At 71.7% G+C, this 55101-nt stretch carries 54 protein-coding genes (1 of these 54 only partly in view); 22 read left to right on the top strand and 32 right to left on the bottom strand.

Annotation, left to right across the window (positions count from 1 at the left end):
• Both KF737_RS16095 and KF737_RS16090 read right to left on the bottom strand, forming a co-directional pair.
• Positions 1–910 carry the 5' end (the start) of a malate synthase G gene (locus KF737_RS16095; protein WP_296457021.1) on the bottom strand. 1229 nt of this gene lie to the left of the window's left edge, so 910 of the gene's 2139 nt are visible here — the first part of the coding sequence; the start codon lies at positions 908–910; the stop codon falls past the left edge of the window.
• A 119-nt stretch (positions 911–1029) separates the two neighbouring features.
• Complete coding sequence (locus tag KF737_RS16090; protein WP_296457018.1) at positions 1030–2622, bottom strand: isocitrate lyase; 1593 nt, start codon at positions 2620–2622, stop codon at positions 1030–1032.
• Between the two features lie 147 nt (positions 2623–2769).
• On the opposite strand from KF737_RS16090, the gene KF737_RS16085 reads away from it, so the two are divergent.
• Together KF737_RS16085 and KF737_RS16080 are read left to right on the top strand one after the other, a co-directional pair.
• Complete coding sequence (locus KF737_RS16085; protein ID WP_296457015.1) at positions 2770–4164, top strand: short-chain fatty acyl-CoA regulator family protein; 1395 nt, start codon at positions 2770–2772, stop codon at positions 4162–4164.
• 109 nt (positions 4165–4273) lie between these two features.
• The gene (locus KF737_RS16080; protein ID WP_296457012.1) at positions 4274–5500 is read left to right on the top strand and encodes a TetR/AcrR family transcriptional regulator; all 1227 of its coding nucleotides are present in this window, start codon (positions 4274–4276) and stop codon (positions 5498–5500) included.
• Between the two features lie 358 nt (positions 5501–5858).
• Here the strand turns inward: KF737_RS16080 and KF737_RS16075 are convergent, their stop codons facing one another.
• Entirely contained in the window at positions 5859–6854 is a 996-nt protein-coding gene (locus KF737_RS16075; protein ID WP_296457010.1) for an NAD(P)H-quinone oxidoreductase, read from the bottom strand.
• Positions 6855–6939: 85 nt separating this feature from the next.
• Here KF737_RS16075 and KF737_RS16070 point away from each other — a divergent pair, with 85 nt between their 5' ends.
• On the top strand, positions 6940–7146 hold the full coding sequence (locus KF737_RS16070) for a DUF1192 domain-containing protein (protein WP_296457007.1): 207 nt from the start codon (positions 6940–6942) through the stop codon (positions 7144–7146).
• 71 nt (positions 7147–7217) lie between these two features.
• On the top strand, positions 7218–7730 hold the full coding sequence (locus KF737_RS16065) for a DUF1465 family protein (protein ID WP_296457004.1): 513 nt from the start codon (positions 7218–7220) through the stop codon (positions 7728–7730).
• Between the two features lie 265 nt (positions 7731–7995).
• Here KF737_RS16065 and rpmE read toward each other — a convergent pair whose 3' ends face one another.
• The gene (gene rpmE / locus KF737_RS16060) at positions 7996–8220 is read right to left on the bottom strand and encodes a 50S ribosomal protein L31 (protein ID WP_296457001.1); all 225 of its coding nucleotides are present in this window, start codon (positions 8218–8220) and stop codon (positions 7996–7998) included.
• 120 nt (positions 8221–8340) lie between these two features.
• Between rpmE and KF737_RS16055 the strand changes: the two genes are divergently transcribed.
• Positions 8341–10200 (top strand): ABC transporter transmembrane domain-containing protein, encoded by a 1860-nt coding sequence (locus tag KF737_RS16055; protein ID WP_296456999.1) that lies wholly within the window; start codon positions 8341–8343, stop codon positions 10198–10200.
• A 191-nt stretch (positions 10201–10391) separates the two neighbouring features.
• Here KF737_RS16055 and KF737_RS16050 read toward each other — a convergent pair whose 3' ends face one another.
• Together KF737_RS16050 and KF737_RS16045 are read right to left on the bottom strand one after the other, a co-directional pair.
• Complete coding sequence (locus KF737_RS16050; RefSeq protein ID WP_296457076.1) at positions 10392–11396, bottom strand: glycerophosphodiester phosphodiesterase; 1005 nt, start codon at positions 11394–11396, stop codon at positions 10392–10394.
• A gap of 43 nt (positions 11397–11439) precedes the next feature.
• Positions 11440–12237 (bottom strand): inositol monophosphatase family protein, encoded by a 798-nt coding sequence (locus KF737_RS16045; protein ID WP_296456997.1) that lies wholly within the window; start codon positions 12235–12237, stop codon positions 11440–11442.
• A gap of 76 nt (positions 12238–12313) precedes the next feature.
• Between KF737_RS16045 and KF737_RS16040 the strand changes: the two genes are divergently transcribed.
• Positions 12314–12613, top strand: coding sequence for a GFA family protein (locus KF737_RS16040; RefSeq protein ID WP_296456995.1), 300 nt, complete (start codon positions 12314–12316; stop codon positions 12611–12613).
• Positions 12614–12921: 308 nt separating this feature from the next.
• Here the strand turns inward: KF737_RS16040 and KF737_RS16035 are convergent, their stop codons facing one another.
• Positions 12922–13614: a hypothetical protein gene (locus KF737_RS16035; protein WP_296456993.1), complete on the bottom strand. Its 693-nt coding sequence runs from the start codon at positions 13612–13614 to the stop codon at positions 12922–12924.
• Entirely contained in the window at positions 13614–14921 is a 1308-nt protein-coding gene (locus KF737_RS16030; RefSeq protein WP_296456990.1) for an MFS transporter, read from the bottom strand. Before KF737_RS16030 ends, KF737_RS16035 begins: the two co-directional genes overlap by 1 nt.
• Positions 14922–15022: 101 nt before the next feature.
• Here KF737_RS16030 and KF737_RS16025 point away from each other — a divergent pair, with 101 nt between their 5' ends.
• A complete protein-coding gene (locus tag KF737_RS16025) occupies positions 15023–15646 on the top strand; it encodes a glutathione S-transferase family protein (protein ID WP_296456986.1) in 624 nt (207 codons plus the stop codon).
• A gap of 69 nt (positions 15647–15715) precedes the next feature.
• Positions 15716–16378, top strand: a complete 663-nt coding sequence (locus KF737_RS16020) for a hemolysin III family protein (protein ID WP_296456979.1) — start codon at positions 15716–15718, stop codon at positions 16376–16378.
• 43 nt (positions 16379–16421) lie between these two features.
• Here the strand turns inward: KF737_RS16020 and KF737_RS16015 are convergent, their stop codons facing one another.
• Together KF737_RS16015 and KF737_RS16010 are read right to left on the bottom strand one after the other, a co-directional pair.
• Entirely contained in the window at positions 16422–16877 is a 456-nt protein-coding gene (locus KF737_RS16015; RefSeq protein WP_296456976.1) for a hypothetical protein, read from the bottom strand.
• A gap of 308 nt (positions 16878–17185) precedes the next feature.
• A complete protein-coding gene (locus KF737_RS16010) occupies positions 17186–17644 on the bottom strand; it encodes a GNAT family N-acetyltransferase (protein ID WP_296456973.1) in 459 nt (152 codons plus the stop codon).
• Between the two features lie 29 nt (positions 17645–17673).
• On the opposite strand from KF737_RS16010, the gene KF737_RS16005 reads away from it, so the two are divergent.
• Complete coding sequence (locus KF737_RS16005) at positions 17674–18840, top strand: aminotransferase (protein ID WP_296456968.1); 1167 nt, start codon at positions 17674–17676, stop codon at positions 18838–18840.
• A 50-nt stretch (positions 18841–18890) separates the two neighbouring features.
• The gene (locus KF737_RS16000) at positions 18891–20165 is read left to right on the top strand and encodes a hypothetical protein (RefSeq protein ID WP_296456964.1); all 1275 of its coding nucleotides are present in this window, start codon (positions 18891–18893) and stop codon (positions 20163–20165) included.
• Positions 20166–20233: 68 nt separating this feature from the next.
• Here KF737_RS16000 and KF737_RS15995 read toward each other — a convergent pair whose 3' ends face one another.
• On the bottom strand, positions 20234–21004 hold the full coding sequence (locus tag KF737_RS15995; protein WP_296456961.1) for a helix-turn-helix transcriptional regulator: 771 nt from the start codon (positions 21002–21004) through the stop codon (positions 20234–20236).
• A 66-nt stretch (positions 21005–21070) separates the two neighbouring features.
• On the opposite strand from KF737_RS15995, the gene KF737_RS15990 reads away from it, so the two are divergent.
• Entirely contained in the window at positions 21071–21448 is a 378-nt protein-coding gene (locus KF737_RS15990) for a VOC family protein (protein ID WP_296456958.1), read from the top strand.
• A gap of 58 nt (positions 21449–21506) precedes the next feature.
• Here KF737_RS15990 and KF737_RS15985 read toward each other — a convergent pair whose 3' ends face one another.
• Positions 21507–21992, bottom strand: coding sequence for a cupin domain-containing protein (locus tag KF737_RS15985; protein WP_296456955.1), 486 nt, complete (start codon positions 21990–21992; stop codon positions 21507–21509).
• Positions 21993–22184: 192 nt separating this feature from the next.
• On the opposite strand from KF737_RS15985, the gene KF737_RS15980 reads away from it, so the two are divergent.
• Positions 22185–22874, top strand: a complete 690-nt coding sequence (locus tag KF737_RS15980) for a PEPxxWA-CTERM sorting domain-containing protein (RefSeq protein ID WP_296456952.1) — start codon at positions 22185–22187, stop codon at positions 22872–22874.
• A gap of 52 nt (positions 22875–22926) precedes the next feature.
• Here the strand turns inward: KF737_RS15980 and KF737_RS15975 are convergent, their stop codons facing one another.
• The 15 genes from KF737_RS15975 to KF737_RS15910 form a co-directional block, all read right to left on the bottom strand.
• Positions 22927–23682: a peptidylprolyl isomerase gene (locus KF737_RS15975; protein ID WP_296456949.1), complete on the bottom strand. Its 756-nt coding sequence runs from the start codon at positions 23680–23682 to the stop codon at positions 22927–22929.
• Between the two features lie 21 nt (positions 23683–23703).
• Positions 23704–24168 carry a hypothetical protein gene (locus KF737_RS15970; protein ID WP_296456946.1) on the bottom strand — a complete coding sequence of 155 codons (465 nt, stop codon included), beginning with the start codon at positions 24166–24168 and terminating at the stop codon, positions 23704–23706.
• A 3-nt stretch (positions 24169–24171) separates the two neighbouring features.
• Complete coding sequence (locus tag KF737_RS15965; RefSeq protein ID WP_296457074.1) at positions 24172–24921, bottom strand: EcsC family protein; 750 nt, start codon at positions 24919–24921, stop codon at positions 24172–24174.
• Positions 24918–25067, bottom strand: a complete 150-nt coding sequence (locus tag KF737_RS15960; protein ID WP_296456943.1) for a hypothetical protein — start codon at positions 25065–25067, stop codon at positions 24918–24920. Before KF737_RS15960 ends, KF737_RS15965 begins: the two co-directional genes overlap by 4 nt.
• A 334-nt stretch (positions 25068–25401) precedes the next feature.
• Complete coding sequence (locus KF737_RS15955) at positions 25402–26712, bottom strand: MBL fold metallo-hydrolase (protein ID WP_296456941.1); 1311 nt, start codon at positions 26710–26712, stop codon at positions 25402–25404.
• Positions 26713–26838: 126 nt separating this feature from the next.
• Complete coding sequence (locus KF737_RS15950) at positions 26839–27333, bottom strand: SRPBCC family protein (protein ID WP_296456938.1); 495 nt, start codon at positions 27331–27333, stop codon at positions 26839–26841.
• A gap of 49 nt (positions 27334–27382) precedes the next feature.
• Positions 27383–27604, bottom strand: a complete 222-nt coding sequence (locus KF737_RS15945) for a hypothetical protein (protein ID WP_296456934.1) — start codon at positions 27602–27604, stop codon at positions 27383–27385.
• Positions 27604–28350, bottom strand: a complete 747-nt coding sequence (locus tag KF737_RS15940) for a YebC/PmpR family DNA-binding transcriptional regulator (protein ID WP_296456930.1) — start codon at positions 28348–28350, stop codon at positions 27604–27606. Before KF737_RS15940 ends, KF737_RS15945 begins: the two co-directional genes overlap by 1 nt.
• Before the next feature lie 97 nt (positions 28351–28447).
• Positions 28448–29650: a collagen-binding domain-containing protein gene (locus tag KF737_RS15935; protein ID WP_296456928.1), complete on the bottom strand. Its 1203-nt coding sequence runs from the start codon at positions 29648–29650 to the stop codon at positions 28448–28450.
• 225 nt (positions 29651–29875) lie between these two features.
• Positions 29876–31390, bottom strand: a complete 1515-nt coding sequence (locus tag KF737_RS15930) for a hypothetical protein (protein WP_296456925.1) — start codon at positions 31388–31390, stop codon at positions 29876–29878.
• A gap of 13 nt (positions 31391–31403) precedes the next feature.
• Positions 31404–31835 (bottom strand): histidine phosphatase family protein, encoded by a 432-nt coding sequence (locus KF737_RS15925; protein WP_367273245.1) that lies wholly within the window; start codon positions 31833–31835, stop codon positions 31404–31406.
• Positions 31745–31996 carry a histidine phosphatase family protein gene (locus KF737_RS22500; RefSeq protein WP_367273244.1) on the bottom strand — a complete coding sequence of 84 codons (252 nt, stop codon included), beginning with the start codon at positions 31994–31996 and terminating at the stop codon, positions 31745–31747. The genes KF737_RS15925 and KF737_RS22500 overlap by 91 nt, the downstream gene beginning before the upstream one ends.
• Positions 31993–32778: an SDR family NAD(P)-dependent oxidoreductase gene (locus tag KF737_RS15920; protein WP_296456922.1), complete on the bottom strand. Its 786-nt coding sequence runs from the start codon at positions 32776–32778 to the stop codon at positions 31993–31995. The genes KF737_RS22500 and KF737_RS15920 overlap by 4 nt, the downstream gene beginning before the upstream one ends.
• Before the next feature lie 162 nt (positions 32779–32940).
• The gene (locus KF737_RS15915; RefSeq protein WP_296456920.1) at positions 32941–33777 is read right to left on the bottom strand and encodes an alpha/beta hydrolase; all 837 of its coding nucleotides are present in this window, start codon (positions 33775–33777) and stop codon (positions 32941–32943) included.
• Between the two features lie 246 nt (positions 33778–34023).
• Positions 34024–34989 carry a zinc-binding alcohol dehydrogenase family protein gene (locus KF737_RS15910; protein WP_296456918.1) on the bottom strand — a complete coding sequence of 322 codons (966 nt, stop codon included), beginning with the start codon at positions 34987–34989 and terminating at the stop codon, positions 34024–34026.
• A gap of 75 nt (positions 34990–35064) precedes the next feature.
• On the opposite strand from KF737_RS15910, the gene KF737_RS15905 reads away from it, so the two are divergent.
• Positions 35065–35742, top strand: a complete 678-nt coding sequence (locus tag KF737_RS15905) for a VOC family protein (protein WP_296456914.1) — start codon at positions 35065–35067, stop codon at positions 35740–35742.
• 20 nt (positions 35743–35762) lie between these two features.
• The gene (locus tag KF737_RS15900) at positions 35763–36653 is read left to right on the top strand and encodes a patatin-like phospholipase family protein (protein ID WP_296456912.1); all 891 of its coding nucleotides are present in this window, start codon (positions 35763–35765) and stop codon (positions 36651–36653) included.
• Positions 36654–36711: 58 nt separating this feature from the next.
• Here KF737_RS15900 and KF737_RS15895 read toward each other — a convergent pair whose 3' ends face one another.
• Positions 36712–37833, bottom strand: coding sequence for a DNA cytosine methyltransferase (locus tag KF737_RS15895; protein ID WP_296456909.1), 1122 nt, complete (start codon positions 37831–37833; stop codon positions 36712–36714).
• Between the two features lie 40 nt (positions 37834–37873).
• On the opposite strand from KF737_RS15895, the gene KF737_RS15890 reads away from it, so the two are divergent.
• The 4 genes from KF737_RS15890 (at position 37874) to KF737_RS15875 (ending at position 42146) form a co-directional block, all read left to right on the top strand.
• Positions 37874–38353 (top strand): hypothetical protein, encoded by a 480-nt coding sequence (locus KF737_RS15890; protein WP_296456906.1) that lies wholly within the window; start codon positions 37874–37876, stop codon positions 38351–38353.
• 227 nt (positions 38354–38580) lie between these two features.
• Complete coding sequence (locus KF737_RS15885; protein ID WP_296456904.1) at positions 38581–40344, top strand: amidohydrolase family protein; 1764 nt, start codon at positions 38581–38583, stop codon at positions 40342–40344.
• Positions 40345–40353: 9 nt separating this feature from the next.
• Positions 40354–41397 (top strand): TauD/TfdA family dioxygenase, encoded by a 1044-nt coding sequence (locus KF737_RS15880; protein ID WP_296456901.1) that lies wholly within the window; start codon positions 40354–40356, stop codon positions 41395–41397.
• Positions 41394–42146 carry an enoyl-CoA hydratase/isomerase family protein gene (locus tag KF737_RS15875; RefSeq protein WP_296456899.1) on the top strand — a complete coding sequence of 251 codons (753 nt, stop codon included), beginning with the start codon at positions 41394–41396 and terminating at the stop codon, positions 42144–42146. The genes KF737_RS15880 and KF737_RS15875 overlap by 4 nt, the downstream gene beginning before the upstream one ends.
• Positions 42147–42340: 194 nt before the next feature.
• Here KF737_RS15875 and KF737_RS15870 read toward each other — a convergent pair whose 3' ends face one another.
• Positions 42341–42979 (bottom strand): NUDIX domain-containing protein, encoded by a 639-nt coding sequence (locus tag KF737_RS15870; protein ID WP_296456897.1) that lies wholly within the window; start codon positions 42977–42979, stop codon positions 42341–42343.
• Positions 42980–43070: 91 nt separating this feature from the next.
• On the opposite strand from KF737_RS15870, the gene KF737_RS15865 reads away from it, so the two are divergent.
• Both KF737_RS15865 and recQ read left to right on the top strand, forming a co-directional pair.
• Positions 43071–44549: an ADP-ribosylglycohydrolase family protein gene (locus KF737_RS15865; RefSeq protein ID WP_296456894.1), complete on the top strand. Its 1479-nt coding sequence runs from the start codon at positions 43071–43073 to the stop codon at positions 44547–44549.
• A gap of 122 nt (positions 44550–44671) precedes the next feature.
• Positions 44672–46504, top strand: a complete 1833-nt coding sequence (gene recQ / locus KF737_RS15860) for a DNA helicase RecQ (RefSeq protein WP_296456891.1) — start codon at positions 44672–44674, stop codon at positions 46502–46504.
• 44 nt (positions 46505–46548) lie between these two features.
• Here the strand turns inward: recQ and gyrB are convergent, their stop codons facing one another.
• From gyrB to recF, 3 genes are all read right to left on the bottom strand, one after another.
• Entirely contained in the window at positions 46549–48984 is a 2436-nt protein-coding gene (gene gyrB / locus KF737_RS15855) for a DNA topoisomerase (ATP-hydrolyzing) subunit B (protein ID WP_296456888.1), read from the bottom strand.
• Positions 48985–49177: 193 nt separating this feature from the next.
• Positions 49178–50020 carry an alpha/beta fold hydrolase gene (locus KF737_RS15850; protein ID WP_296456885.1) on the bottom strand — a complete coding sequence of 281 codons (843 nt, stop codon included), beginning with the start codon at positions 50018–50020 and terminating at the stop codon, positions 49178–49180.
• Positions 50021–50029: 9 nt separating this feature from the next.
• Positions 50030–51163 (bottom strand): DNA replication/repair protein RecF, encoded by a 1134-nt coding sequence (gene recF, locus KF737_RS15845; protein WP_296456882.1) that lies wholly within the window; start codon positions 51161–51163, stop codon positions 50030–50032.
• Positions 51164–51303: 140 nt separating this feature from the next.
• On the opposite strand from recF, the gene KF737_RS15840 reads away from it, so the two are divergent.
• Both KF737_RS15840 and polA read left to right on the top strand, forming a co-directional pair.
• Complete coding sequence (locus KF737_RS15840; protein WP_296456879.1) at positions 51304–52116, top strand: isocitrate lyase/phosphoenolpyruvate mutase family protein; 813 nt, start codon at positions 51304–51306, stop codon at positions 52114–52116.
• Between the two features lie 31 nt (positions 52117–52147).
• Positions 52148–55042: a DNA polymerase I gene (gene polA / locus KF737_RS15835; protein ID WP_296456876.1), complete on the top strand. Its 2895-nt coding sequence runs from the start codon at positions 52148–52150 to the stop codon at positions 55040–55042.
• The last annotated feature ends 59 nt before the right edge of the window (positions 55043–55101 follow it).

Below are 55101 nucleotides of genomic sequence, written 5' to 3'. Positions count from 1 at the left end.
CCTCGTCCAGCGTGCGGGTCTCGGTCTTGCCGCCCTTCTGGAAGGTGGCGGCGAGGTCGCCCTTCATCAGGCCCAGCCAGTTGCGGTAGACGCCGACCTTGTCCTCGGCGTCGACGGCGGCGACCGAGTCCTCGCAGTCCTGGATGGCCGTGATGGCGGACTCCATCAGGACGTCGGACACCCCCGCGGGGTCGTCCTTGCCGATGTTGTGGGTGCGGTCGACCTGGATCTCCAGGTGCAGGCCGTTGTGCTGCAGCAGCACCGCCGAGGGGGCCGCGGCCTCGCCGCGCCAGCCGGCGAGCTGGGACGGGTCGGCCAGAGCCGGGCTGAGCGCGCCGTCCACGATCGCATAGCCCTTCACGTCGGCGTGGCTGCCCGAGGCGAGCGGCGCGACGCGGTCCAGCAGGGCGCGGGCATAGGCGATCACCTTCCCGCCGCGGACCGGATCGTAGCCCTTGCCGCCGGTCGGCGGTTCGATGGCGTCGGTGCCGTAGAGCGCGTCGTAGAGGCTGCCCCAGCGGGCGTTGGCGGCGTTCAGCGCGTAGCGGCCGTTGGAGACCGGCACGACGAGCTGCGGCCCGGCGATCCGGGCGATCTCGGGGTCGACGTTCGACGTGCCGATGGTGAAGTCGGCCGGCTCGTCACGGAGGTAGCCGATCGCCTTCAGGAAGGCGGTGGCCTCGGCCACGTCGTAGGGCTGGCCCTTCCGCTCGCGCCACCAGGCGTCGATCCTGGCCTGGAGGTCGTCGCGCACCTTCAGGAGGGCGTCGTTCCGGGGCGTGAAATCGGAGAGGATGCGCTCCAGCGCCGCCCAGAACGCCTTCGCCGCCACGCCGGTCCCCGGCAGCAGCTCCTGTTCCACGAACGAATGCAGCAGATCGTCGACCTGCAGGTTGCCTGAGATGTCCATGCCTACCCAAAGCCCTCGAACCGGCCGCGGTGCAAGGCCGGCAGTTCAGAATGAAGTCACAAAAAGAGGCCCGGGGCGACGCGCCCCGGGCCCTGGTCACACGTTAGCCGGCCCGCCCCTCAAGCGAACTGGTTCATCGTGTTGTGGACGCCGCCGGCCTTCAGGGCCGCTTCCCCGGCGAAATATTCCTTGTGGTCGTCACCGATGTCGGAGCCCGACATGTTCTGGTGCTTCACGCAGGCGATGCCCTGGCGGATCTCCTGGCGCTGGACGCCCTTGACGTAGCCCAGCATGCCCTGCTCGCCGAAGTACTCCTTGGCCAGGTTGTCCGTGGAGAGCGCGGCCGTGTGGTAGGTCGGCAGGGTGATGAGGTGGTGGAAGATGCCCGACCGCTTGGCGCTGTCGCGCTGGAAGGTGCGGATCTTCTCGTCGGCCTCGAGCGCGAGGTCGGTGGCGTCGTAGTCGACGCTCATCAGCTTTTCGCGGTCGTAGGCCGAGACGTCCTTGCCCGCCGCCTTCCAGGCGTCGAACACCTGCTGGCGGAAGTTCAGCGTCCAGTTGAACGACGGGCTGTTGTTGTAGGCCAGCTTGGCGTTCGGGACGACTTCGCGGATGCGGTCGACCATCGAGGCGATCTGCTCGATGTGCGGCTTCTCGGTCTCGATCCACAGGAGGTCGGCGCCGTTCTGCAGCGAGGTGATGCAGTCCAGCACGCAGCGGTCGGCGCCGGTGCCTTCGCGGAACTGGAACAGGTTCGACGGCAGGCGCTTCGGACGCAGCAGCTTGCCGCTGCGGTTGATCACCACGTCGCCGTTCTTCATGTCGGCGGGCGCGATCTCCTCGCAGTCGAGGAAGCTGTTGTACTGGTCGCCGATGTCGCCGGGCTGGTGGCTGACGGCGATCTGCTTGGTGAGGCCCGCGCCCAGGCTGTCGGTGCGGGTGACGATGACGCCGTTGTCGACGCCCAGCTCGAGGAAGGCGTAGCGGCAGGCGCGGACCTTCGCGAGGAAGTCCTCGTGCGGCACGGTGACCTTGCCGTCCTGGTGGCCGCACTGCTTCTCGTCGGAGACCTGGTTCTCGATCTGCAGCGCGCAGGCGCCCGCCTCGATCATCTTCTTGGCCAGCAGGTAGGTCGCTTCCGCGTTGCCGAAGCCGGCGTCGATGTCGGCGATGATCGGAACGACGTGGGTCTCGAAGTTGTCGATCGCGTCCTGGGCCTTGGCCTCCTTGACGCGGTCGCCGGCCGCGCGGGCGGCGTCGAGGTCGCGGAACAGCATGCCGAGCTCACGGGCGTCGGCCTGCTTCAGGAAGGTGTAGATCTCCTCGATCAGCGCCGGCACCGAGGTCTTCTCGTGCATCGACTGGTCCGGCAGCGGGCCGAAGTCAGAGCGGAGCGCGGCGACCATCCAGCCCGAGAGGTAGATGTAGCGCTGCTTGGTCGTGCCGAAGTGCTTCTTGATCGAGATCAGCTTCTGCTGGGCGACGAAGCCGTGCCAGCAGCCCAGGGACTGGGTGTAGTTGGCCGGGTCGGCGTCGTAGGCGGCCATGTCGGCGCGCATGATGCCGGCCGTGTACTTGGCGATCTCGAGGCCGGTCTTGAAGCGGTTCTGCAGGCGCATGCGGGCCACGGACTCGGCGCTGATGCCGTCCCACGTGCCGCCCTTGCTCTTGATGAGCTGGCCCATCTCGATGATGTGATCTTGGTACGCCATGGCCCGGTATCCCCAGACAGAAATGAAGGTTGACGGGCACGTAACGCGGGCGGGCGCCGGCGACGAGGCGTCGCGGGGTGCAGGTGTAAAACTTTACAAGATTTCCTTGTAATGCTGTAAGGTCTTACATCTCAGGGCTTTAGGTTCATGGCCGCCGATCGCCGACTCTATGTGGGACCGAGCCTCCGCCGGCTGCGCCGCGACCGCGGGCTGACCCAGGCCGACATGGCCGCCGACCTGGAGATCTCGCCCTCCTACGTGGCGCTGCTGGAGCGCAACCACCGCCCCTTGTCGGCCGAGCTGCTGCTCAGGCTGGCCCAGACCTACAAGCTCGACATGTCGACGCTCGCGGGCGGCGGCGGGGCCGAGGAGACGGCGCGGCTGCAAGGCGTGCTGAAGGACCCGATGTTCGCCGACATCGACCTGCCGTCGCTGGAGGTCGCCGACCTGGCGGCCAACTTCCCGGGGGTGATGGAGGCCTTGCTGCGCCTCTACACGACCTACCAGGAGGAGCAGCTCGCGCTGGCCGACCGCCACAGCGCCGAGCCCGGTGAGGACGACGCTTCGGATCCGGTGGCCGAGAGCCGCCGGTTCCTGGCGGCGCGGCGCAACAGCTTCCCCACCCTGGACGACGCGGCCGAGCGGCTCGCGCAGGCGATGGGCGGCGCCGACGGGCTGATCGCCTACCTCAAGTCTCGGCATGGGCTGCGCGTGCGCCGCCTGCCGCCCACGGTGATGGTGGGGTCGGTGCGCCGGCTGGACCACCACCGGCGCGAGATCCTGCTGTCCGACGACCAGGACCACGCCAGCCAGAGCTTCCAGCTCGCCCTGCAACTCGCCTACCTGGAGCTCGGCGGCGACGTGGACGCCCTGATGGCCGAGGGCAGCTTCAGCGAGAGCGCCGAGCGGCTGACGCGCCGCGCGCTGGCGAGCTACGCGGCCGCCGCGCTGCTGATGCCCTACACGGCGTTCGCCCGCGCCGCCGAGCAACGGCGCTATGACGTGGAGGCGCTCGGCCGGCAGTTCGGGGCCAGCTTCGAGCAGACCGCGCACCGGCTGACCACCCTTCAGAAGCCCGGCGACGAGCGGTTGCCGTTCTTCTTCATCCGCGTGGACGAGGCCGGGAACGTGTCGAAGCGCCTGGACGGCGCGGGCTTCCCCTTCGCGCGGCACGGCGGCGGCTGTCCGCTCTGGAACGTGCATCAGGCGTTCCGCACGCCGCGCCAGATCGTGACCCAGTGGCTGGAGCTGCCCGACGGCCAGCGCTTCTTCTCCATCGCCCGCACGGTGACCGCCGGCGGCGGCGGGTTCGGCAAGGCCAAGGTCGAGCGCGCGATCGCGCTGGGATGCGCCGCCGAGCACGCGCACCGGCTGGTCTACGCCGATCCGCAGGCGCCCGTCGAAGCCACGCCCATCGGGGTCACCTGCCGCCTCTGCCACCGCACCGAATGCGTCGCCCGCTCCGCCCCGCCGATCGGCCGCCAGATCCTGCCCGACGACATCCGCCGCACGGGCGCCCCATTCGGATTCTCCGATAGTTGACGCCGGGCGGGAAAACGCCCGCGCGGGGTCGATTTACGCCGGGGAGCCTCTTGGCTCCGCGGTGTATCCGGGGTCAAAAGACAGGCCAATTCGGGGATAGCTGTTCGACATGCCTCCACGCGCCGCCGCGGCGAGATCCACGGACCGTTTCGAACGCAAGCGGGAGGCCATCCTGGATGCGGCGACGCGCATCCTGAACCGCAAGGGCATCAAGGGCCTGACGCTGGGCGACACCGCCGCGGCGGTCGACCTCTCGACCACCAGCGTCACCTACTACTTCAAGCGCAAGGACGACCTGGCGGCGGCCTGCATCACCCGCGGGATCGAGACGCTGACCGACATCGCCGACCAGGCGGTGCGCGCGGGCGCGCCGCAGGAGCGGCTGCACGGCTTCGTCACCCGCTACCTCGACATCCTGAAGGCCACCGAGGCGGGCGCGGCGGCGCCGCTGCCGATCATCTCCGAGCTGCGCGCGCTCACCTCGCCGCGGCGCGAGGAGGTGGCCAGCGCCTACGGCCGGCTGTTCCGCAAGGTGCGCCAGATCTTCGACCACCCCGACCTGATGTGGATGTCGCGCGGCCGGCGCACGGCCCGCACGCGGGTGATCCTGGAGCAGGTGTTCTGGGGCGGCGCCTGGCTCTCCAAGTACGATCCCGAGGACTATCCGCGCATCCGCGACCGGATGGTGGACGTGTTCGTGAACGGCCTGGCCGTGCCGGGCGCGAACTGGGACCCGGCGCCCATCGACATGGAGAAACTGGCGGGCGGCGATGGGCCGGCGCGCGAGACCTTCCTGCTGGCGGCGACCCGGCTGATCAACCGGCGCGGCTATCGCGGCGCCTCGGTCGACAAGATCTCGGCCGAGCTCAATGTCACGAAGGGCAGCTTCTATCACCACAACGAGGCCAAGGACGACCTGGTGGTCACCTGCTTCGAGCGCAGCTTCGAGGTGGTGACGCGCGCCCAGCGGCTGGCGATGGAGCTGCCCGGCGACCAGTGGGACAAGGTCGCCGCCTGCGCCGCGGCCCTGGGCGAGTTCCAGCTCTCCGACCACGGCCCGCTGCTGCGCACCAACGCGCTCACCGCGTTGCCCGAGCAGATCCGCAAGGTGATGGTCGAGCACTCGAACCGGGTCTCGGACCGCTTCGCCTCGATGATCTCGGACGGCATCGCCGAGGGCTCGCTGCGCCCCGTCGACCCGTTCATCGCCTCGCAGATGCTGAACGCGACCCTGAACGCCTGCGCCGAACTGGGCTACCTGGTGCCCGACGTCCGGCCCAAGGCCGCGCCCGCCGTCTTCGTGAAGCCGCTCCTGATGGGCGTGTTCCGGCATTAGGGCCGATAGACCCTCGGGTCGCCAGACGTGATCGCCGCGCACAGGTTCTTCTCCCGCAAAGGGAGAAGAACCTGCACCGGACCTGATCCGGAGTGTCAGCCGCAGGCGGATGAAGCTGTCCGGCGCAGCATGCGCCGCAGGCGCCCTGATTCCCGCCACGAAGAACACGAAGATCACGAAGGGTGCGAGAAGCGCGCTGCGCCCAGCCCATCCGCGGCGCCTTCGTGACCTTCGTGTCCTTCGTGGTTGAATCGACATGGCGCTGGCGCGCCAACGCAGCTCGAAGGCTCGCACGACCCCTTCCGGCGCTGCGCCACCTTCTCCCGCAGGGGGAGACGGGCACGATGAGGCCGTTCCGTCAGTCGCCCGTGGTCAGGATCACCTTGCCGACGTGGGCGCCGGCCTCCAGGTGGGCGTGGGCCTCGGCGGCCTGGGCCAGCGGGAAGACCTTGTCGACCAGGGCCCTGATCCTGCCGGCGGCGATCCAGGGCCAGACGATCCGCTCGACCTCGCCGGCGAGGCGCGCCTTCTCGTCGGCGCTACGGGGACGAAGGGTGGAGCCGGTGATCACCGCGCGCTTCATCATGATCGCGAAGACCGGGATGTTGAGCTGGCCGCCGCCGAGCGCGGCGATGAACACGATCCGGCCGCCGGTCTTGAGGGCGTCGAGGTTCTTGGGCACATAGTCGCCGCCCACCATGTCGAGCACGACGTCGACACCGCCTTCCGCCTTGGCGATCTCGGCGAAGTCCTGGGTGGTGACGTCGACGGCGACGTCCGCGCCCAGCGCCTTGGCGGCGGCGGCCTTGTCGGCGCCGCGGCCGGTGGCGATCACCTTGGCGCCGGCGGCCTTGCCCATCTGGATGGCGGTGACCCCGATGCCGGATGTCGCGCCGTGGATCATCAGCGTCTCGCCCGCCTTCAGGCCCCCGTGCTCGAATACGTTGGCGAAGACGGTGAAGACGGTCTCGGGCAGGCCCGCGGCCTCCTCGAAGCCCATGCCGGCCGGGATCGGCAGGGCGTGGCGCGCATCGACCACGGCGTATTCGGCGTAGCCGCCGCCGCCCAGCAGGGCGCAGACCTTGTCGCCCACCTTCCAGCGGCCCGCGGCCCGGGCCGCGACGCCGGCCACTTCCAGCCCCATGGTGTCGGGCGCGCCGGGCGGGGGCGGATAGCCGCCCTGGCGCTGCAGCAGGTCGGGCCGGTTCACGCCGGCGGCCTTCACCTGGATCAGGATCTGGCCGTCCTTCGGCTCCGGGATGGGGACCTGCACCGGCTTCAGCGCCGAGGCGGGGCCTTTGCCGCCTTCGATGGCGATCGCCATCATCGTCTCGGCTTCGACAGGGCTGGTCATGGCGGAGTATCCCCGAAAACTTGCGCAAATCGCAGTTGAACGGTCAGATAGCCATGCAATCGGGGGACGCATAGGAGGGTTCGAGGTGGAAGAACCTGCTGAAGTCCGGGTTGGCCGCGGCCAGCGCCTGTACGAGGCCTGCCGCGAGGACCTCGAACTCTTCGGTGTCGAGGAGCTGGAGGAGCGCCTCGGCATCCTGCGCGCCGAGCAGGCGCGGGTGGAGGCCCAGATCGACAGGAAGCGGTCCGGCCGCGCCGCCGCCGACGCCCTCTTCGCACCCCGCGCCAACTGACACGCGGCCGAAGGTCGCCGCGGCGTTTTCGTTCAATCCGTGGAAACCTCACTTGGTGTAAGGGTCGCGGGATGCACGATACCCGAGCCCCCGATTGGCGTGACGACGTCATCCAGGACTTCGCCCGCTCCGAGCTGTTCGAGCGGACGTTCCAGGAGGGCATGGAGCTGGTCGAGGAGACCGCCAGCTACCTGGACGGCGAAGGCCGCCAGGAATCGAAGCTCCTGTCCCGCAACGCCGCCCTGGCCTACGCGGCCGAGAGCATGCGCCTCACCACGCGCCTGATGCAGGTGGCCTCGTGGCTCCTGGTGCAGCGCGCCGTGCGCGAGGGCGACATGAAGCCCGCGTCCGCCTGCGAGGAACGCTATCGCCTCAACGCCGGCGAGGTGTCGCGCACCGGGGACGCGGAGGCGGCGCGCGGCGAACTGCCCCGCGGCCTGACGACGCTCGCCGACCGCGCCGAGCGGCTCTACGAGCGCGTCCGCCACCTCGACCGGCGCATGTACGTGGACAGCGAGACCGCCGAGCCGACCAATCCGGTCCTCAGCCACCTCGACCGCCTGAAGAACGCGTTCGGGGGATAATTCCCCCACAACTTGTCATCCCGGTTTCGGCGCAGGCGAAGACCGGGACCCAACCCACCGGTGCTCTGAGGTGGGGACTTTGCTCAGTCGGCCCGGGCCAGCCGCCCAACATCGAAGCACCCGTGGGTTGGGTCCCGGTCTTGGCCTGCGGCCAAACCGGGATGACAACGCGTTGGGGAAATAGAAAACGCCGCGAAGGCTGCCCCTCGCGGCGTTCGTGTTCTGGATCCCGGCCTTCGCCGGGATGAGTCCGGCTATCGCCGGCTCATTTGCGCGTGAAGGCGCCGAACTTGGCGTTGAAGCGCGACACGCGGCCGCCGCGGTCGAGCATCTGGTGGCCGCCGCCGGTCCACGCCGGGTGGGTCTTCGGGTCGATGTCCAGGTTCAGCGTGTCGCCTTCCTTCCCGTAGGTGGAACGCGTCCTGTAGGTCGTGCCGTCCGTCATGACGACGGTGATGAAGTGGTAGTCGGGGTGAGTGTCTTGTTTCATCGAACGGACGCCTGACGTAAGGGTGCGGGCCGGCCCGGTCGGGGCGGCGAAAAACGAAGCCGCGCGTATAGAGAACCGCGGCGGCAAAAGCAAGGTGCGCCGTCTTGAGGGTGTTCGGGGATGAGTGAGTCGGGGCCCCAGTCTCCAGCCGACGGGTCTGCCGTCGCGGGGCGGCCCAGCGCCGGGCAGGCGCTCGCCCAGTCGGTGGCCGACGCCAGGGCCAAGCGCGAGCGCAGCCGCAACGTCGGCGCGCTGCGGCGGCTGGCGCCGTTCCTGGCGGCCCACTGGGGCCGGGCGGGCGCGGCGCTGTTCTTCCTGCTGCTGTCGTCGAGCGCCACGCTGGCGATCTCGTGGGCCGTGCGCCAGGTGGTCGACCACCTGACCGCGGCCGGGATGGACGCGCGGACCGTGGACCAGCGGTTCCTGCTGGTGGGCGCGGTCGCCGCGACCCTGGCGCTGGCGACGGCGCTGCGCTTCTATTTCGTCACCAGCACGGGCGAGCGCGTGGTCGCCGACCTGCGCAAGGCCGTCTACCGCCACATCCTGACGCTGGACCCGGCGTTCTTCCTGGGCACGCGCACCGGCGAGGTGCTGTCGCGGCTGACCACCGACGTGGCGATCATCGAGAACCTGCTGGCGACGTCGGTCTCGGTGGCGCTGCGCAACTCCCTGATCCTTGTCGGCGCGCTGATCTGGCTGGTGTTCGTGAGCCCGAAGCTGACGGGACTGGTGCTGCTCACCTTCCCGTTCGTGATCGCGCCGCTGTTCATCTTCGGCCGGCGGGTCCGGAAGCTGACCACCAACGCCCAGGACCGCTTCGCCGACGCCGTGGGCTCGGCCGGCGAGAGCCTGGATGCGCTCGAGACCGTGCAGGCGTTCGGACGCGAGGAGGCCGCCGCCGACCGGTTCGGCGGGGCCGTCGAAAACGCCTTCCGCGCCCAGATGCGGCGCATCACCACCCGCGCCATGATGACGGCCGCCGTGATCGTGCTCGTCTTCGGCGGCGTGGTCGGCGTCTTCTGGCTGGGCGTGCATGCCGGCCTGCGCGGCGAGATCAGTTGGGGCGCGCTCTTCCAGTTCGCCTTCCTGTCGGTGATGGCGGCCAGCTCGGTGGGCGCGCTGGGCGAGACCTGGGGCGAGGTGCAGAAGGCCGCCGGCGCCATGGACCGCATCGGCGAGCTGCTGGACGCGCGGCCGGGCGTGGCGCCGCCGGCGCACCCCATCGCCCTGCCGCAGCCGCCGCGCGGCGAGCTGGCGTTCGAAGGCGTGACCTTCGCCTATCCCGCGCGGCCCGACCTGCCGGCCCTGAAGGGCTTCTCGCTCACCGTCCGGCCGGGCGAACGCGTGGCTCTGGTGGGTCCCTCGGGATCGGGCAAGAGCACCGTCTTCCGCCTGTTGCTGCGCTTCTACGACCCGCAGGCCGGACGCGTGGTGGTGGACGGCGTGGCGCTGACCGACGCCGACCCCCGCGAGGTCCGCGCCCGCATGGCGCTGGTGGCGCAGGAGAGCCCGCTGTTCTCCGGGACGGCGGCGGAGAACGTGCGGTTCGGGCGCGACGGGGCGAGCGACCTCGACGTGGCCGGCGCGATCAGGGCGGCGCAGGCCGAGGGCTTCCTCAGCGCCCTGCCGGACGGGACGGCGACCCAGGTCGGCGACCGGGCCCGCGCGCTCTCGGGCGGCCAGCGGCAGAGGCTGGCGATCGCGCGCGCCCTGGTGCGCGAGGCGCCGATCCTGTTGCTGGACGAGGCGACGAGCGCGCTGGACGCCGAGAACGAGCACCTGGTGCAGCGCGCGCTGGACGAGGCGATGAAGGGCCACACGACCCTCGTCATCGCCCACCGCCTCGCCACCGTGCTGAAGGCCGACCGCATCGTCGTCATGGACGAGGGCCGCGTGGTCGAGCAAGGCACGCACCACGAGCTGGTCGCGAAGAACGGCCTCTACGCCCGCCTGGCGGCCCTGCAGTTCGAAGCGGCGTAGCCAGCCTCAACAACGATTGTCATCCCGGTTTCGCCGCAGGCGAAGACCGGGATCCAACCGTCGGGTGCTCTCATGTATGGCGTTCGGCTCGACGGTCGGAGCCATGCTGGAGACGCGGAGCACGGGTTGGTTGGGTCCCGGTCTTGGGCTGCGCCCAAACCGGGATGACAGCTCAGGGTAAGGGGTGTGGCCTACCGTTCCCGCGCCTGCGCGGCCAGGCCGGGGAAGTCCGAGAACAGGCCGTCGACGCCCGCCGCGTAGAGGGCCTTGAAGACGGCTTCGACGTCGCCGTGGTCGGCGGGGCTCGTCCCTCTCCGCAGCTTGGGCGGCAGGAAGACGTTTTCGGCCCGGACGGTCCACGGGTGGACCTGGAGACCCGCGGCGTGGGCGTCCTTCACGAGTGCGGTGGCCGGGCCGAGGCCGCCGTCGGCCGTGGGGACCACCAGCGGCCACTCCGGACCCAGGCCCTCCGCGAAGGCGGCGACGGCCTTGATGCCCGCGGCGGACTTCACGTCGACGGGCGCGGGACCCTGGCTCACCAGCATCACGCGCCGGGCGCGGCCGCCCAGCCTGGCGAAGGCCTTCAGCGGCTCGACTTCGAAGCACTGGACGAACACCGGGGCGGTCCTGCTGTTGAGGCCGTTCGTCTTGAGCGCGTCGAGCACGCGGCCCTCCAGCGGCAGGCCGAGGCCCGCGAAGTAGGCCGGGTGCTTCATCTCCGGGTACGTGCCGATCTCGCGGCCGACGCGCCTGCCCTCGGCCTTCGCGAGGTCGAGGACCTCCTGGAAGGTCGGGATGGCGGCGAGGCCGTCGAACCTGGCGCTGCCGGGGCGCAAGGCCGGCAGGCGCTCGCGGGCGCGGAGCGTCTTCAGCTCGGCGAGCGTGAAGTCCTCGGTGAACCAGCCGGTGACCTTCTCGCCGTCGATGACCTTCTCGGCCTTGCGGCTCGCGAACTCGGGCCGGCCGGCGACGTCGGTCGTGCCGCCGATCTCGTTCTCGTGGCGCACCACGAGGTGGCCGTCCTTGGTGCAGCAGAGGTCCGGCTCGATGAAGTCGGCGCCCTCGTCGATGGCGAGCGTGTAGCCCGTCAGCGTGTGCTCGGGCCGCTCGCCGCTGGCCCCCCGGTGCGCGATGACGATGGGGCGGACCGGCGTCTTCGCCGGCACGGGCCCGGCGGCGGCTGTTGCGAGGGTCATGGCGGCGAGGGTGCGGCGGGTGATCATGCCGCCGAGCTTAGCCCTATTTTGCGGCCGTCAGGCGACCGAGCAGTTGCGGATGCAGTTCGAGGTTGCCGGCCACGATGGAGCCCGACGTCAGGACCTCGTCGCCGCCCTCCGCATCGGTCACCTTGCCGCCGGCCTCGGTGACCAGCAGCGTGCCGGCCGCCAGGTCCCAGGCATTGAGGTCGCGCTCCCAGTAGCCGTCGAAGCGGCCCGCCGCGACCCAGGCGAGGTCCAGCGCCGCCGAGCCGAAGCGGCGCACGCCCGCGACCCGCTGGCTGATCTGGTGCAGCTCCTTCAGGAACTTCGCGTGCTGGCCATGGCCCAGGAAGGGGATGCCGGTGGCGAAGACCGCCTCGTCCAGGTTGCGGCGGGCGGCGACGCGCAGGCGGTGTTCGTTGACGAAGCAGCCCTTGCCCTTCTCGGCCCAGAACATCTCGTGGGTGATCGGGTTGTAGGTGACCGCGGCCACGATGCCGGCGCCGTCGCGCTCCAGGGCGATGTTGATCGCGAAGTGCGGGATGGCGTGCAGGAAGTTGGTGGTGCCGTCGAGCGGGTCGACGATCCAGCGGTGCGACTTGTCGGTGCCCTCGACCAGCCCGCGCTCCTCGCCCCAGAAGCCGTAGCCGGGGCGCGCCTTGGTGAGCGCCTCGAACAGCACCTGCTCGGCCTTGAGGTCGGCGGCCGAGACGAAGTCGGCGGGCGCCTTCTTGGCCACCTGCAGCTCGGCCAGTTCGCCGAAGTCGCGGTTCAGGCCGCGCGCGGCCTTGCGCGCAGCGTCGCTCATCACCTTCAGGAGGGCGGATTGGGTGCTCACGTTGGGAAAGATCTCGGCAGGCGGATAGAGGGCGCGATACCTAGTCTCCGGGGCGGGTGAAGGCAAGGAGCGGACGATGACCGAGCGTGTGGCGACGTGCTTCTGCGGCGACTATTCGGTGACGATGCGGGGCGACCCGATGCTGGTCTCCGCCTGCTGCTGCACCCGTTGCCAGCGGCGGACCGGGAGCTTCTTCGGCGTGACCGCCTACTTCCGGCCCGACCAGATGGTCGCGCAGTCGGGGGAGGAGAAGACGTTCCGGCTGGACGATGCGACCACGCGGTTCCGGCAGTGCGCGCGGTGCGGGACGCCGGTCTGGTACGCGCCCGACGACGACGGCTGGGGCGAGGACATCATGGGCGTCAGCGACGGCTGATTCGCCGACCCGACGCTGCCGGGGCCGCACCGGATGACCCACGCCGCGACCGGCCACCCGTTCGTCCAGGCGCCGGAGGGCGTGCCGGTCCACGAGGACGGGCCGCCGGAGTAATCTCCTCTCCCTCGAGCGGAGCGATGGAGGGAGAGGTTAGGGTGAGGGCCGGCTGGGCCGACTCTGTTTATCCGTCGAGGGCCCACGCACGGTGACGCCGCACGTCCTCGCTCGGCCATCGGCGGAGCACGCTCTCACGTGCCGACCCTCTCCCAGCCCTTCCCACTCCGCTTCGCGGGGGGAGAGGAGATCTCTTACCTCGCCGCCAGTTCCACCAGCGAGTGGTCCGCCGCCTTGCGCACCACCACGTCGGCGTGGGCCATGGTGGGCGCGATGTGGTCGCGGAGGTTGACGAGGTTGATGCCGGCCCAGGCGGCCTCGACCAGGGTGTTGCGGTACGCCGCGTCCGGGATCCGGGCGATCAGGCTGTCGGGCTCGTTGGCGATGATCCCGTCCAGGCGGGTCAGGTACCAGGCCTTGATGTGCTCGGGCTCGGCGTCGACGTAGAGCCTGAGGCCGAAGCGCTCGCGGGCCTGCGGCGTCTGCAGCACGTTCACGCCTTCGACGATGACCACGCCCTTGCCGGCGACCGTGTGCGTCTCGCCCGGCACGATGTCGTAGCTGACGTGCGAATAGACCGGCATCCGCGCCGCGCGGCCCGACGCCAGGCGGTCGAGGAAACCGTGGAAGGCGGCGACGTCGAAGGTCTCGGGGAAGCCCTTCCTCGCGCTCAGGCCGGCGGCCTCGAGGTCCTTGTTGGGCCGCAGGAACCCGTCGGTGGGGACGGCCTGGGCCGCGAGGCCCCGCGCCTTCAGCCCCTCGGCGATCGCGCGGGCCAGCGTGCTCTTGCCCACCGCCACGGCGCCGGTGACGCCGACGAGGAACACGTCGCGGCCGGCGGCGCGCTCGGCCACCTGGGCGATCAGCCGGTCCTGCAGGGCCGGCATCAGTCCTCCGCGATCCGGCTGTGGCGCCGCGTGTCGCGCATCAGGGCGTAGACCAGCAGCGAGCCCGCGATCACCACGGTCACGTAGGTGAAGAACCACGTCTCGTGGCCGGCCTGCTTGAACGCGAGCGCCACGTACTCGGCCGTCCCCCCGAACGCCGCGTTGGCCAGCGAATAGGGCAGGGCGACGCCCAGCGCCCGCACCTCGGTCGGGAAGAGCTCGGCCTTCACCACCGCGTTCACCGACGAGTAGTGCGCCACCACGATCAGCGCGAGCGTGGTCAGGCCGAACGCCGCCCAGGCGCTGTCGGTGGCGGCGATCGCCGACAGCAGCGGCCAGGTCATCGCCGCCCCCAGCACGCCGAAGGTCATGAGGATCGCGCGGCGGCCGACCCGGTCCGAGATCGCCCCGATCAGCGGGTTGATCAGCATGAAGACCAGGAGGCCGCCGGCGACGATCAGGTTCGCCTGGTCCTTGGCGAAGCCCGCCGTGTTGACCAGGAACTTCTGGATGTAGGTCGTGTACGTATAGTAGGCGAGCGTGCCGCCGGCGGTCAGGCCGATGACCGTCAGCGCCTCGCGCGGATGGCTCCTGATCAGCCCCCAGGTGGTCGCCTTGGGACCGGTCCGGGCCTCGAACGACGGCGTCTCGTCCATGCCGCGCCGGAGCCAGAAGACCGCCAGCGCCAGCCCGCCGCCGATGAAGAACGGCACGCGCCAGCCCCAGGCCTGCATCTCCCCCGGCGTCAGGAACGCGGTCAGCGTCAGCAGCACCAGCATGGCCAGGAGCTGGCCGGCGATCAGGGTCGAATAGAAAATCCCCGACCAGAAGCCGCGCGTCTTCCGCTGGGCCATCTCCGACAGGTAGGTGGCCGAGGCGCCGTATTCGCCGCCCATGCTCATGCCCTGGAGGATGCGGGCGAACACCAGGATGGCCGGCGCCGCGACGCCGATCTGGGCCTGGCCCGGACAGAGCGCGATGATCAGCGAGCCCGCGCACATGAGGCTGACGGACACCACCATGGCGGCCTTGCGCCCGATGCGGTCGCCATAGAGGCCCATCACCCACGCCCCGAACGGGCGGGCGAAGAAGCCCACGCCGAACACCGCGGCGGTGTTGAGGAGCTCGGTGGTGCGGTCCGCGTCCGGGAAGAACACCTTCGAGAAGTAGAGCCCGAAGGCGGCGTAGACGAACCAGTCGAAGCTCTCGACCAGGTTGCCCGCCGACCCCGCCAGGATCGAGCGCAGCCGGTTGCGCTCGCGCGCCGTGGCGATGTCCTGCCGGACCTCGGCGACCTCTGCGGTCAAGGCGTTCCCCCGTACTCCTGGGCGCGAGAGAACCCGCTTTCCGCGCCGGGTTCAATCCGCCGCCGACGCATGCTGAGATCGGGCCATCATCGGGAGGCCGCATGCTCAAGCTCCACACCGCGCCGGGGACCATCGGCCTCGCCTGCGAGATCGCGCTCGCCGAGGCCGGCGCGGCCTATGAGGTCCACCGCCTCAGGTTCGCGCAGAACGAGCAGCGGCAGGCGGCCTACCTGGCGATCAACCCCAAGTCCCGCGTGCCGGCCCTGGAGACCGATCGGGGCGTCATCACCGAGGCCCCGGCGATCATGGGCTACATCGCCCGCACCCATCCCGCCGCGCGGCTGACGCCCGAGGGGGACGCCTTCGCGATGGCCGAGGCGGAGTCGCTGATGAGCTACCTGTGCTCGTGGGTCCACCCGGCCGCGGCGCACCGCCACCGCGGCGCCCGCTGGGCCGACGACCCCGCCGCCATCGCCGAGCTGCGCAGGAAGGCGCCGGAGGTGTTCGGCGCGGCCATGCGGCTGATCGACGAGCGCCTGTTCCGCGGCCCCTGGGCGCTGGGCGAGGCCTACAGCGTCTGCGACCCCTATCTCTACGTGCTGACGAGCTGGCTGCCGCGCGACACGCTCGACATGGCCGACTTCCCGCGGCTGGCCGACCACCACGTCCGGATGGGCGAACGGCCGGCGACCCGGGCCGTGCTGGCGGCGGTCGAAGCCGGCTGACCCGTGTCGCCCGGGCGCTGGCGCGCGGCGCCACACGCGTGACACGGTGCCGGGCCTAAGGAGCGCCGCATGGACCTGCCCCTCAAGCCGCCTCGCCACTATCCGACCCCGGCCGCCAAGTGCGCCGACCTGGTCGTGCATGTGATGGGCCTGACCCTGTCGCTCGTGGGCGGGATCGTGCTGCTGACGCTGGCGGTGAAGGGCGGCTCGATCAGCCAGGTGGTGGGCGTCTCGATCTATGGCCTGGGCGTGGTGGCCATGCTGGCCTTCTCCACCGCCTACAACTTCGCCCACCACAGGTACCGGCCGACGCTGCGGCGGCTCGACCACGCCGGCATCTTCCTGATGATCGCCGGCTCCTACACGCCGTTCACGATCAACCTGCCGGGCGCCTGGGGCGTCGGCATGACCACGGCGGTCTGGCTGATCGCGGGGCTCGGCGCGCTGGGCAAGCTGTTCCTCACCGGCATCGACCGGAAGTTCTGGGTGGGCGTCTACCTGGCGCTGGGCTGGCTCGTGGTGGTGGCGCTGAAGCCGATGATCGACAGCCTCGCCTGGTACGCGCTGGCGCTGCTCGTGACCGGCGGCGTGCTCTACTCGACCGGCGTGATCTTCTACGTGAACAAGAGGCTGAAGTTCTCGCGCGCCATCTGGCACGGCCACGTGGTGGCCGCCGCCGCCGCCCACTGGACCGCCGTCCTGCTGGGCGTGGTCCTGGCGGCCCAGCACTGAGAGGGCGCCTCGCGCCGACTGCGGGCGCGGCGCAGGCCCACGGCTACTCTGCGGCGTAGAGCAGGGTCGCCGGCGTCGCCGCCGGTGTCAGACTGGAGCGCAGCGACAGCCCGTTCAGCCCGAACGCCTGGGCGACCCAGCAGGCCGCCGCGCCCAGCGCGCTCGGCGGCGTCCCGCCCACCAGCGAGGCCAGCCGCTCGTCGAGGCTGGCGTAGTCGTCGGCCTGGGCGCAGCCGAACACGTCCAGGATCGCGGCCTCGTCCGTCGTCAGGGCGGGATCGGTGACCACCGAGAGCTTCAGCGGCCGCCGCCCGCAGGCGCCCAGTTGCTGCATGAACACCTGCAAGGTCCGATAGGCCTCGTCGCCCCCCACGCCGCAGGCCTCCTCGAAACCGCCCTTCAGCCCGTCGCAGCCGCCTCTCAGCGCCAGCACCCTGACCGTGCGCACGAGCAGGCGCTCGCCATGGGTGAGGACGTCGCGGGGCGCGTGGTGAAGCATGGCCGACTCCCGGATTGCCCGCTCACGCTATTGCAGTTGCGAGTCATTCGCAATCTATCTCCTGCACCGATGTTCCCCGATCCCCACGATTGTCATCCCGGTTTTGGCGTAGCCAAAGCCTGCCCTCGCGAAGGCGGGGGACCGGGACCCAACCCTCCGGCGCTCTGAGCTGGCGATCCGGCTCCGACCGCAGGAGCCGCCCTCCTACCATCGACGCACCCGACGGTTGGGTCCCGGTCTTCGCGTGCCGCGAAACCGGGATGACAGGCGGTGGGGATGACAAGCGGTGGAGCGTTGCCGCTGCGGCCCTAGTACGGCCGCTCCATGAAGACGTCCGCGCGGACGTACGGCGTGTCGGCCGGGGCGAGGTCGCGGAAGCCCATGGCGCGGTAGAGGCCGAGCGCGGGGCCGAGGCCGGAGTTGGTCTCCAGGTAGAGCCGGGTCGCGCCCCGCTCGGCGCCGGCGTCGATGCAGCGCTGCATGAGGCGCCGCCCGAGCCCGGAGCCGCGCAGGCTCTCGGACACGGTCATCTTGGCGACCTCGTAGCCGCCGTCGTCCATCTTCAGCAGCGCCACGCAGCCCACCGCCTCGCCGTCCTTCAGGGCCATGAACACCAGGCCGCCCCTGTCGACGATCTGGCCCTGCGGGTCGCCCAGCACCTCGCGGTCCTTGGCCTCCAGGGCGAAGTGCTTCGAGATCCAGGCCTCGTTCAGCGTGCGGAACGCCTCGGCGTGACGGGGCTCGAAGTCCACGATGGCGATGGTCATGGAGGGAGTCTGTCGCCAAAATCGGGGCGATGGCCAACGCGATTTTCTCATCCCTGCCGACGACGATCTTCGAGGAGATGTCGGGGCTCGCCCGCAGCCTGGGCGCGATCAACCTGGGCCAGGGATTCCCGGACGATCCCGGCCCCGAGCCGCTGCGCGCCAGGGCCGCCGACCTCGTCCTGAACGGCTACAACCAGTATCCGCCGATGACGGGCCTGCCCGAACTGCGCCAGGCCGTCGCCGCGCACTACGCCCGGACCCAGGGCCTCGACTTCGACTGGGCCAGCGAGATCACCGTCACCTCGGGCGCCACCGAGGCGCTGGCGGTCAGCTTCCTGGGCCTGCTCGGCGAGGGCGACGAGGTGATCGTCTTCCAGCCCTACTACGACAGCTACCTGCCGGTGATCCGCCGCGCGGGCGGCGTACCGAAGCTGGTCAGCCTCCAGCCGCCGCACTGGCGCTTCACCCGCGAGATGCTGGAGGCGGCGTTCACGGACCGCACCAGGCTCGTGGTGCTGAACAACCCCATCAACCCGTCCGGCGTGGTGCTGCCCGACGAGGACCTCGCGCTCCTGGCCGAGTTCTGCGTGAAGCACGACGTGATCGCCGTCTGCGACGAGGTCTGGGAGCAGGTCGTCTTCGGCGCCGCCCGGCACCGGCCGCTGATCGCCTGGCCCGGCATGCGCGAGCGCACGGTGAAGATCGGCTCGGCGGGCAAGATGTTTGGGCTGACGGGCTGGAAGGTGGGCTTCCTGTGCGCCGCGCCGGCCCTGACCCACAGCCTGACGCGCGCCCACCAGTTCATGACCTTCACCACCGCCCCCAACCTGCAGGCCGCCGTCGCCTGGGGCCTGGAGAATCCCGGCGACTGGTTCGAGACCATGCCGCGCCAGCTTCAGGCGTCCCGCGACCGCCTGACCGAGGGCCTGCGCCGCGAGGGCTTCTCGGTGCTGACCAGCCAGGGCACCTATTTCCTGAACGTCGACCTCGCCGGATCGGGCGTGACGGTCGGCGACCGCGAGTTCTGCCTGGCCGCGGTGAAGGCGGCGGGCGTCGCGGCCATCCCCGTCTCGGCCTTCTACGAGCGCGACCCGGTGACCTCGATCGTGCGCCTCTGCTTCTCCAAGGGCGACGCGACGCTCGACGAAGGCGTGAAGCGGCTGGCGAAGGCGCGGGACCTCACGCTCCGGGCTTGACCGCCCCGGCGCCGCGCCCCAAGCGTGGGGGCAGAGTGGGAGTTCTGTGCATGGCGGCGTCGCGCGTCCTGGGTCTGGCCGGTGTGATGGCGGCCGGCATGTTGTGTTCCAGCGCGATGGCTGCGCCGGGCGCCTGGGAGGTGCTTCCGACGCCGGGCGGCGGGGCGCTCGCCAAGGCCGCGGGGCCGGCGCCCGTCATTTCCATCGCCGTCGCCTGCGTCGACAACAAGCGCACCTTCCTGATGAAGCTGGCGCCCGGCGCCACGGCGCCGCGCATGGTCGTGGGCGTCCAGGCCGGCGGCGCGCGCTCCGAGCTCCAGATATCCCGCATCGGCCAGACGGACGGTTGGGGCAACCTCGACGCGCCGGCGGAGTTCCTGGCGCGCCTGGCCACCGCGCCGGCGGGCTCGACGCTCAGCCTCGACGGACGTCCGCTCGGTCCCTTGCCGGTGGGCAACGCCGGTCCCGCCATCCGCCAGGCCGCCGGGGACTGCGGCGCCGCCACGGCGACGACGGCGAGCGCGCCGGCGCCTGCGCCCGGCGGCGGCCCGGACATCCGCGGCATCCGCCCCGGGATGACGCTGCCCGAGGTCCAGGCCGCGCTGAAGGCCGCGGGCCTCCCGTCGGTCTCCAGGCCCTACGCGGGCTCCACATGGCAACCCCAGGACGCGCGGCTCAACACCTACGAGCCCTACGGCCGCAAGGACCTGACCTTCGAGACGAGCTTCACCGCCAGGACCTTCAACGTGCCCAACAACTGGGCCATCGGCGACACGGTGGCGGCGGTCTTCATGCCGCCGCCCAGCCAGCGGCGCGTTTGGGGTGTCGCGCAGACCTCGCAGTACGCGCCCGGGAAGGGCCCCGGCGCCCGCAGCACGATCGAGGCCCTCACCCGCAAGTACGGCCAGCCCAGCTTCTCCTTCGTGCCCGCGCCGGGCGTGCGGGCCGGGACAGCGCGGCTCTCGTGGTACTGGGACGCCCGGGGCCGGACGCTCGGACCCCAGGCCGAGGCCGACTGCCGCGGCGCCGTCTTCAACGCCTACATCGGCACGATCAGCAGCATCAGCCTGATGGCCACCAACATCGTGGCGCTGAAGCCGGACAGCATGGGGCCGGCGGTCAAGGCCGGCTGCGCCATGGGTCTCCTGGTGGCGATGAACTTCGACGTCGATACGCAGGAGATATCGATGCTGAACCTCACGCTCGCCGACATCGCCAACGCCGCCCGCGCCCAGCAGGCCACGGCGCAACTGGCGCAGCAGCGCGGCGCCGCCGAGACCAACGCCCAGCGCAAGGCCGCCGAGGACCGCAAGGCCGCGTTCTGAGCTAGAGCGCGTTCCGAAAAGTGGGAACCGGCTTTCGGAATAAACGCGCGCCAAAACAATAACCCGCTCTAGGCGCCCGCCCGCCACTTCCCCGGCGTGACGCCGAACGCGCGCCGGAAGGCGGCGATGAAGGCGCTGGCGCTCTGGTAGCCGGCGTCCAGCGCGGCGGTCGTGACCGGCGCGCCGTTGCTGAGCGAGACCACCGCCTGCTGCATCCGCGCCCGTGCGCGCCAGGCCTCCAGCGACAGCCCCGTCTCAGCCTGGAAGCGCCGTTGCAGGGTGCGCAGCGACGCGCCGGCGTCACGGGCGAGCGCAGGGAAGGCGGTGTCATCGCCCGGCTCGGCCAGCAGCCGCGCGGCCAAGGCCCGCGCCCGTGGATCGGACGGCAGCGGCAGTTCCAGCGGCGCCGTCTCGGCGGCGGCGAGCAGATCGACCAGCAGCCCCTCCAGGCGCTCGTGCGCCAGGTTGTCCGCATCGAGCATGCCGAGGCGGACGATGTGCAGGATCAGTTCGCGCAGCAGCGGCGCCACCTCGATGGCCCGGCAGGCCTCGAGCGCCGCATGCCCTGGGCCCGGCGCGAGGTAGAGCGTGCGCATCGCCACGCGCCCGCGCATCCGGATCTCGTGCGGCGTCCCGCCCGGCACCCAGACCGCGCGCGTCGGGGGCGCCAGCCAGGCGGCCGTGGGCGTGGCGACCCGCATCGTGCCGGTCGCGGCGTAGACCAGTTGCGCCCAGGGGTGTGTATGGTGGTCCAGCACGTGGCCGTCGGCGTAGGTCGCCGCCAGCCCGCGCACCGGGAAGCCGTCGGGATCGCGGACGTTTTGGCGTGTAAGCGACATTCTTCGTCAGACTAGCGCGGGTGCGCCGCGCTCTGAAGGCCTAGCTTGGCCCGACAGGAGGTCCCGATGCCCGCCACTTTCCGCCATTTCGCCATCAACGCCGACGACGTGCCGCGCGCCCGGAGTTTTTACGAGCAGGTCTTCGGCTGGAGCTTCAGGCCGTGGGGGCCGCCCGGCTTCTACCAGACATTCGATTCCGGCGGCGGGCATCTGGGGGCGCTCCAGGGCCGGCGCGACATCGGCGGCCAGCGGATGCCTGGCATGGAGCTGACCTTCGGCGTCGACGACCTCGAGGCCACGATGGCCGCCGTGGAGGCGGCGGGCGGCAAGATCCTGATGCAGCCGTTCCACATCCAGGGCGTCGGCCGCCTGGTCTTCTTCCAGGACACCGAGGGCAACATCGCCGGCGCCATGCAGTACGAGACCGACGAATGGCCGGCGTGATCGCCGGCGCCGCGCCGCGCCGCCCGCACAGCCGAGCCCGGGTGCGGCGGGCGGGGGCTCAGCTCCGGTGGATCGGGTCGATCCAGGGGACGCCTTCGGGCTTCTCCACCGGGTCGATGTCGAGGTTCACCACCACCGCCTCGCTATCGGAGCGGACGAGGACGCAGGATAGCGGCTCGTCCGTGGAGGCGTTGATCTCCTGGTGCGGCACGAAGGGCGGCACGTAGATGAAGTCGCCCGGGCCGGCCTCGGCGGTGAACTCCAGGTGCTCGCCCCAGCGCATGCGGGCGCGGCCGGAGACCACGTAGATCACGCTCTCCAGCGGGCCGTGGTGGTGGGCGCCGGTCTTGGCGTTGGCGTGGATGTGGACCGTGCCGGCCCACAGCTTCTGCGCGCCCATCCGCGCGCGGTCGATGGCGACGGCGCGGTCCATGCCGGGCGTGGTGGCGGTGACGGGGCCGAGCTGGTCGCCGGGCACGACGCGGACGCCGCTGTGCTTCCAGCCGTCCTCGGGGATCGCGGGGGGAACGTCGTCGTGAGCCATGGCGCAACGCTAGCGCGGCGTCGCGGCGGCGGAAACCGTCGCAGTCGCGCGAGTTGGCCATGTCGGGCGTTTGACACAACTTTGCCGTTATTCGCCACGTCGGTGAGTTGTGATGACGCCATTGCGCGAGCCGTGTTTGGTGCCCGACACAAGTCAGATCGGGGGGCCCGACCACGCACGGATGGAGGGCCCATGAGGTCCGTTACATGGGTGGCGCTCGCCGCCGGAATATCGCTTGCCAGTTCGCCCGCGCTCGCGGCGACGAACCTGATCACCAATGGCAGCTTCGAGACCGGTGACTTCACCGGCTGGACCTACTCGGGGGTGACGCCGTCGGGCGCGCCGGCCGTGATCATTCCCTACAACTCGAACGCCGGATATCCGGGAGGCGCGTATGGAGAGCCGATCCCGCCGGACAACTCCGCATCGCCCAGCCCCGATCCGGTCGGCGACAACGCCGCCTACTTCGTGGCCGACGGCGCCACCGAGAGCCTGTCGCAGACCGTCCACCTGCTGCCCGGCCTCTACACGATCGGGTTCTCGGTCTACGTCCCGCTGAACGGCTTCAACAACGCGGGCAACGCCACCTTCACCGGCACCATCGCCGGCGTGAACCTGGCGAACTTCACGGTGGACACGTCGACGCCGCAAGTGTGGGTGCATTACGCCGGGGTGGCCAACATCCTCACGGAAGGCGACTACCTCAGCAGCTTCACCTTCGCCTCGGCGCAGGGGGCGGCAGGCGACTTCGTGGTCGACCGCGCCTACATCGTGGCCGGGAACGCGATCCCCGAGCCGTCGGCCTGGGCGCTGATGATCCTGGGCTTCGGCGGTGTCGGCGGGGCGCTCCGCGCGCGCCGCAGCCTGCTCGCCGCGGCCTGACGGCCGCGTGACGGGACCCCGGCCTGGGGGGCTGGCCGGGGTTTTCCGCCGTCTACCTGGGCGCGGCCGCCGCCGGCGGGGGAACCGCCGCGGGCGGGGCGTCCGTCGCCGGGGTCGCCACAGGCGCCGTGGCGGCCGGTGTCTCGGCGGCGGGCGGCGGGGCGGTGTAGCGGCTGACCCGCGTGATCCGCACCGGCCTGATCAGCATCTCGCCCTTCATGGCGCCCTCGCCCTTCACCGGATCGGTGGGCAGCACGATGATCTTGCGGATCACCTCCAGGCCCTCGACCACCTGGCCGAAGGCGGCGAAGCCGGGATTGGCCGCCGGGTTCTTCCGGTCGGCGTCGAGATAGCTCATGTCGCCCAGCATGATCGACCAGTCGGCCTGGGCGGTGCCCGGCGCATGGCGGCCCATCGAGATCACCCCGTCCTTGCCGTGGGTGAGCCCGGTCTTGATCGTCGATTCGTGGGCGATGGGCGGCAGCACCTTCTTCGGGTCGTTCTGCAGGCCGCACTGGACGAGGCCGTAGTCGTTCCCGGCGTAGCCCTTGGGCTTGCTGGCGCGATAGCAGGCGGCGCCGTTGAAGAGGCCGCGGTCGACATACTTCAGGTAGTTGGCCACCGTGATCGGGGCCTTGTCGGCGGCCAGCTCGACCACGAACGCGCCCTCGGTGGTCTCGACCTTCACCTGCGGGTTCGGCCTGGCGGGCGGCGCGGGAGCCGGCGTTGCGGGGGCCGCCGGCGTCTGGGCCTGGGCGGCGGCGGCGAGGAGGGCGGCGGCGACCGCCGGAAGGAACTTGCGGAGCATGGGCGCGAAGCTAGCGCAGGCTCAGCCCCCGCGACAGCGGATGTAGGTGTCGGTCTGGCCCTTCGATTTCAGCGCCCGGCCGGCCAGGACCAGCGTCTGGACGCGGCTGGCGCACAGCCGGCGCTCGCCGCTCCGGATGCCGACGCTGGTCGTGACCTCGGCCGAGCGGCCGTCCGGCGCCACCACGATGCGGAAGACCCGGCCGGTCTCGCGCGACGGCGCCGCCTTCCCGATCAGGGCCCGCGCCTCCTTCAGCGTCGAGGTCCCGTAGGGCACGGGCGGCTTGCCCCCGTTGTAGGCCTGGTCGGTGAACGTCGCGTCGGGCGTGAAGGCGGCGAACCAGGCGTCGAGTTTCCGCGCGTTCCAGGCCTGCTCCTGCTTCGCCACGAAGGCGCGGGCGGCCTCTTCGGTGACGGGCGCGCCCGCGACGCGGGGCTGGGCGGCGGCGGAGGTCGCGATCAGGGCGGCGAGGACGAGGGCGCGCATCGCTCAGGGCCGCGCGAGCCAGCGCATGCGGTGGCCGTTCATGGCGGTTTCGCCGAGCCGTTCCAGCAGCCGCCAGTTGACGATCGCGCCGACGGGGGCCCCGACGACGGGGATCATCTGGGCCATCTTCGCCAGGTCGATGTGGTCGCGGTATTCCTGCTGGAACCTGCGCCAGTCGAAGTGGGCGTAGTCCTGTGGATGGGCGCGGGCGTCCCAGTCCTCCAGGCCGCGGAAGACCTCGGCGCGGTGGCCGGCGCCCGAGAAGGCCAGTTGGAAGAGGGCCAGGATGTAGAGCCGTTCCCCGAACGCGTCCGCCTCGTGGCCGTAGACCGCCGAGAGATCGAACAGCAGCTTGATCTTGATGACCAGCAGCGCCGGGAAGTCGGCCAGCGCCAGCCAGACGCCGCCGGCCCCCGCGACGCCACCCTCCACGGCGGCCGTCCTGCGGTAGCCGCGGATGACCTCCAGCGCGCGGCGGTCGCGCTGGGCCAGCGAGGCGCCGATCAGCGGCGGGGCGGTGGTGAGGTCGGCGCCCGTCAGGATGGTGCGGGTCATGCCCTCGACGACGCTCGTCAGCGTGGCGTGGACCCGTTCTGGGATGAGGCGGTTGATGTGGCCCTGCAGGTCGCGGGCGGCGACGTCGAGCGGACCGGGCGGCTTCAGGACCGCGGCCGTCCAGCGTGCGACCTCGGCGCGGGCCCAGTCCTCGTAGGCGGCGTCGGTCGCGCCGAAGGGCGGCTGCGCGCGGGCTATTTCAGGACCGCCACTTCCAGCACCCAGGCGACGATCGCCGTCAGGAAGCTGCCGGTGAAGGCGCCCCGCACGAACGCGCCGTTGCGCTCCCACCAGATGCGGCGCGCGCGCATGCGCTGGGCCCGGTCGACCTTCCGTCTCTGCATCGTCGTCCTGGTCCCCCGCGGTTCGGCCCGACGTTCTAGCGTGGGAATCCGGCGGGCGGAACCGCGCGCGATCCCGCGAGGCCGGGCGAGGACCGGAGCCGAAGTCGCAGGCTGACGGATAGAACCTGTCGGCGCGGCATGCGCCGCAGGCGCGCTATTCTCAACCACCAAGGACACCAAGACCACGAAGGGTCCGAGAAGTGCGCTGCGCCCAGCTCATCCGCGGCGCCTTGGTGGTCTTCGTGGTTGAATCAAAACGGCGCTGCCGCGCGCTCGAAGTCGACAGGTTCGCGCAATCCCTCATCCGGCGCCCTGCGCGCGCCACCCTGTGGGGTCATTTCAGGCCCGCGTCGGCCTGGGCGATGGCGGCGCGGAGCCAGCCGCTTTCGTTGGAGTTGCGGGACTGGGTCAGCAGCGCCTCGAGCGCCGCCTTGCGGACCATCAGGGTTTCGCGGTGGCCCGGCTCGGCCGCGAGCGCGGCGCTGGTGAGGCGCAGCGCCAGGGTGGGCCTGCCGTCGGCGAGGATGGCCCTGGCGCGCGCCGCCACCGGGCCCGCGCCGCCGCCCAGCCTGGCGAGCTCGGCCTCGGCCTCGGCGGGCGAGACCGCGTACATGGTGGCCGCATCGCCGTCGAACCAGCCGGCGTAGCCCTCGTAGATCCCGCGGACCGACCAGGCGATCTGGCCGTAGCCTTCGCCGACGTCCAGCTCCGGCGGCAGCTTGATGGTCCGCATCAGCTCGTAGACGCCCTTGCCCTCGTTCATGCCCCTGACGGTGGCGTCGTGTACGTAGAGGATGGCGTCGCGATACTTCGTGAGCTGGCGGCGGACCTCGGCGGCGCCCACGACCGGGCGGCCATGGCTGGGCAGCATGATCTCGGGGTTCAGCGCCAGGACCTTGTCGATCGACTCGACGTAGTCGAGCGCCTTGCGCTGCTGGGTGCCCCGCAGCGTGTAGAGATTGGGGAAGGAGTCGTAGAAGTTGTCGCCCACGAAGGCGGCCTTCAGCTCCGGGATCCAGACCGTGGCGTGGTCGGGCGTCTCGCCGGGCGTGGCGAGGACGCGGAAGGTGAGGTCGCCCACCTTGAAGGTCGTCTCGTGCTCGAAGAGGACGTCGGCCAGCCTGGGCGCGGCGTAGTTGCCGGGGTTCGCCTCGGCGCCGCTCCGGCCGGGGGCGAGGCCGAACTGGGCGGCGTTGCGGTGGGCGTAGAAGCCGGAGAGCCGCGTCATGTAGTTGCGGAATTCGACACTCGCGGCCTGCTCGACGACCTTCGTGCCGGGCTCGCGCCAGAACGGCACGCCGCCCGCGTGGTCGCCGTGGGCGTGGGTGAGGACGATGTAGCGGACGGGCGCCTTGGAGACGGCGCGCAGGAGTTCGCGGTGACGCCTGGCCGTCTGGACGCTGGAGGTGTCGATCACCACGTCGCCGGCCCTGGTGGTCACGAGGTAGGTGTTGCCGAAGCCGATGGCCTGGTGGATCCGGCCGCCGGCGAAGTGGAGCGCCTCGGTCTGGCTCGCGCCCGTGGTGGTGGGCTGGGCCGCGCCGGGCCGGCCGTCGGGCGCCGGCGCCCCGAGCGCGGCCTCCTGCTCGTGCGCCAGGGCAGGACCGGCCATGAGCAGGGCGGCGGCGAGAACGGCGAGACGCATGGACCTGATCCTTCCGAAAAGCGGCTGAAGGATCGGGAGGCGCCCGGAACGGGTCAAGCGCGCGGCAGGCGCGGCTCCGATGGCCGAAGGCTATGGCCTGCCTTTCCCGCTTGCGGGAAAGGCTCGCTACTTCGCTTCGGCCTGGGCCTTCATGGCCTTCATGACGCCCAGGAACATGGTCGCGCGGCGGGTCTTGTTGGCCTCGCGCTGGTCGGCCGGGACCGAGGTCTGGTCGAAGAACAGGGTGTAGACGAGCTTGGAGCTCTTCTTGTCGACCGGCCGGATCTCGACCGTGCCGTGGTAGAGGATCTTCGGATCGACGTCGGCGTAGGTGTAGGAGAGCGGCGTGACCGCGACCACCACCTCCTCGATGCGGCCGGCGATCTTGCGCACGGCGCCGAGTTCGCTGTCCTTGCCCTGGGTGATCTCGCAGGGCAGGACGCCGGCCGGGTTCAGGAACTTGCCGATGTCGCAGTAGCCCTTGACCTTGGCCCAGGCCGTCTCGGCCGGAACCGCCAGCGGCAGCTCCTGCACGATCGTGACGTAGTCGCCGGCGGCGTTGGCGGCGGTCGCCACGCTGAGCGCGGCGGAAACGGCGGCGAGCCGTGCCCAGACCTTCATGACGATTCCTCCCCTCATGGTTTCGGGGAGCATACCCATGCTTCGAGCGTCAGAGAAAGCGTGGCCCGAGGTAAAGCAGCGCCAGAATCACGATGGCCGCCACCAGGATCAGGGCCGCGCGCGGGTTGGAGCCCAGGAACGACTCCGACGGGCGCCTCATTGTGGGCTTCGGCGGCGGCTTCCTCGCCGCCTTCTCCTTTTCCTTGCGGTACGCCTTCAGGTCGGTGACCCGGGGATCGTGACCGTTCGGCCTGGAGGGCTCCTTCGCCATCAGCCGGCCAGCTTCTCCAGGTCCTCGGCCGAGATGTCGGCGTTGGAGTAGACGTTCTGGACGTCGTCGTCGTCCTCGAGCGTCTCGATCAGCTTCATGAGGGTGGCCAGCGGGTCGCCCTCGATGGGCGTCAGCGCCTTGGGCCGCCAGGCCAGCTTCGTGGACGTCGCCGCGCCCAGGGCGGCTTCCAGCGCCGCGGAGACGTCGTTCAGCGCATCGAAGGCTGTCCAGATGGTGTGGCCGTCCTCGTCGGACTCCACGTCGTCGGCGCCGGCCTCGATGGCGGCCTCCATCACCTTGTCCTCGGACCCGGCCGAGGCGGCGTAGGTGATCTGGCCCACGCGGTCCCACATGAACGAGACCGAGCCGGTCTCGCCGAGGTTGCCGCCGCACTTGGTGAAGGTGGAGCGCACGGTGGAGGCCGAGCGGTTGCGGTTGTCGGTCAGCACCTCGACGATCACGCCCACGCCCCCGGGGCCGAAGCCCTCGTAGCGGATCTCGTCGTAGGACTCGGCCTCGCCGCCCGCGGCCTTCTTGATGGCGCGCTCGATCACGTCCTTGGGCAGCGACTCGGCCTTGGCGTTGTTCACCGCCAGGCGCAGGCGGGCGTTCATCGCCGGGTCGGGCAGGCCCATCTTGGCCGCCACGGTGATCTCGCGGGAGAGCTTGGAGAACAGCTTGGAGCGCGCGGAATCCGCGCGGCCCTTGCGGTGCATGATGTTCTTGAATTTCGAGTGGCCGGCCATGGTCCGTCGGGGGTCGTGACTGAGAGGTCGGAGCTTCTACCCCGGCGGGCCGGGCTCACGGAACCCCCCGCCGACGGCGGCGGTCAGGCGAGGAGCCTCAGGCGGCCAGCGCGCGGCGGCGGCGGATCATCGCGCCGATGGCGCCGAAGCCCATGATCATCATCGCCCAGGTCGCAGGTTCCGGGACGCCGTTGCGGATGTCCTGGGCCGCGTACTGAGCCACCTGGAGCGCGCCGGAGAAGCCGCCCAGCCGGACTTCACCGGTCTGGATCACGCTCCTGGCCACGACCGAGCCCTCGATGCCGTTGCCGAACTTCAGCTCGGCGTTCGGGGCCAGGATCGAGCCGAACCAGGTCTTCGAGCCCAGGTTGATGCTGGTGGCTTCGTAGAAGTTCCAGATCACCGAGGCGCCGAGGCCCTGGCCGTTGTTGAAGTTGATGCTGCCCGGCAGGCTGATGTCGGTCCCGGCGACGTTCACGACGACCGCGTCGTAGCCGCTGGGCATGTTGAACTTCAGGTTGCTGCGGCCCTGCAGGAGCGCCGACAGGTCGGCGATGCTGTAGACCGCGACGCCCGTGCCGGCGCCCGGGTCGAAGACCACGTTCCAGCGGTCGGGCGTCTCGGCGAGGTGGGTGGCGTCCAGTCCGGCCAGGTAGGCCGAGGTCGCGGCCAGTTCGGCGGCGTAGTCCATCGCCTGCCGTTCCAGCTCCGCCTGCAGCCCGCCCACCTGGGACTCGTAGCCGGTGTGCCGCACGCCGTTGGAGTTCCGGCTGATCTCGCCGCCCGCGTAGAGGTCGGTGGCGTTGGTCTGGTTGATGGCGCCGCCCGCGTAGGCGGTCTTGGCGTTGGTCTGGTCGATGGCGCCGCCCGCGGTGACCGTGGCGCTGTTGGCGTTGACCTTCCTGACGTTGCCGCCGGCGGTGACCGAACCGCCGCCGTTCATGTTGGCGCCGGAGTCCAGGTTGCCGCCGACGACCACGGAGCCGCCGTTGGCGACGTTCTTGGCCCCGCCGGTGACGTTGCCCGCCACGGTCAGGGCGACGCCCGACTGGCCGGCCCGGGTCATGTATTGCGACGAGCCGCCGCTGAGGTCGCCGCCGACGAAGGTGCGGCCCTGGACGCCCTGGCTCGACTGGAGGTCCTTGAGCGCGATGAGGTTGTAGTCGCGCATCGCCTGCAGGCCGGCATTGACCTGGGCGGCGTTCGGCGCCGCCGGCGCCGGGGCCGCGACGGCCACGCCGGCGCCTGCCAGGACGAACCCGGCGGCGAGGACGGCGGAAAGGGTTTGAACGATACGCATCTGAGGAGACCTACGCACGGCAGCGGTTAAGGACGCGCTGAGACCGCCCCCGTCCGGCTCAGCGGCGCGGCCTATGCCCGGGCTTCATGTTGCGGCGCAACATGCAGAGTGTCGCAGCCCGGACATGCCCATCGGGGGCGCGGACGTTGCGCGCAGGCGCGCGGAAGGCTGGGGCGGCGCCTCGTGCGCAGCTTCAACATTCTGAAAAAACGAAGGAAAATCCGGCTACAGGCCGCCGATCCTGCGCGCGCACTGCGCGACCTGCTCCCGGGTGAGGTCGGGCAAGAACTGGATCTTGCGGGCCGAGACGTCGTTGTCGCCATAGGGCCAGTAGGCGATCCGGCGCGGCTTGGCTTTGCTACTCATTTTGGGGAGCCGGACGAAGAGTTCCACCTGCCGGCTGCGGTCGCCGGCGTTGAAGGTCCAGGATTCCAGCCGCATCCCGTCGCGCACGCCGGAGTTCCAGGCGGGGCCGCGGCGGGTCACGCCGACGACGGTCCTGGCCGCGAACGAGCGCGCCGTGTCGAACCCGGCGTCGAAGCCCGGCGAGACGGTGACGCGGGCCAGGATGCAGCCGCCGAAGAGTTCGTCGGGCAGCGGGATCGGCTGGGTTCCCTCGGCGTAGCGGGCGATGTCGGGGCGGATGTCGAGGCCGGCGGTCACCCAGACGGCGGAGACGAGGCCGGTGACCGTGTCGGGCCCCTGGCCGGGGGCGAAGCGGCGGTAGTGGTCGCGCATCCGCTGGACCACGTCGTCGAGGCCGGCCTTGCCGCCGGTCTTGCGGCGCACGTCGTCGTCCCACTTCAGCGCCAGGATCGCGCCGCGCGCGGCGGCGTCGCTGGACGCATCGGTGTCGATCCAGCGGCCGACCCAGTCGTCGGCGCTCATGATCCCGGCGCGGACCAGGGCGCGGTCGGCGATGAAGCGGCCGAGCCCGCCGGTCAGCCAGGGCGCCGGTGTGGCGGGCGGTCGTCCCGCCTGCCGCTCCAGCACCCCGTCCACGTGCGCCTCGACGAGGGCGCGGCGGAGCTCGGCGTCGGAAAGGCCGGAGGGCGGCGCGACGAAGCCGTCGTCGCGGTCGAGGCCGCGCTCCGGCGCGGCGGCGCGGGTGACGAAGAAGGGGCCGGCGGGTTCGCCCAGATAGGACCGCACGGCGGCGACGGCCGGCGCGACGGCGGCGGCGAGCTTCTCGGGGCCGTCGCGGTCGTCCGCGAGCGTGGCGGCGCGGATGACGCCGCCCGGCGTGCTCTGCTCGGCGGTGCGGATGGCCGGCCCGGCCACGAGGACCGAGCGGCGCACGTCGCCGACCGTCAGCGGCCGGCCCATCGCGGCGTGGTCGAGGTCGGAGACGACGCGCCAGCCCTTCGGCGGCTTGCCCAGGCGCACCTTGGCCGAGAGCGCGTCCCAGCCCACCGGCTCGGCGAACACCGCCTCGCCCAGCGCCGCCGCCTCCGGGCCGCCGCCGGCCACCGTGTAGCGGACGCGCAGGCTCGCGCCGGGCTTGTGGCGCAGGGTGCGCACGTCGCCGGCGGCGTCCAGGCTGGCGCCGCTCACCTTCAGGGTCGCCGCGGCGCCGGGCGGCAGGCGCAGCCGGGTCTCCCCGTCCGGCTCGCCGGACAGGCGCATGTCGACGGCGAGCGCGCCGGTCGGCGCGAGGGTCACGCGGTAGTCCACGAAGGCCGCGGGCGCGGCGCCCAGCAGCGGGAGGGCTGCGGCGGCGATGGCGAAGGTTCGGATCATCCGCTCCGGGGGGCTATTCGACGGGTGCGCAGTCGAACCGGTCGATCTGGCCGTTTTGAAGGCGATAGACCGCATCCTGCGGCACGTCCTGGGCCAGGGTCGCCCGCCGGTCGAGCCCGGCATAGGCCCCGCGCGCGAGCCGGCCCCAGACGCCGTGGCTGACCGCGATGACGCGGCGGCCGGGCTCGGGCGGGAGCGAGGCCAGCCAGCTCGCGGCGCGGCCCATCACGTCCTCGAAGGTCTCGCCGCCGCCGGGCGCGCCGAAGAAACGCTCGCCGTCGTAGCTGCGGTGCGGATCGTCGCGGCGGATGTCGTCCCAGAGCCGGCCCTCCCAGTCGCCGCAGCAGACCTCCATCAGCCGGTCGTCGGTCTCGACGGCGAGGCCGGTGGCGGCCGCGACCGCCTCGGCCGTGCGCCGGGCGCGGCCGATCGGGCTGGCGACCAGCCGCCAGTCGCCGTCCTCACGGCGGACGAGATCGGCGGCCAGGCGCTCGCCATGGCGAGCGCCTGGCGCTCGCCCAGCGGCGTCAGATCGCTTTCGAGGCGACCCTGGACGCGGCGTTCCCGGTTCCAGAAGGTCTGGCCGTGCCGCAGCAGGATGATCATCGCTTGCGGCGCACGACCGGGTGCGAGGTCGAGAGGCCGCCGTCGACCGCCAGGGTCTGGCCGTTGACGTAGGAGGCGTCGTCCGAGGCGAGGAAGAGGCCGGCGCGGGCGATCTCGTCGGGCGCGCCGTAGCGCGTCGTCGGGTTGAGCTGGCCGATCTTGTCCTCGTTGCCGCGCGCGCGGGCGCCGTCGAAGATCGGCTTGGTCATGCCGGTCTCGATCAGGCCCGGCGCGATGGCGTTGACCCGGATGCCGGTGCCGTAGAGCTCGTTGCAGGCGGTCTGCACCAGGCTGATGACGCCGGCCTTGGACGCCGAATAGGCCGGACCGCCGGCGCCCGAGCGGATGCCGGCCACCGAGGCGGTGCAGATGATCGAGCCCTTGCCGGCGGGGATCATCGCCTTGCTCGCATACTTCACCGCCAGGAACGGGCCGATCAGGTTCACCCGCAGGATCTCGGCCCAGTAGTCGGCGGTCTGCTCGTGCAGCGGCGAGAAGCCGCCCGAGACGCCGGCGTTGGCCCAGAAGACGTCCAGGCGGCCCGAATCGGCGATGGCGCGGTCGACCAGGCCCTTCACGAAGGCGTCCTCGCCGGCGTCGCCGGTGATCGCCACGGCGCTGCCGCCCGCCTTGACCACCATTTCCGCGGTTTCGGCGACCGCATCGGCCTTGTCGGCGACGATCAGGCTGGCGCCCTCGGCGGCGAACAGGATCGAGGCGGCGCGGCCGATGCCGCTGGCCGCGCCGGTGATGACGGCCGTGCGGCCGGAAAGGCGTCCCATGGTGTGTCCTTCAGGTGTGTCCGGCGCGGTGCGGCTCCACCGCCCCCTCCACCCTTCGGGTCCCCCTCCCCCGTACACGGGGGAGGTTCCGGAAAACGCCAACCTCCCCTGCGCAGCGGGGGAGGGGGACCGCGAAGCGGTGGAGGGGGCGCTGGGTTCGCACTAGGCGTCGGCTTTGGCGCGCGCGGTGGCGGTGGTGATGGCGTCGAGGAAGATGTCGTAGAGCCCGGGCGGCATGTCATGGCCCATGCCGGGGATGATCCGCAGCTCGGCGCCCGGGATGGCGGCGGCGGTCTGCTCGCCGCCGACGGGCTGGACCAGCGGGTCGTCGGCGCCGTGCAGGACGACGACGGGGATCTTCAGGCCCTTCAGCTCCTCGGCCCGGTCGCCGTCGGCGCCGATGGCCTGGCGCTGGCGGCCGACGCCGGCGGGGTTGAAGCCGCGCTCGTACTCGGCGATGGCGCGTTCGCGCAGCGCGCCTTCGGGCCAGGGATAGCCGGGGCTGCCGATGGTGGTCGCGTTCTTCACGGCGTTGGCGAGGAAGGCTTCGAAGTCGGCCTTCGGGTCCGGCGGGGCGACGGTGATCACGGCCATGGCCTCGGGGGTGGCCTGCACGTCGCCGCTGGTGGCCGACATGATCGAGGTCATCGACAGCACGCGGGCCGGATAGTCGATGGCGATGCGCTGGACGATCATGCCGCCCATGGAGACGCCGGCGATGTGGGCCTGCTTCACGCCCGCCGCGTCCAGCACGGCCATGGCGTCGGCGGCCATGTCCTTCAGGACGTAGCTCCGGCCGTCGAGCCAGCTCGAGAGGCCGGTGTCGCGGTTGTCCATGCGGATCACGCGGAAGCCCCTGGCGGCCAGCCTGCCGCAGAAATCCGCCGGCCAGCGGGTCATCTGCGACCCCAGGCCGTTGATCAGGAGCACGGTTTCCGCAGCGCCGTCGCCGAAGGCTTCGTACGCGATCTCGACGGCGCCGTTGGTGGCTTTAGGCATCGTTCCCTCCGTGAAGCTTGTATCCTGAGAGTTGTGTTGCGGCGCCTGTAGCGATCCCGACGCGTGAAACGGCTGGTCTTCCGAAAGCTTGTGCGACAATCATGGCGGCAAGAGTCGCCTTGGGGGAGGGGTCCGGCCGAAGCATGCGCGTGATCGTTCCGCTTCTCCTGTCACTGGCGATGTGGGTCTTCATCCTGCTCGGGCTGGCCGGACTCTGGCTGAAGGTCTTCGGCAGGGGCTGAGCCCTTACGGGATCAGCAGCACCCGCCCCACCGCCTTGCGGCTTTCGATGTAGGCGTGCGCCGCGGCGGCTTCCGACAGCGGGAACTCGCGGTCGATCACCACCTTCAGGTCGCCCCTGGCCACGCGGTCGATCAGGCTGGCGATGTTCTTCTGCACGCGGTCGGTGTTGATCTCCGCGCCCAGGAAGACCCCCGAGATGGTGCGGTTGCCGCCCATCAGGGTGGAGAGGTCCATCTTCTGCCGGTCGCGGCCGGCCTGGCCCACCGTCGAGACGCGGCCGCGGTAGGCGAGGCTGAGGATCGAGCCCTGCAGCACCGCGCCGCCGACCGAATCGACGACGACGTCGGCGCCCTTCCTGTCGGTGAGGCGCATCACCTCCTCGACCACGTCGTGGGTGGCGTAGTTGACGCCGTGGGTCATGCCGAGGCCCTTGAGCTGCTCCAGCCGCGCGTCGGACGAGGCGGTGGCGATGACCATCGAGGCGCCGGCCCTGGCGGCGAGCTGGATGGCGGCCACGCCCACGCCGGACGCGCCGGCCTGGATCAGCGCCACCTCGCCGGCCTTCAGGCGGCCGAACTCGAAGAGGCAGTCGTCGGCGGTGCCGAAGGTGACCGGGATCACCGAGGCCTCCCGGGTGGAGAGGCCGTCCGGCACCTTCCAGGCGGTCTTGGCGGAGACCGCGCGCAGCTCGGCGTGGCTGCCCCAGCCGCCGGTCGTGCAGACCTTGTCGCCGACCTTGAAGTTGGACACCTCGGAGCCGACCTCGATCACCTCGCCGGCCGCCTGGTAGCCGACCACATGCGGATTGGTCATGAGCGGCCCGCCGAAGCGGTTGAGCGTGTCGCCGCCCTCGATGGCGACGGCCTCGACGCGGATCACGATGCCCTTCGGGTGGCACTGGGGGTCGGGCACGTCCTCGTACTTCAGGACGCCGGGCGGACCGTTCTCGTAGTAGACCGCGGCCTTCATCGGACGTTCCTTCCCTCAAACGCTTGTTTGACGAAACCCATTCCACGGCCATGCTGGCGGCGCAAGGGAGGACACATGCAGCTCGCCAAGCCCCGCGTCGACATCGGCCTCTCGACCAACGACATCGGCCCCATGCTGGCCTTCTGGCAGGGCGAGGCGGGCATCCCGTTCGACCACCTGCTGCCGATCCGCAAGGGCCAGGACCAGCACCGCCACGACGTGCTGGGCAGCGTCCTGAAGATCAACCACCACACGGCCCCGCTGCCGGCCGCGGCGCCCAGCGGCTACCTGGAGCTGGTGATCGCACGCGAGGGGCTCGCGGCGCCCAAGGCCCTCGCCGATCCGGAAGGCAACCGTGTCAGCCTCGTCCCGCCCGGGCACGAGGGCGTGACCCAGATCGGCGTGCGGATCGGCGTGCGCGACCTCGACGCCCACCGGCGGTTCTACGCCGAGGCGCTGGGGTTGCCGGAGGAACGCCCGGGCGCGTTCCGGGCGGGCGAGAGCCTGATCCTGCTGGAGGCCGACCCCGGCGCGCCGGCCGACGCCGGCATGCAGGGAGCCGGCTGGCGCTACATCACCTTCCAGGTCTTCAAGGTCGACGACGAACACGCCCAGGTGCTGGCCAGGGGCGGGCGCGAGGCGCTGGCGCCGCTGACGCTCGGGACCACGGCGCGGATCTCCATGGTGCGCGACCCCGACGGCAACTGGATCGAGCTCTCGCAGCGCGCGTCGATCGTGGGTAGCCTCGCCTGAAAACGGGAGGGAGTCGCGCCATGGGGTCTCGTGCGCTGGTGCTGGGCGGCGGCGGGCCCGTGGGGATCGCCTGGGAGAGCGGGCTGCTGGCCGGCCTCGCGCAGGCGGGCGTCGATCTCGGACAGGCGGAGTTCACGCTCGGCACGTCGGCGGGCTCGTTCGTGGGCGCGCGGCTGGCGATGGGGGCCGATACGGCGACCCTGGCCGAGCCGATCCTGGGCGATGCGGCCTCGCCGGTGCAGTCGACCGACCGCGGCGGGCGGACGCCGCCCGACATGTCGAGGATGATGCGGCTGATGGCGGCCGCGCAGCAGGGCGCGAAGGACGCCGAGGCGGCTCGTGTCGAACTGGGCGCCTTCGCGCTCGCGGCCCGGACCATCGACGAGGACGCGTTCATCAGGAGCTTCGGCAGGAGCTTCGCGAGCCTGCCCGACGACGCCTGGCCCTCGCGCGGCTTCGCCTGCACGGCGGTGGATGTGGCCACGGGCGCGTTCCAGCTCTGGACGAGGGACTCCGGCGTGGGCGTGGCCCGCGCCGTGGCGTCGAGCTGCAGCGTGCCGGGCGTCTATCCGCCGGTCACGCTGAAGGGCCGCCGCTGGATGGACGGCGGCGTGCGCTCGCCCACCAACGCCGACCTGGCGGCCGGGCACGGGCGCGTGGTGGTGATCTCGGTGATGCCGCGCGAGTTCACGCCGGGCGCCTCGCTGGTCCGCATGTTCGAGAGCCTCGACGCCGAGGTCGAGGCCCTGAAGGCCGGCGGCGCGCAGGTGACGGTCGTCAGCCCCACGCCCGAGAGCCAGGCGGCCATGGGCGGCAACCTCATGGACTTCCGCAAACGCGCCGACGCCGCCCGCGCCGGCCTCGCCCAGGGCGCGGCGATGGCCGGGGACCTGCGGGCGTTCTGGGCGTAACCGCGCGCCACACATCCCGGTTTGGGCGGAGCCCAAGACCGGGATGACAAGCGAGGGCCTATTCGGCCGCGAGGATCTTCGCGGGGAGGAGCATCGGCTCCAGCAACGCCTGGGCCAGCCAGCGGACCACCGGGACCGCGACGCCGTCGCCGGTGACGTGCAGGGCGTTGGTGGCGGCCCTGGGCAGGACGTAGGTCTCCGGCAGGCCCATCAGGCGGGCGGCTTCGCGGGCGCTGAGCAGGCGGGACCGGACGCGGCCGTCCTCGACCACCACCACGGCCTGGCGTGAGGAGCCGCCGCGCGGCGTGCGCAGGCAGCCGGCGACGCCGTCGAACCGGACCTCGGCGCGCTGCACGCGACGGCCGTCTTCGTGGCGCGTGCGGCGGAAGACGGCGCCGACGGCGCGGCCCGTGACGGCGTCGATCCGGGCGCGGTGCAGGGGCCCCATCAGGTCCAGCAGGCGCGCGGTCTGGGCGGGCGTATGCCAGCGCACGGCGCCGTCGGGCTCCAGCACCGAAGCGAGGTCGCTGTTGCGGGCCGGCGGCGCGGGCAGCCGCCACCAGGCCCAGCGCCGGGCGACCTCGGCGGGCAGGGCGGCCTGCGCCGCGCGCACGGCGCGGGTGTGGAATGGGCTGTCGCCGACCATGCTCGCCGGAACGTCCCGCGCCGCCACGACGAACACGCGGGGCCGCGACTGCGGCAGGCGGGTCGCCGCGTCGATCTCCAGCGCGCCGAAGCCGTAGCCCCGCGCCGCCAGCGCCGCCCCGAGCGCCGCGAAGTCGGCGCCGCCGCGCGAGGTGAGCAGGCCGACCACGTTCTCGATGACGATGACGCGCGGCGCCCGGCCCGCGTCGTCCAGCGCCTCCATCAGCCGCCAGAAGCCGAAGAAGGCGGACGAGCGGCCGCCGTGGAGGCCCGCCCGCGCGCCCGCGAGGCTGAAGTCCTGGCAGGGGCTCGACGCCCATGCGAGGTCGGCGCGCCCCGGGAGGTCGGCCGGCGAGAGCGCCCAGACGTCGCCCTGGCGGAAGTGGGCCGCGGCGTCGGCGAAATTGGCGCGATAGGTCGCCGACTTGACCGGGTCGAAGTCGTTGGCGAAGGCGCAGGCCCATCGCTCGCCCAGGCCCAGCCGCGCCATGCCGCCGCCGGCGAAGAACTCGTAGAAGGTGCGCGTCACGGCCACGGCGATGGACGCTAGCGTGATTTGCCGCAAGATCGCGCGCATGAAGACCGCCGCCCCGATCCTGCCCTCCCTTCTCGCCCCCCTTCTCGCCCTGGTGGGCGCGCTCGTGCTGAGCGCCTGCCAGCCGCAGGCTCCGGACGGCAAGCCCGCGCCGCCGCCGGCCGACGCGCCCGCCGCGACGCCGAAGGGCTCGACCCTGGACGTCAGCCGGCCGATCACGGCGCGCGGGACCGAGCCCTTCTGGGCGCTGACCGTCGAGAACGGGACGAAGCTGACCCTCACGCGCCCTGGTCATCCCGACCTCGTGGCCGAGGCGCCGGGCGCGGCGATCGACGCCGGCCGGGCCATCTGGGTGGCCAGGACCGCCGACGGCCAGCAGATCACCGTGACGCTCTACGCCAGCGACTGCTCGGACGGCATGAGCGACGCGCGCTACCCGATGAGCGCCGAGGTGGTGCTGGTGAACGAGAGCCTGCGCGGCTGCGCGGCCAGGACGGCGGACCTGCCGAAGGGCGGCTAGAGCGCGTTCCGAAAAGTGGGAACCGGTTTTCGGAATAAACGCGCGCCAAAACAAGAACCTGGAGCGGGTTGCGATCTGATCTGATTCCATCAGATCGCAACCCGCTCCAGGCCCCGGCGTCGCGCACCGAGTTCCCGCTTGACCTGCCCTGAGGCAAGGGCGGCACAATGCGGAAAACGCGGTATGCAGGCGCCTACGGCGGCGCCGCGGCACAGGGAGCGCAGCCCATGGAAAAGGCCTTCGACCTCGTCGTGCGCGGCGGCACGGTCGTGGACGGCGCGGGCGCGGCGGCCTTCGAGGCCGACGTGGCGGTGAAGGACGGCGTCATCGCCGCGGTCGGCCGGATCGCCGGCTCGGGCGCCGAGGAGATCGACGCGCGGGGCCAGATCGTCACCCCGGGCTTCGTCGACATCCACACCCACTATGACGGCCAGGCCACCTGGGACGCGCGGCTGCAGCCGTCGTCGTGGCACGGGGTCACCACGGTGGTGATGGGCAACTGCGGCGTCGGTTTCGCCCCCTGCCGCAGCGACGACCACGACCTCCTGATCCGCCTGATGGAGGGCGTCGAGGACATTCCCTTCCCGGTGCTGGCCGACGGCCTGCCGTGGAACTGGGAGAGCTATCCGGAATACCTCGATCGGCTGTCCGAGCGGTCGTTCGACGTGGACGTCGGCAGCCAGTTGCCGCACGCGGCGTTGCGCGTCTACGTGATGGGCCAGCGCGGCGTGGACCGCGCGCCCGCCACCGAGGCCGACATCCACGCCATGGCCGCGATCGCGAAGCGGGCGATGGAGGCGGGCGCCATCGGCTTCGGCACCTCGCGCACGCTCAACCACAGGAGCTCGGACGGCTCGCCGATCGCCACCCTGACCGCCGGCGAGGACGAGCTGACCGGGATCGCCCTGGGCATGGCCGCGGCCAACAACGGGGCCGGCAAGGGCGTGCTGCAGGTCGTCAGCGACTTCAACGATCCGGTCGAGGAGTTCGCCATGCTGCGGCGGATCGTCGAGCGCTCGGGCCGGCCGCTGTCGTTCTCGCTGCTGCAGAGCCCGCGCCATCCCGACCAGTGGCGCTACATGCTGGAGCAGATGAGCGAGGCGAAGGCCGCGGGCCAGCAGATCCGCGCCCAGGTCGCGACGCGGCCCGTGGGCGTGCTGTTCGGCCTGGAGCTGACCGTGAACCCGTTCACCAGCCACCCCAGCTACAGGGCCATCAAGGACCTGCCGCTGGCCGAGCGCGTGGCGCGCCTGCGCGATCCGGAATTCCGCACCCGGCTCCTGGCCGAGGAGGCGGCCTCGCGGCAGGCGGCCGGCGCCTCGCCGATGCGGTCGTGGGAGCGCTTCCACCTGCTGGGCGAGGACAGCCCCGACTACGAGCCCACGCCCGACCGCTCCATCGCCGCGATCTCGCAGCGGACCGGCAGGGCGCCGCACGAGATCGCGCTGGACCACATGCTGGACGGCGGGCCGGGCGACGGGCGCGGCCTGCTGTACCTGCCGCTGCTGAACTACGCGAACGACGACCTCGACCATGTCTGGACGATGCTGGGCCACGACTGCGTAGTGCCGGGGCTGAGCGACGGCGGCGCCCACGTGGGCATGATCTGCGACGGCAGCTTCCCGACCACCAACCTCGTCCACTGGACGCGCGACCGCACCCGCGGGCCGACCCTCGGCCTCGAGCACATGGTCAAGGCCCAGTGCCGCGACACCGCCGAGACCGTGGGCCTGTTCGACCGCGGGCTGGTCCAGCCGGGCTTCCGCGCCGACCTCAACGTCATCGACTACCCGCGCCTGCGGCTGAAGGCGCCCAGCGTGGCCTACGACCTGCCCACCGGCGGGCGGCGGCTGATCCAGCGGGCCGAGGGCTACACGGCGACCGTGGTGGCCGGGCAGGTGACCTACCGCGACGGCGAGCCCACCGGGGCGCTGCCGGGCCGTCTGCTGCGCGGTGCGCAGCCGGCCCCCGCGCGCCTGGCGGCGGAATAGGAGGCGGCGATGAATGCGGTGACGCCTGAGTTCCGGCCCCGGGTGCTGGAGACCGGCTGCGAGTGGACGGCCAGGGACGTGGCCGACCCGGAAACCTGGACCGAGCATTTCAGCCGCGCCGAGCAGGACGAGCTGGAGGCCGCGGTCGCCCACGCCTTCGGCGTCTCGGGCAACTTCCTGGAGATCGGCAAGGACGCCTTCCCGCTGCCGACGCTGGCGGCGCGCCTGAAGGGCATCGAGAAGGAGCTGATCGACGGCCGCGGCTTCGTGCGCCTGCGCGGCCTGCCGCGCGAGCGGTGGACCAACGACCAGATGTGCATGGCCTACTGGGGGATCGGCGCGCACCTCGGCAAGCCGTGGCCGCAGAACGCCAAGGGCCACCTGCTGGGCGACGTCACCGACCACAACAAGCCGCCCGGCGATCCAACGGTGCGCGGCAACGAGATCGGCCTCGTCGGCCTCGACTTCCACTGCGACGGCAGCGACCTCGTGGGCCTGATGTGCCTGCAGACCGGCGTCTCGGGCGGGCTCTCGGCGGTCTGCAACTCGGTGGCGCTGCACAACCGGCTGGTCCGCGAGCGGCCCGACCTCGCCGCCGAGCTCTACAGGCCGCAGCCGTTCGACTACCGCGGCGAGCAGGCCCCGGGCCGGCCGGGCTGGTACCCGATGCCGATCTTCACCGAGCTGAACGGGCGGCTCTTCATCCGCCTGATCCGCCCCTACGTGCTGGCCTCGCAGCGGCACGCGGACGCCCCGCGCCTGACGCCCGCGGCCATCGAGGCGCTGGCCTGGATGCAGGACATGGCCGAGGGCGGCGAGTACTCGGTGATCATGGACTTCCAGCCGGGCGACATGCAGTTCATCAACAACTTCCACGTCCTGCACGGCCGCACGCCCTACGAGGACGACCGCGCCGCGGGGAAGATCCGCCACCTGAAGCGCCTCTGGCTCGAGACCGAGGTGCTGGCGGAACGCCCCGCGCAGTTCGTGAACCGCATGGGGACGCACTGGGCGAAAAACCTCACCATCAGCCGCATGGACGCCGCACAATGAGCCTCGTGTTACGGGAGGACCGCGACGGCGCGGCGATCCTGACCCTGAACCGCCCCGACAAGCTGAACGCGCTCACCGTGGCGCTGTTCGGCGAACTTGACGCCCACGTCCGGCAGATCGCGACCGAGACCGACAAGGTGGGGCTGGTGGTGCTGAAGGGCGCCGGCCGCTGCTTCTCGGCCGGCCACGACCTCAGCGACATCGCCGCGGGCGAGAAGCTGCCCGAGCCCTTCTTCCAGTCGAAGGTGATCGAGCGGCTGGCCGACCTGCCGCAGCCGGTGATCACCGCGGTCCACGGGCATTGCTACACGGGCGGGCTGGAGCTGGCGCTCAGCGGCGACATCGTCTTCGCCGCCGAGGGCGCGCGCTTCGCCGACACCCACGCCAAGTGGGCGCTGACGCCGGTCTGGGGCATGAGCCAGCGCCTGCCCCGCCGGGTCGGGACCTACCGCGCCCGCGAGCTGATGTTCACCTGCCGGACCGTGATGGGGCCGGAAGCCGAACGCATCGGCCTGGCGGACTTCTGTGTCCCCGACGCCGAGTTCGAGAGCCGGCTGGCCGAGCTGTGCGCCCAGGTCCTCGCCAACTCCTGGTTCAGCCACCGCGCCAACAAGCGCCTGCTCACGGAGACCGACGGCATGGCGCAGAAGGACGGCCTGGCCCACGAGATCTTCCGCGGCGCCGGCCGCGGCCCCGACATGGAAGCCCGCATCGCCGGCTTCCAGAACAAGACGGTGAAGCAGGGCTGATCGGCGTCCGCCTTCGTCCCGCCCCCCATGCTCGTCATCCCCGGCCTTGTGCCGGGGATCCATGGTTCAGCTTCCCGGCAGCCCTGCGGCGGGCCGCGCAGCGCGGCTCGCTCCAACGTTCCGTCACGCGGACGGATGGATCCCCGGCACAAGGCCGGGGATGACGAGCATGGGGGGCGGGGGCGGCGGTGAGATCACGCCGGCTCGTACAGCCTTGCCGGGCGGTGGGCGCCGTGGACGAAGTCTTCGGTCTCGCGCACGCAGGCCAGGGTCGCGACCATCTTGCGGAAGTTCCGCTTCTCGGCCTCCTCGCCGATCACCGCCTCGTAGGCGCCTTGCAACTGGCTGAGCGTGAAGCGCGGCGGGAGCAGCGCGAACAGCGGCTGGATCTCCCGCGCCCGGGCCCCCAGCGCCGCCAGCGCATGCTTCAGGATCATGGCGTGGTCGAAGGCCAGCTCGGGCAGGGCGTCCAGCGCGAACCACTGCGCCTGCGCCGCGTCGGTGTCGGCCTGTAGCCGCAGCTCGTCCGACGCCAGCAGCGCCAGGTAGGCCACCGAGATCACCCGCTCGCGCGGGTCGCGTCCGGGCGCGCTGAAGTTGCCGAAGTGGACCAGGACCTCGGCCTCGACGCTGGTCTCCTCCTGCAACTCGCGCCGCGCACAGGCGTCCAGCTCCTCGTCCGGCTGCAGGAAGCCGCCCGGCAGCGCCCAGGCGCCTTTGAACGGCTCGCCCGCCCGCTCGATCAGCAGCACGTTCAGCGCCCCGCGCCGCAGGGTGAACACCGCGATGTCGGTCGCCACGGCGGGATGCGGATAGGCGTAGGTGAAAGCCATCTTTGTGTATTGACGACACTAAGTCGTCCCTGCTAAGTGTTAACCGCACACTAAGTTGTGCCGTACGCCTGTCAATCGAGGTTCCCCCACGATGCCTCTCGCCTGTGCCGCGAATGCGTTCCGCATCGATGTGATCCCCCACGGCCGCGCCGCCATCGGCGTCTCCCCGTGCCCCGGCGCCGACGATCTCGGCGCGGTGGCGGCCTTCCGGCCGGACGCGATCGTCACGCTGCTGTCGGCGCACGAGCAGAGGCTGACCGGCCATGCCGACCTCCCGGAGATCCTGTCGCCGCTCGCCCACCAGTGGCACCAGGTCCCCATGCGCACGAGCGCCGCTCCCGACGCGCGCTTCGAGCGGCTGTGGAGCTACGCTGGCCATCGGCTGCGCGCCACCCTGCGCCGTGGAGGAAGGGTGCTCCTCCACTGCGACGAGAGCGGTGCGCGCGCACGCCGGGCGGCCGCCCGACTCCTCGCGGAGTTGGGCGCGCCGTCCGGCGAGGTCGCGGCCCGGACCCATGCCCAGCCCGCGCCGGCCCTGCGCCCGCTGGCCGAGCATCACATGGCGGGCCGCATCCTGGGCGGCCTGGTCGGCGGCGCGGTGGGCGACGCGATGGGCTATCCCGTCGAGTTCAGGTCGCGCTCCCGGATCCGCGCGGCGGGCGGGCTCTCGGCGCCCGCGCGCCTGGTGGTCAGCGACGACACCCAGATGACCCTGTTCACCGCCGACGGCCTGCTGAGCGGCCTCGCCCTGGCCGGACCACCGTCCCGCGACCGCATCCTGGCCCGCATCCGCCACGCCTACCTCGCCTGGTTCCGCACCCAGCGCGAGGACTGGACCTCGGCGGCCGCCGGCCTCAGCCAGCATCGCGAGCTCTGGGCCGTCCGCGCGCCGGGCAGCACCTGCCTGACGGCCCTCGGCGCCGGCGCCCGCGGCACGCTGGGCCTGCCCGCGAACGACTCGAAGGGCAGCGGCGCGGTGATGCGCATCGCCCCGCTCGGCCTCGTGCCCGCCATCGACGCCGACACGGCGTTCCACCTGGCCCACGAGGTCGCCGCCCTCACGCACGGCCACGCCTGCGGCCGGCTCCCCGCCGCGGCGCTCGCCGGCCTGCTGCGCGACCTGCTCGACGAGACGCCGATGACCGCCGCCCTCGACCGGATGGAGGCGCGGCTGGGCAAGGCGGCCGACAGCGCCGACGTGCTGGCCCTGGTCCGCGATGCGCGCCGGCTCGCGGCCTGCGAGGACATTCCGCCCGAGGACGCCGTCGCGGTCCTGGGCGAGGGCTGGACCGGCGAGGAGGCGCTGGCCATCGGCCTCTACGCCGCCCTGCGCGCCGACGGCTTCGAGGACGCCGTCCGCCTCGCCGCCGAGCACGACGGCGACAGCGACACCACCGCCGCGATCGCCGGCCAGATCTGGGGCGTGCTCTACGGCGTCGACGTGATCCCGCATGCCTGGGTCCAGCGCCTCGACGTGCTGGAGGCGCTGGGCGACGTCGCCGGCCGCCTGCTCGCCCATGCCGCCCGCGACGCGACCCATGCGCCGCAACGGGTGCTGGCCCCCGTCTGACCGTCCACAGGAAAGCGCGCCGAACGCCGGGATCAAACCCGGAACGCGCGCTGGCGCTCGCGCGCAAGGCAGGTCATACAGGCGCGATGTCCGCCGCGTTCGTTGAGGCCGAAGCCCGTCCGATGGACACCGCCCCCCTGCGCGCGGCAAGGGACGTGCTGCGCCGCGTCTTCGGACACGACGACTTCCGCGGCCTGCAGGCCGAGGTGATCGCCGAGGTGCTGGCGGGCCGCAACGCGCTCGCCGTGTTGCCCACGGGCGGCGGCAAGAGCCTCTGCTACCAGATCCCCAGCCTGCTGCGGCCCGGCCTGGGCCTGGTGGTCTCGCCGCTGATCGCGCTGATGACCGACCAGGTCGCGGCGCTGGTCCAGTCGGGCGTGGCGGCGGCGCGGCTCGATTCCAACATCGCGCCCGAGGCGCGGGCCGAGACCTGGCGGCGGATCGAGGCCGGCGAGCTGGACATCCTCTACGTCTCGCCCGAGGGGCTGATGCAACCCGGGATGCTGGATCGCCTCGGCCGCACCCCCCTGGCGCTGATCGCCATCGACGAGGCGCACTGCGTGAGCCAGTGGGGCCACGACTTCCGGCCCGAATACCGGATGCTGGGCCGGCTCGCCGAGCTGTTCCCGCAGGTCCCGCGCCTGGCCGTCACCGCCACGGCCGACGCCCGGACCCGGGAGGACATCCGCGCCGAGCTGCGCCTGACCGAGTCCGCCGAGTTCGTGGCCAGCTTCGCGCGGCCCGAGCTGATCCTGTCCGCCGAGCGCAAGCGCGGCGGCGCCGAGAAGCGGGTGATCGACCTCGTCGCGGCGCGGCCGGACCGTTCGGGCGTGGTCTACGCCGGCTCGCGCGACAAGACCGAGAAGCTGGCCGAGGCCCTGCGCGGCGCGGGCGTACCGGCCGTCGCCTACCACGCCGGCCTCGACAAGCGGCTGCGCGAGACGCGGCTGGAGGAATTCCTCGAGGCCGACCATGCGGTGATGGTCGCGACCATCGCGTTCGGCATGGGTGTCGACAAGCCGGACGTCCGCTTCGTCATCCACGCCGATCCGCCGTCGTCCATCGAGGCCTACTGGCAGGAGATCGGCCGCGCCGGCCGCGACGGCGAGCCCGCCGAGGGCATCACCCTCTACGGCGCGGCCGACATGGCCTGGGCGCTCAAGCGCGTCGCCGAGCGCGACATGGACGAGGCGGCCAAGCAGGTCCAGGCGCGCAAGGTGCGCCAGCTCTACGCCCTGCTGGACGGCGCCGGCTGCCGCGCCGCCACGGTGCGGCGCTACTTCGGCGAGGCGGGCGTCGAGCCCTGCGGCCAGTGCGACCTGTGCCTCGGGACCGTCGAGACCGCCGACGCCACCCAGGCGGCCCAGAAGGCGCTCTCGGCCGTGCATCGGCTGGGCGGCCGCTTCGGGCGCGGCCGCGTGGTCGACCACCTGCTGGGCAAGACCAAGGACCCCAGCGACTGGGAGCAGGGCCTCTCCACCTGGGGCATCGGGCCGGAACTGTCGGCCACGCAGTGGCGCGACCTCACCGAACAGCTCCTGTTCGAGGGGCTGCTGAAGGAAGACCCCAACGACGGCCGCCCGCTGGTGGGCCTGGGCGACCCCGAGGCCGTGCGCGCCGTCTTCCGCGGCGAGCGGACCGTGGCCATGCGCAAGCATCCCGAGGCCGACGCGAAGGCGGCGAAGGGCCGCGGCGGGCGCAAGGGTCGCGAGGCCATGGCGGTCGCCGCGTCGGACCAGCCCTTGTTCGAGGCGCTCCGCGCCTGGCGCGCGGCCGAGGCCAAGGCCCAGCACGTGCCGCCCTACGTCATCTTCCACGACCGCACCCTGGCCGAGATCGCCGCCAGCCGGCCGGGCGGGCGCGCGGCGCTCGCCCGGCTCAACGGCGTCGGCGAAGCCAAGCTCGCCCACTACGGCGAGGCGGTGCTGGAGGTGGTGGGCGCCTTCGCCGGCTGACGCGCCGGCCCGCGCCCGAATGCAGGGCGCCGCGGGGTTCGGCCTTAGACGTCCACCTCCGCGTCGAGCGCGTTCTCCTGGATGAAGTCGCGGCGGGGCTCGACGAGGTCGCCCATCAGGCGGGTGAACATGTCGTCGGCGTCGTCGGCGTGGTTCACGCGCACCTGCAGCAGCGTGCGGGCCTCCACGTCCAGCGTGGTCTCCCAGAGCTGCTCGGCGTTCATCTCGCCCAGGCCCTTGTAGCGCTGGATGGAGAGGCCGCGGCGACCGTTGTCCATGACCGCGTTGAACAGGTCGAGCGGCCCGCGCACCTTGGCCGTGCGATCCCTGCGCGTGAAGGTCGCGACGCCCGAGAAGGTCTCGCTCATCTTGGAGGCCCGCTCGGCCAGCCGCCGCGCGTCGGCGGCGTGCAGCAGCAGGTCGTCCAGCACCAGCTTCTCGGAGACGCCGCGCTTCACCCGGCTGAAGGCGTAGCCGCCGCCGGCCGCCGGCTCGCCCGACCAGAGCCCGTCGCCCTCCTCGGCGTAGAGGTCCAGCCGCCTGGCCGCCGCGGCCACGTCCTCGTCGTCGCCCAGCAGGCCGGCCAGCGCCGCCTGCTCGATGGCGAAGGCGGGCGCGCGGGCGGCGAGCCGTTCGATGTTGGCCTTGGCGCCGCGCGCTTCGCGCACCAGCGCCAGCAGGTCGGCGCCCGTCAGCCGCTCGCCGTTCGCGAGGTCCAGCGTGGCGGAATCCGTGCCCTCGTCGATCAGGTAGACCTCGAGCTCGGCGTCGTCCTTGAGGTAGCGCACCGACTTGCCCTTGGCCGCCTTATAGAGCGGCGGCTGGGCGATATAGAGGTAGCCGTTGTCGATCACCTCCGGCATCTGCCGGTAGAAGAAGGTAAGCAGCAGCGTCCGGATGTGGGCGCCGTCGACGTCGGCGTCCGTCATGATGACGATCTTGTGGTAGCGCAGCTTCTCGATGTTGAAGTCGTCGCGGCCGATGCCGGCGCCCAGCGCCGTGATCAGCGTGCCCACCTGTTCCGACGACAGCATCTTGTCGAACCGCGCCCGCTCGACGTTCAGGATCTTGCCCCTGAGCGGCAGGATCGCCTGGTTGTCGCGGTTGCGCGCCTGCTTGGCCGAGCCGCCGGCCGAGTCGCCCTCGACCAGGAATATCTCGGACTTGGCCGGGTCCTTCTCGGCGCAGTCGGCGAGCTTGCCGGGCAGCGAGGTGATGTCGAGCGCCGACTTGCGGCGGGTCAGCTCGCGGGCCTTGCGGGCCGCTTCGCGCGCCGCCGCCGCCTCCGCGATCTTCTGCACGATCATCCGGGCTTCGTTCGGGTGCTCCTCGAACCAGGTGGCGAGGCCCTCGCCGACGAGGTTCTCCACCGCCGGGCGCACTTCCGAGCTGACCAGCTTGTCCTTGGTCTGCGACGAGAACTTCGGGTCCGGCACCTTCACCGACAGCACGCAGGTCAGGCCCTCGCGCGCGTCCTCCCCCGACACCGAGACCTTCTCGCGCTTCGCCGCGCCCGAGCTCTCCGCATAGCCGGTGATGATCCGGGTCAGCGCCGAGCGGAACGCCGCCAGGTGCGTGCCGCCGTCGCGCTGCGGGATGTTGTTCGTGAAGCAGAGGACGTTCTCGTGGTAGCCGTCGTTCCACCAGAGCGACAGGTCCAGCTCGACGGTGTCCTTGCGGCCGCGCACCACGATGGGCGTCTTCATCAGCGGCGTCTTGGCCTTGTCGAGGTGGCGCACGAAGGCCTCGATGCCGCCCTCGTAGCTCATCACCTCCTCGAACGGCTCGGCGCCGCGGTGGTCCTTCAGCCAGATGGTCACGCCCGAGTTCAGGAACGCGAGCTCCCGCAGGCGGTGCTCCAGCGTCTTCAGGTCGAAATCGATGAACTTGAAGGTGGCGAGCGAGGGCAGGAACGTGACCTCGGTGCCGGTCAGCGGCTGGCCGTTCTCGCGCATCGGCGACTTTCCGGTGACGACCAGCGGCGAGACCGCATCGCCGTGGCGGAACTCCATCTCGTGGATGTCGCCGTTGCGATGGATCTTCAGCCGCAGGAACTCGGAGAGCGCGTTCACGACGGACACGCCCACGCCATGCAGGCCGCCCGAGACCTTGTAGCTGTTCTGGTCGAATTTCCCGCCGGCGTGGAGCTGGGTCATGATGACCTCGGCCGCCGAGACGCCCTCGCCCTCGTGGATGTCGGTGGGGATGCCGCGGCCGTCGTCGGTGACGGTGCACGACCCGTCGGCGTTCAGGATCACCTCAACGCGCGTCGCATAGTCGGCCAGCGCCTCGTCGATGGCGTTGTCCACCACCTCGTAGACCATGTGGTGCAGGCCCGAGCCGTCGTCGGTGTCGCCGATGTACATGCCCGGCCGCTTGCGCACCGCGTCCAGGCCCTTCAGCACCTTGATGGAGTCCGCGCCGTATTCGGCCGCGCCATCCCCGTTGGGGCCTTCGGGAATCTCGTTGTCTTCGCTCATCACGCGTCCGGTTGAATCGGGCTGGAGCGTCCGCCTGGACGCCCGTCCCGACCTCGAAGGGGTTGAAGGCGCCGCCCAGGGAATCAGGGGAGGGCCGCCGCCGGCCGCTCGCCGACCGATTCTCATGTCCGAATATAGGGGTTCGCTGCGCCTTATGCACCTCCCGCGTACGCGTGTACGCGCGCGAGAGACCTCAGGCGCCGAGGTGCTCCAGCAGGAGCCGGTTCACGGCGTCGGGAACCTCGTCGGTCAGGAAGTGGCCGGCGCCGGGGATCACCTCGAAGCGGTAAGGCCCCGTGGCGAAGTCTGCGGTGGCTTCGGCGGCCATGCGGCCCACCGTGGTGTCGGCGTCGCCCCAGGCGTAGAGCGTCCGCGCCGCGACGGGCGGGACGTCGCCGGCCCGCAGCGAGGCCGAACCGCCTGCGCGGTACCAGGCGATCGCGGCTTCCAGCGCGCCGGGCGGCGACAGCGTTTCGATGTAGAGGCCCGCCGTCTCGGCCGGCACGCCGGCGCCGGCGAACATGGCCCGCAGGCCGGCGAAGTCGTTGGCGCGGATGCCCGCGACCGTCGCGTCGTCCTGCAGGCTGCGATGATGGCCCGAGCGCGCGGCCTGCGCGGGATCGTTGGCGAACGCCCGGGCGAACGCGGCCGGGTGCGGCCGCGACAGCACCGCGAGGCTGCGGATGCGCTCGGGCGCCCGGGCCGCCGCCAGCCAGGCGATCTGCCCGCCCCAGTCGTGCCCGACGAGGTGGAAGCTCTCGTGTCCCAGGGCGTCCATCAGCCCCAGCGCGTCGTCCACGATGTTGGCCGCGGCGTACGGCTCGATCCCCGCCGGCCGCGCGCCCTCCGAATAGCCGCGCTGGTCCGGCGCGATCGCACGGAACCCCGCGGCCGCCAGCGCCGCCCCCTGCGTCCGCCACGCCGCCCGCGACTGCGGGAAACCGTGCAGCATCAGCACCGGCGCGCCGGCGTCCGGCCCGTAGAGGTCGACGGCGAAGTCGAGGCCGCCGACCGAAACGTCGCGTGTCTCACTCATCCCTCAGTCCTAGCACGCCACTAGGCCCGAGGCGTCCACCGCGAAGCCCTGGGCGCGGCCCGCCAGGCCGTCGAACAGCATCTGGTCCGTGCCGGTGAGGAAGGCCTGGAGGCCCAGCGCCTCGATCTCGTCGAAGAGGGCGGCGCGGCGGCGCGCGTCGAGGTGGGCGGCCACCTCGTCCAGCAGCAGGATCGGCGCGGGCGCCTCGGCGCGGGCCAGGCGCGCGGCCTGGGCCAGCACCAGGTTCAGGATCAGCGCCTTCTGCTCGCCGGTGGAGCACTCGCCGGCGGGGCGGTCCTTCTCGACGTGGACGACGGCGAGGTCGCCGCGGTGCGGGCCGGTCAGGGCGCGGCCGGCGGCGGCGTCCCGCTCACGGGCGCCGCCCAGCGCCCGGGCCAGCCGCCCCTCGATCTCGGCGAAGTCGACGCCTTCGCCCGCCATGCGCTCCCAGTCGCCGGTCAGCGAGAGCCGCGCCTGCGGGAACGGCCGCTCGCCCCGCGTGCCGATCTCGGCGCTGAGCGCCGCCAGCGTCCGCGCCCGCGCCTCGGCCATCAGCACGCCGGCCTCCGCCAGCCGCGCCTCCAGCGCGTCCAGCCACGCCGCGTCGGCCGGCCCGTCGGTCAGCAGGCGCATCCGCTCGCGCATCACCTTCTCGTAGGTCTGCACATGCACCGCATGTTGCGGCTCGGCGGCGAACACCAGGCGATCGAAGAAGCGGCGCCGCTCGGCCGCGCCTTCCAGAAACAGCCGGTCCTGCGCCGGCGTCAGCCAGACCTGCCGGACGTGCTCGGCCAGCCGGCCCGGCGGCGCCGGCTCGCCCTCGACCCGGACCACGCGGCGCGACGCCCCGCCCTGTTCCACGCCGGTGCCCAGCCGCAGCTCGTCGTCGCCCGCCCGCACCGTCACCGACACCGCCCAGGCGCGCCCCACAGCCTCGCCCGGCATCCGCCGTCCGACCTCGGCAAGGCTGGACCCGCGCAGCCCGCGGCCCGGGATCAGGAAGCTGACCGCCTCCAGCAGGTTCGTCTTCCCCGCCCCGTTCGGCCCGGCCAGCCACACCGGCCGCCCGTCGAGGGTCAGCTCGGCGGCCGCATAGCTGCGGAAGTCGGTCAGGAAGAGGCGCGTCAGCGCAGCGGCGGTCACGAGCGCGGTCTTAGCGGGTTTCGCCCCGACCCGCGACGCCGCCCACGATTATCCGTTCATGTCCGGATTCCGCCAGCGGATGTCACAGACGGCCCCATATCTGCGTCCTCGGACCGGTATCGAGACCAGAGGGAACAACCATGAGCCAGGCCGCCAAAGCCCAAGCCTTCCACCGCCTGCACGAGGGCCCCGACGTGCTGGTCCTGGCCAACGTCTGGGACGCGGCCTCGGCCGCCACGGTCGCCGACGCCGGGGCGAAGGCGCTCGCCACCTCGTCGGCCGCCGTCGCCTGGGCGCACGGCTGGCCGGACGGCGACATCCTGGCCGTCGACACCACCTGCGCCATGGTCCGCGAGATCGTGCGGATCACCGACCTGCCCGTCAGTTGCGACTTCGAGGGCGGGTTCACCGACGACCTCGGCGAACTCGCCGCCAACATCGCGCGGGTCATCGACGCGGGCGCCGTGGGCGTCAACTTCGAGGACGGCGCCCGCGACCCCGACCTGCACGCCCGCAAGATCGCCGCCGCCCGCGCGGCCGCCGCGAAGGCCGGTGTCGACCTCTTCATCAACGCCCGCACCGACGTCTACCTGAAGCGCCTCGCCGAGGGCGACGCGGCCGAGGCCGAGGCGATCCGGCGCGGCCGGCTCTACGCCGAGGCGGGCGCCAGCGGCGTCTTCGTGCCGGGCGCGGCCGACGCCGAACTGATCCGGCGGCTCGCGGCGGCGATCCCGCGGCCGCTCAACGTCATCGCCTGGCCGGGCGTGCCCGACGCGAAGGCGCTGGCGGGCCTGGGCGCGCGGCGCCTCTCGGCCGGAACGGCGACGTTCGGGGCGGCCTTCGCGGCGCTCGCCAAGGCGGCCGCGGCGTTCCTGGAGACGGGCGACGTGGGCGCGCTCGGCGCCGCGGGCCAGGGCGCGCCGGCGCTGCAAAAGCGGTTCTCGGGCGGGTGACCTCGCCGCCCCGGCCGCCTATCTTGCGCGCATGACCGACACGCTCGACGCCGACACGCCGCCGCTGCCCGACGCCCCCCTTCCCGACACCGGCCGCGAACCCACCCAGGACGGCCCGGCGGTCCGGCTCTATCTCGTCGACGGCTCGGGCTTCATCTTCCGCGCCTTCCACGCCCTGCCGCCGCTGACGCGCAAGACCGACGGCCTGCCGGTCGGCGCCGTCTCCGGCTTCTGCAACATGATCTGGAAGCTGCTGGTCGACATGAAGGCCCAGCCCGACGCGCCGACCCACCTGGCCGTGGTGTTCGACAAGTCGGAGGTCACCTTCCGCAACAAGCTCTACGACCAGTACAAGGCCCACCGCCCGCCGCCGCCGGAGGACCTGGTCCCGCAGTTCCCGCTGGTGCGCGAGGCGACGCGCGCGTTCGGCGTGCCCTGCCTGGAGCTGGGCGGCTACGAGGCCGACGACATCATCGCCGCCTACGCCTGCAAGGTCCGCGACCTGGGCGGCGAGGTGGTGATCGTCTCGTCCGACAAGGACCTGATGCAACTGGTCGGCGATGGCGTGTCGATGCTCGACACCATGAAGAACGTGAAGATCGGCCCCGATCAGGTGTTCGAGAAGTTCGGCGTGACGCCCGACAAGGTGGTCGATGTCCAGGCGCTGTGCGGCGACAGCGTCGACAATGTGCCGGGCGCCCCCGGCATCGGCGTCAAGACCGCCTCGGCCCTGATCAACGAGTACGGCGACCTCGACACGCTGCTGGCCCGGGCCGGCGAGATCAAGCAGGAGAAGCGCCGCCAGACCCTGATCGAGTTCGCCGACCAGATCCGGCTCTCGCGCCAGCTCGTGCAGCTCGACTGCGACACGCCCTTGCCGGAAGCCATCGACGACCTCGTGGTGCGCGACCCCGACACCGGCGAGCTGCAGGCCTTCCTGGAACAGATGGAGTTCCGCACCCTGGCGCGGCGCGTGACCGACGCCATCGCGCCCGGCCGCGAGGCGGGCGTGCAGGCGGTGATGGCCGAGATCAAGGCCGCGGGCGTCACCGCGCCCGTCCACGGCGCCATCGACCACGCCGCCTACGAGTGCGTGCGCGACAAGGCCGCGCTCGACGCCTGGATCGCGCGGGCCTTCGAGGCCGGCGTCGTCGCGTTCGACACCGAGACGGATGCGCTGGGCGCGCTCTCCTCCAACCTCTGCGGGATCTCGCTCTGCACGGCGCCCGGCCGCGCCTGCTACATTCCCGTGGGCCACGCCAACGAGAACGAGGGCGGCCTCGCCTTCGACGCGCCGGCCGACCTGGAACAGGTGGCGCAGGACGTCGTGCTGGCCAAGCTGAAGGCGCTGTTCGAGGACCCGTCGGTCCTGAAGATCGCCCAGAACGCCAAGTACGACATGGCGGTGCTGGCCAGGCACGGCATCAAGGTCGCGCCCATCGACGACACCATGCTGCTGGCCTTCGCCCTCGAGGGCGGGCTGCACAACAAATACGGCATGGACGACCTCTCCAAGCGCGTCCTCGACCACGAGCCGATCCCCTACAAGCAGGTCGCCGGGACCGGAAAGGCGCAGAAGAGCTTCAAGCACGTCGAGCTGGGCGCCGCGACCGCCTACGCGGCCGAGGACGCCGACGTGACGATGCGCATCTGGGAGCACCTGAAGCCCCGCCTGGCGCACGAGCACATGGCCACGGTCTACGAGCGCCTGGAGCGGCCGATGCCCGCGGTGCTGGTCGGCATGGAGATGGAAGGGGTCAAGGTCGATCCGCAGATCCTGCAGCAGCTCAGCCACGACTTCTCGGTGCGCATGGTCGAGCTGGAGGCCGAGGCCCACCGCGTCGCCGGGCGGCCGTTCAACCTGGGCTCGCCGAAGCAGATCGGCGACATCCTGTTCAGCGAGATGGGCATCGAGTCGGGCAAGAAGACCGCGACCGGGGCCGCAGCCACCGACGCCTCGCTGCTGGAGGACCTGGCCAACCAGGGCCACGAGCTGCCCCGCATCCTGCTCGACTGGCGCCAGCTTTCGAAGCTGAAGGGCACCTACACCGACAACCTGGTGGCGGCCATCGACCCCAGGACCGGCCGCGTCCACACCAGCTACAGCCTGGCCGCCGCCACCACGGGCCGCCTCGCCTCCACCGACCCCAACCTGCAGAACATCCCGATCCGCACCGAGGAAGGCCGCAAGATCCGCAAGGCCTTCATCGCCGAGCCGGGCCACGTGCTGATCAGCGCCGACTACTCGCAGATCGAGCTGCGGCTGCTGGCTCACATCGGCGACATCCCGCAGCTCAAGCGCGCCTTCGCCGAGGGGCTCGACATCCACGCCATGACCGCGTCGGAGATGTTCGGCGTGCCGGTGGAGGGCATGCCGGCCGACACGCGCCGGCGCGCCAAGGCGATCAACTTCGGCATCGTCTACGGCATCTCGGCGTTCGGCCTGGCCAACCAGCTCGGCATCCCGCGCGAGGAGGCCGGCGCCTACATCAAGACCTACTTCGAGCGCTTCCCCGGCATCCGCACCTACATGGACCGCCAGACCCAGCAGGTGCGCAGCCAGGCGTTCGTCACCACCATATTCGGCCGCAAGGTCCACGTGCCGGCCGCCCGCGGCAAGAGCCAGGCCGAGCGCAGCTTCGCCGACCGCGCCGCGATCAACGCCCCGATCCAGGGCGCGGCGGCAGACGTGATGCGCCGCGCCATGATCCGCATGCCGCAGGCCCTCCTCGACGCGGGCCTGAAGGCGAAGATGCTGCTGCAGGTCCACGACGAACTGGTCTTCGAGGCCCCCGAGGCCGAGGCCGACCGCGTCATCGCGGTGGCCAGGCGCGTGATGGAGACCGCCGCCGAGCCCGCCCTGCAGATCAGCGTCCCGCTGGTGGTCGAAGCCCGCGCCGCCACCAACTGGGACGACGCGCACTGATCCTCCCCGCCGGGCAGGGCAATCGCATCTGGATGCGGGCGGCCGAAAGGCCGTCAGTC

It is taken from the genome of Phenylobacterium sp. (assembly GCF_019636135.1).
Taxonomy (GTDB): Bacteria; Pseudomonadota; Alphaproteobacteria; order Caulobacterales; family Caulobacteraceae; genus Phenylobacterium.
This window is presented reverse-complemented; position numbering and strand designations above follow the sequence as displayed.

Excerpts from the sequence above, each read along its gene's own strand:
- KF737_RS16090 (WP_296457018.1), bottom strand. The coding sequence starts at position 2,622 with ATGGCGTACCAAGATCACATCATCGAGATGGGCCAGCTCATCAAGAGC.
- KF737_RS16085 (WP_296457015.1), top strand. The coding sequence starts at position 2,770 with ATGGCCGCCGATCGCCGACTCTATGTGGGACCGAGCCTCCGCCGGCTG.
- KF737_RS16080 (WP_296457012.1), top strand. The coding sequence starts at position 4,274 with ATGCCTCCACGCGCCGCCGCGGCGAGATCCACGGACCGTTTCGAACGC.
- KF737_RS16075 (WP_296457010.1), bottom strand. The coding sequence starts at position 6,854 with ATGACCAGCCCTGTCGAAGCCGAGACGATGATGGCGATCGCCATCGAA.
- KF737_RS16065 (WP_296457004.1), top strand. The coding sequence starts at position 7,218 with ATGCACGATACCCGAGCCCCCGATTGGCGTGACGACGTCATCCAGGAC.
- rpmE (WP_296457001.1), bottom strand. The coding sequence starts at position 8,220 with ATGAAACAAGACACTCACCCCGACTACCACTTCATCACCGTCGTCATG.
- KF737_RS16055 (WP_296456999.1), top strand. The coding sequence starts at position 8,341 with ATGAGTGAGTCGGGGCCCCAGTCTCCAGCCGACGGGTCTGCCGTCGCG.
- KF737_RS16050 (WP_296457076.1), bottom strand. The coding sequence starts at position 11,396 with ATGACCCTCGCAACAGCCGCCGCCGGGCCCGTGCCGGCGAAGACGCCG.
- KF737_RS16040 (WP_296456995.1), top strand. The coding sequence starts at position 12,314 with ATGACCGAGCGTGTGGCGACGTGCTTCTGCGGCGACTATTCGGTGACG.
- KF737_RS16035 (WP_296456993.1), bottom strand. The coding sequence starts at position 13,614 with ATGCCGGCCCTGCAGGACCGGCTGATCGCCCAGGTGGCCGAGCGCGCC.
- KF737_RS16025 (WP_296456986.1), top strand. The coding sequence starts at position 15,023 with ATGCTCAAGCTCCACACCGCGCCGGGGACCATCGGCCTCGCCTGCGAG.
- KF737_RS16020 (WP_296456979.1), top strand. The coding sequence starts at position 15,716 with ATGGACCTGCCCCTCAAGCCGCCTCGCCACTATCCGACCCCGGCCGCC.
- KF737_RS16015 (WP_296456976.1), bottom strand. The coding sequence starts at position 16,877 with ATGCTTCACCACGCGCCCCGCGACGTCCTCACCCATGGCGAGCGCCTG.
- KF737_RS16010 (WP_296456973.1), bottom strand. The coding sequence starts at position 17,644 with ATGACCATCGCCATCGTGGACTTCGAGCCCCGTCACGCCGAGGCGTTC.
- KF737_RS16005 (WP_296456968.1), top strand. The coding sequence starts at position 17,674 with ATGGCCAACGCGATTTTCTCATCCCTGCCGACGACGATCTTCGAGGAG.
- KF737_RS16000 (WP_296456964.1), top strand. The coding sequence starts at position 18,891 with ATGGCGGCGTCGCGCGTCCTGGGTCTGGCCGGTGTGATGGCGGCCGGC.
- KF737_RS15995 (WP_296456961.1), bottom strand. The coding sequence starts at position 21,004 with ATGTCGCTTACACGCCAAAACGTCCGCGATCCCGACGGCTTCCCGGTG.
- KF737_RS15990 (WP_296456958.1), top strand. The coding sequence starts at position 21,071 with ATGCCCGCCACTTTCCGCCATTTCGCCATCAACGCCGACGACGTGCCG.
- KF737_RS15985 (WP_296456955.1), bottom strand. The coding sequence starts at position 21,992 with ATGGCTCACGACGACGTTCCCCCCGCGATCCCCGAGGACGGCTGGAAG.
- KF737_RS15980 (WP_296456952.1), top strand. The coding sequence starts at position 22,185 with ATGAGGTCCGTTACATGGGTGGCGCTCGCCGCCGGAATATCGCTTGCC.
- KF737_RS15975 (WP_296456949.1), bottom strand. The coding sequence starts at position 23,682 with ATGCTCCGCAAGTTCCTTCCGGCGGTCGCCGCCGCCCTCCTCGCCGCC.
- KF737_RS15970 (WP_296456946.1), bottom strand. The coding sequence starts at position 24,168 with ATGCGCGCCCTCGTCCTCGCCGCCCTGATCGCGACCTCCGCCGCCGCC.
- KF737_RS15960 (WP_296456943.1), bottom strand. The coding sequence starts at position 25,067 with ATGCAGAGACGGAAGGTCGACCGGGCCCAGCGCATGCGCGCGCGCCGC.
- KF737_RS15955 (WP_296456941.1), bottom strand. The coding sequence starts at position 26,712 with ATGCGTCTCGCCGTTCTCGCCGCCGCCCTGCTCATGGCCGGTCCTGCC.
- KF737_RS15950 (WP_296456938.1), bottom strand. The coding sequence starts at position 27,333 with ATGAAGGTCTGGGCACGGCTCGCCGCCGTTTCCGCCGCGCTCAGCGTG.
- KF737_RS15945 (WP_296456934.1), bottom strand. The coding sequence starts at position 27,604 with ATGGCGAAGGAGCCCTCCAGGCCGAACGGTCACGATCCCCGGGTCACC.
- KF737_RS15940 (WP_296456930.1), bottom strand. The coding sequence starts at position 28,350 with ATGGCCGGCCACTCGAAATTCAAGAACATCATGCACCGCAAGGGCCGC.
- KF737_RS15935 (WP_296456928.1), bottom strand. The coding sequence starts at position 29,650 with ATGCGTATCGTTCAAACCCTTTCCGCCGTCCTCGCCGCCGGGTTCGTC.
- KF737_RS15930 (WP_296456925.1), bottom strand. The coding sequence starts at position 31,390 with ATGATCCGAACCTTCGCCATCGCCGCCGCAGCCCTCCCGCTGCTGGGC.
- KF737_RS22500 (WP_367273244.1), bottom strand. The coding sequence starts at position 31,996 with ATGATCATCCTGCTGCGGCACGGCCAGACCTTCTGGAACCGGGAACGC.
- KF737_RS15920 (WP_296456922.1), bottom strand. The coding sequence starts at position 32,778 with ATGGGACGCCTTTCCGGCCGCACGGCCGTCATCACCGGCGCGGCCAGC.
- KF737_RS15915 (WP_296456920.1), bottom strand. The coding sequence starts at position 33,777 with ATGCCTAAAGCCACCAACGGCGCCGTCGAGATCGCGTACGAAGCCTTC.
- KF737_RS15910 (WP_296456918.1), bottom strand. The coding sequence starts at position 34,989 with ATGAAGGCCGCGGTCTACTACGAGAACGGTCCGCCCGGCGTCCTGAAG.
- KF737_RS15905 (WP_296456914.1), top strand. The coding sequence starts at position 35,065 with ATGCAGCTCGCCAAGCCCCGCGTCGACATCGGCCTCTCGACCAACGAC.
- KF737_RS15900 (WP_296456912.1), top strand. The coding sequence starts at position 35,763 with ATGGGGTCTCGTGCGCTGGTGCTGGGCGGCGGCGGGCCCGTGGGGATC.
- KF737_RS15890 (WP_296456906.1), top strand. The coding sequence starts at position 37,874 with ATGAAGACCGCCGCCCCGATCCTGCCCTCCCTTCTCGCCCCCCTTCTC.
- KF737_RS15885 (WP_296456904.1), top strand. The coding sequence starts at position 38,581 with ATGGAAAAGGCCTTCGACCTCGTCGTGCGCGGCGGCACGGTCGTGGAC.
- KF737_RS15880 (WP_296456901.1), top strand. The coding sequence starts at position 40,354 with ATGAATGCGGTGACGCCTGAGTTCCGGCCCCGGGTGCTGGAGACCGGC.
- KF737_RS15875 (WP_296456899.1), top strand. The coding sequence starts at position 41,394 with ATGAGCCTCGTGTTACGGGAGGACCGCGACGGCGCGGCGATCCTGACC.
- KF737_RS15870 (WP_296456897.1), bottom strand. The coding sequence starts at position 42,979 with ATGGCTTTCACCTACGCCTATCCGCATCCCGCCGTGGCGACCGACATC.
- KF737_RS15865 (WP_296456894.1), top strand. The coding sequence starts at position 43,071 with ATGCCTCTCGCCTGTGCCGCGAATGCGTTCCGCATCGATGTGATCCCC.
- recQ (WP_296456891.1), top strand. The coding sequence starts at position 44,672 with ATGGACACCGCCCCCCTGCGCGCGGCAAGGGACGTGCTGCGCCGCGTC.
- gyrB (WP_296456888.1), bottom strand. The coding sequence starts at position 48,984 with ATGAGCGAAGACAACGAGATTCCCGAAGGCCCCAACGGGGATGGCGCG.
- KF737_RS15850 (WP_296456885.1), bottom strand. The coding sequence starts at position 50,020 with ATGAGTGAGACACGCGACGTTTCGGTCGGCGGCCTCGACTTCGCCGTC.
- KF737_RS15840 (WP_296456879.1), top strand. The coding sequence starts at position 51,304 with ATGAGCCAGGCCGCCAAAGCCCAAGCCTTCCACCGCCTGCACGAGGGC.
- polA (WP_296456876.1), top strand. The coding sequence starts at position 52,148 with ATGACCGACACGCTCGACGCCGACACGCCGCCGCTGCCCGACGCCCCC.